This is a genomic window from Nocardioides humi (assembly GCF_006494775.1).
Classification (GTDB): Bacteria; Actinomycetota; Actinomycetes; order Propionibacteriales; family Nocardioidaceae; genus Nocardioides; species Nocardioides humi.
Genome location: NZ_CP041146.1, coordinates 3251725 through 3307032, shown reverse-complemented (window position 1 = coordinate 3307032; position 55308 = coordinate 3251725). Strand labels below are relative to the sequence as shown.

Sequence of the window (55308 nt, the reverse complement as noted above, 5' to 3'; positions counted from 1 at the left end):
TCATCTGTGCGGTGGACAGCGTGGCGTCGGGCCGCAGTCCGTCCCACTTCTCCCACACCGTCGTGGCTCCGCGCGCGGCCATGTAGAGCCAGCCCGGCATCTCCTCACGCAGCAGCATCTCGTACCCCAGCTCGGCGTGGCCGTGCCGCATCAGTGCCGGCAGCACGTGCTGCACACCGTGGATTCCGGTGGTCACGTGGCCGCGTGCCTGGACCATGGCGGCCAGCCGGTCGGCGGCGACCACCGCGTCCTCGCCCTCGAAGATGCCGAAGCCGATCGCCTGCGCGTACACGGTCTGGGTCGCGCCGGGGATCTCCAGGGAGTCGTGCACGAAGGCCGTGCGGTACGCCGCGCGCACCTCCTCGGCTCGATCGTCGAGGCGGCGGCCCTCGGCGTCGCGACCGGTCCAGCGGGCGAGCTCGGCGAGCTGGCGCAGCGAGCGGTAGGTGTGCGCGGTGCCGACGATCGGGCGGGGCGCGGTCGAGCGCGCCCCGGTCCAGGCGTAGCCGGGGTGCAGCGGCTCGCCGTCCTTCTCCGGCAGCGAGAGCCAGTCGGCGAAGTCGGCGCCGACCTCGTTGACCCGCAGCCCGTCGGGGTTGTGCCGGTCGACGTGATCGCAGAACCGCTCCAGCGCACCGAAGACGCGGTCCACCGTGGTCAGGTCGCCGTAGGTGTCCGCGAGCACATGTGCCATCCGCACGAAGCCGTCGGCCCAGCCCGGTGCACCCGGTCGACGGTCGCCCGGCGGCACCGGCGACACGTAGGAGCGGATCTCTCCGTCCGGTCCCTGCGTGTCGGCGATGTCCTGGACGAACTTCCCGAGGAAGGACGCGACGTCGAGGAAGTAGCGCGCGGTCGGCGCGATCACCCCGGCGTCGCCGAGCCAGCCGAGCCGCTCGTCGCGCTGCGGGCAGTCGGTCGGCACCTCGATGAAGTTGTCCCGTACCGTCCACTCGATCGCCGAGGCGAAGCTGTTGAGCAGCGCGTTGCTGCTCTCGAACCGGCCGACCTCCTCGGGCAGCGCGGTCAGCGTGACCGCCTCGACCTCGACGTCGTCGGGGAGGGCGTAGTTGCCGTAGGCGTCGGTGCTGGGCAGGCCCCAGATCTCGGCGTAGCGGAAGCCGTGCACGGTGAACCGGGGCTCCAGGGTCTGCCGGCCCTCGCCGTCGCCGGCGAAGCGGTCCTCGGCGAAGGCGCCGCGCAGGTTGTCGCGGTAGACGAGGTCCTCGGGCGTGAGCATCTCGCCGTGCCGGACGACGACCTCGGTGCGGGGCAGCAGCGCCGAGGTCACCCGGGTCCAGCCGACGAGGTTCTGGCCGAAGTCGAAGACCACCGGTCCGCGGCCGTGCTCGCGCACCAGCTCGCCGGTGCGGACCTCCAGGACGCTGACCGTGTCGTGCGGCTGCGGGGTGATCTCCGGGAACGGGTCGGGTGTGATGGTCTCGGCCGCGGCCCAGCCGGCGTCGTCGTAGCCGGGGTCGGTCCATCCGTGCGGTTCGCGGCGCAGGTCGAGGATCTCGCCGCGGAGCATGTCGGTGGCCCGGACCGCGCCGGTGCCCGCGCGCCACTCCTGCGACGTGCCGAGCAGCAGCGTGCGCTCCCCGGCGGGTGTGGTCGACTCGAGCTGGAGGCGCAGGGCGGGTCGCTCGCCGTACAGGCCGGGGACGCGGAGCAGGCCGACCCGGCCGGCGTACCAGCCCTTGGCGAGGGCGACGGCGACGACGTTCCGGCCGGGGCGCAGGCGCGCCTCGACGGCGAAGGTCTGGTGGTGCACCCGGACGCCGTACTCGGTCCATCCGGGGCGGAGGAGGTCGTCGGCGGTGATCTCGACGCCGTTGACCCAGATCCGGTAGATGCCGAGCGCGGTGACGTACAGCCGCGCGGCCTCGGGGACCTCGGCGAGCTCGATCTCGCGGCGCAGGTACGGCGCCGGGTCGTCGGTCTCCCGGGCGAACGGGTTGACCGGGGCGGCGATCCACGGTGCCTGCCACTGCGCGCTGCCGGCGAGCCCGAACTCGACGGCCGCGGTCTCGCTGGTCCAGGCGTCGTCGGCGCTGCGCACCCGCCACTCGAGACGGCGGGCGGTCGCGGCGACCTCGGCCGGGAGGGCCGCGACCGGACGGTCGACCGCGGACCTCCAGACCTGCTCACCGGCGAGCGTCGCCTCGACCACGAAGCCGGTCCCGGGCGCGACGGCGGCACCGGGCTCCCAGGTCAGCGTGGTCGCGCGCACCGGCAGTCCGAGCGCGTGCCGCCGGAAGCCGGCACGCAGGCGGTGGTCCTCACGTGCGGGCAGCCCGGCGCGCACCTCGGTCGCGGGCACTGCCAGCGGGGCGAGGGTGGCGACCTCGGCAGGGACCTGCTTCACGGAGTCTCACTTCCTCTCGGGCGACACGCGAGGGCGTCGAACCGGGCAGGGCGCAGTGCCTGGCCGTCGGGGCGGGAACGGCCCGGTCGTCCCTCACGATCTCCGCCCTCGTCCGGCGACGGCCGGTCTCGGCGGATGCCCTCACCTTGGTGTACCGTCCGTCACATGTCAAGTAGGCGAACCGAAGTTCAAGTAGATGAACTCTTGATGCCGCGCACTCCCCGCCGGCTCCCCCGCTGGCGCGACCTCGCCCCGCTGATCCGCTTCCGGCGTCCCGCCTTCGGCCGGCGCCACCGGCTCGAGCAGGCCCACACCATCGAGGAACTGCGCGCGATGGCGCGGCGCCGGACCCCCCGTGCGGCGTTCGACTACACCGACGGAGCGGCCGACGCGGAGGTCTCGCTCGACCGCGCCCGCGCGACCTTCCGCGAGCTGACCTTCCACCCCGAGATCCTCCGGGATGTGAGCAGCCTCGACCTGTCGGTCGAGATCCTCGGCGCGAGCAGCCGGCTGCCCTTCGGCATCGCCCCGACCGGGTTCACCCGGCTGATGCACAGCGAGGGGGAGATCGCCGGCGCGGTCGCCGCCCAGCGAGCGGGCATCCCGTACACGCTCTCGACGATGGCGACCACCTCGCTCGAGGACGTCGCCTTCGCCGCGCCCGGCGGCCGGCGTTGGTTCCAGCTCTACATGTGGACCGATCGCGAGCGCTCGATCGGGCTGGTCGACCGCGCGGCCGCAGCGGGCTACGACACGCTCGTCGTCACCGTCGACGTGCCGGTAGCCGGCGCCCGGCTGCGCGACGTGCGCAACGGCATGACGATCCCGCCCACCCTCACCCCACGCACCGTCGTCGACGCGATCCCCCGCCCGCGGTGGTGGATCGACCTGCTCACCACGCCTCCGCTGACCTTCGCCTCGCTCACCAGCTGGTCGGGCACGATCGCCGACCTGCTGGACGCCATGTTCGACCCGTCGGTCTCCTACGACGACCTGGCCTGGCTGCGCGAGCGGTGGCCCGGGAAGCTCGTGGTCAAGGGCATCCAGACCGTCGAGGACGCCCGCCGCGTCGTCGACGCCGGCGCGGACGCCGTCGTCCTCTCCAACCACGGCGGCCGCCAGCTCGACCGGGCGCCGGTACCTCTCACCCTCCTGCCCGAGACCCGCGCCGCAGTCGGGGAGGACACCGGGATCATCCTCGACACCGGCGTCATGCACGGTCAGGACATCGCCGCCGCGCTCGCCCTCGGCGCCGACTTCGTGCTGATCGGGCGCGCCTATCTCTACGGGCTGATGGCCGGCGGCCTGCCCGGCGTGGAGCGCAGCATCTCCATCCTGGAGTCCCAGCTCGCCCGCACCATGCGCCTGCTCGGCGCACGCTCGGTTGCCGAGCTGGCACCGCGCCACGTCACCCTGCCCGGGGCACGGCGATGACGACCCTGGCAGCCGCCTGGCGCAGCCGGGTCGCGGCCCGGCCCGACGGGGTGGCGCTGAGTCACCGCGGCCGGCGCTGGAGCGCCGCCGAGCTGGACGCCGACGCCGCCGCGCTCGCCGCCGAGCTGGCCGAGCGCGGCGTCGGCGCCGGGGACCGGGTCGCGCTGCACCTGCAGAACGTGCCCGCCTTCCCCCTCGCCCTGCTGGCCCTGTGGCGGCTCGGCGCGGTGGGCGTGCTGGCCAACCCGATGTACCGCGACCGCGAGCTGCGCCACCTCCTCGCCGACTCCGGTGCCGTGGGCGTCCTCACCTCCACCGCCGACATCGACGAGCTCCGGCACGCGGCCGAGGGGACGAGCGTCGCGTGGTGGCTCGGCGTCGCCGACGACGACCCCACCCTGGCCGACGTGATCGCCGCGCACGCCGGCGCCGTACCCGAGCACGCCGTCGCCCCCGCCGACCTCGCGATACTCACCTACACCTCGGGCACCACCGGGCCGCCGAAGGGCGCGATGAACACCCACGGCAACGTGCTGGCGACCGTCGAGCGGTTCGGCGACTGGATCGGGCTGAGTGACGAGGACGTCGTGTACGCCGCCGCGCCCCTCTTCCACATCACCGGAGCGGTCGCCTCGGGTGCGCTCGCGCTCGTCGGCGGAGGCACCCTCGCGCTGTCGGGCCGCTTCGACCCCGCCGATGCGGTCAGGACCATCGAGGCCGAGGGGGCGACGTTCACCATCGCCTCGATCACCGCCTTCCACGCGATCGAGCAGCTGGACTGGGCGGAACGCCGCCACCTGACGTCACTGCGCGCCGTCTACACCGGCGGGGCTCCCGTCCCCCAGGCCTCGATCGACCGGTTCCGGGAGCGCTTCGGCGTCGCGCTCCACAACGTCTACGGCATGACCGAGTCGACGTCGGCCGTGATCGCCGTCCCGCTCGGCGACGCCGCCCCGGTCGACCCCCTCTCCGGCGCCGCCGCCATCGGCCGGGCACTGCCCGGTGTCGGCATCGAGGTCGTCACCGACGAGGACGATCCCACCGCGCCCGGGGAGCCCGGCGAGCTGGTGCTCACCGGCGCTCAGGTCGTGCCGGGCTACTGGGGCAACCCGGAGGCCACTGGGCGCACCATGCCCGCGGGCCGGCTGCACACCGGCGACGTCGTCGTGGTCGACGTACACGGCTGGATCTACCTGGTCGACCGGCTCAAGGACCAGATCAACGTCTCCGGCTACAAGGTGTGGCCGCGCGAGGTCGAGGACGTCCTCTACGAGCACCCCGCCGTGCACGAGGCGGCCGTGATCGGCCGGCCCGACGACTACCGCGGTGAGGCCGTGGTCGCGCACGTCGTCCTCGCCGCGGGGCGCACCACCACCCCGAGGAGCTCATCGCGCACACCCGCACCCGGCTGGCGGCGTACAAGGCACCGCGCGAGGTGCATCTGGTCGCGGACCTCCCGAAGACCGCCACCGGGAAGATCCGCCGCGACGACCTGCGGGGCTGACGGCCGCGACCACTTCGCGCCCCATGCGTATTCGTCGAGATATCCCGGAACTCTCGACGAATACGCACGGGGCGCGGTACTCAGTACGACTTGGGCAGCCCAGAGAGTGCATGGCGACGAAGTTGAGGATCATCTCCCGGCTGACGGGGGCGATCCGGCCGAGGCGGGCGGCGACGAGCTGGTTGCCGAGGCCGAGCTCGGTGGTCAGTCCGCTTCCGCCGTGGGTCTGGACCGCGACGTCGAGCGCGTTGCAGGCGATCTCGCCGCCGGCGTACTTGGCCATGTTGGCGTACTCGCCCGCCGTGAAGTCGTCGCCGGCGTCGTAGAGCGCGGCCGCCTTCTGCATCAGCAGCCGGGCCTGCTCGAGCTCGATCTTCACCTTGGCCAGCGGGTGCGCGATGCCCTGGTGGGCGCCGATCGGCTGGTCCTTCCACACGGTGCGGGTCTTGGCGTAGTCGACCGCCTTCTCCAGCGCGTAGCGGGCCTGGCCGCAGGTCATCGCCGCGCCCATGATCCGCTCCGGGTTGAGGCCGGCGAAGAGCTGCCACAGGCCGCCGTCCTCGTCGCCGACCAGCGCGTCATCCGGCAGCCGGACGTCGTCGAAGAAGAGCGTCCACTGCTTCTCCGGAGCGACGAACTCCATCGGGATGTGCTGCCGCTCGAGACCGGGTGCGTCGGTCGGCATCAGGAACAGCGCGGGCTTGAGCTTGCCGGTCTTGGCGTCGGCGGTGCGCGCCACGACCAGGATCACGTCGGCCTCGTCGACCCCGGAGATGAACGTCTTCTGGCCCTTGATCACCCAGGAATCGCCGTCGCGCGTCGCGGTGGTGGCGATCTGGTGGCTGTTGGAGCCGGCGTCGGGCTCGGTGATCGCGAACGCGGCGACGGTCTCGCCGCTGGCGATCCCCGGCAGCCACTGGCGCTTCTGCTCCTCGGTGCCGCAGCGGGTGATGATCGAGCCGACGATCGCCGGCGAGACGACCATCATCAGCAGCGGGGCGCCCTGCGCGGACGCCTCCTCGAGGACGGCCGCCAGGTCGCCCATGCCGCCGCCCCCGCCGCCGTACTCCTCGGGGATGTTGACGCCGATGAAGCCGTGCTTGCCGAAGTCGTCCCACAGGGCGGTCGTCTTCTCGCCCTTGCGGGCCTGCACGGCGACATAGGCGTGGCCGTACTTCCCGGCCAGGGCCTTGACGGACTCGCGCAGCGCGACCCGCTCCTCGGACTCGGTGAACGGGATGGTCATGCGTCGTCTCCTTCGGACTCGGCGGCCTCGGTGGCCTCTACGACGGCGAGCACGGCGCCCGCCTCGACCTGCTGACCGGCGGCCGCCGACAGCTCGGTGACGGTGCCCGCATAGGGCGCTGCGATGGTGTGCTGCATCTTCATGGCCTCCATCACGAGGATGGTCTGCCCTTCCTGTACGACGTCCCCGACCGCCGCGCTGACCGAGACCACGCTGCCGGGCATGGGCGCGAGCATCGAGCCCGCCGCGACCTGGGTGGCGGGGTCGACGAAGCGGGGCACGATCCGCAGCGTGGACCCGCCGCGCGGGCCGTCGACCAGCACCACGTCGGTGAGCACGCGGACGTCGTAGCGCCGGGTCACCCCGTCGGTCTCGAGGACCACCTCGGCCGGCGTCGCCGCGACGACGGTGACGTCCTCCCGGTCGGCGCTGCGGTAGCCGGCGGTGCCGCCGCACCAGAGCACCTCGACCTCGTCCCCACCCACGCCGCCCACGCCGAAGCGGGTCGAGCGCGGCCCGGCCGCCACATTGCGGAAGCCGGCCGGGATCCGGGACTGCACCCGTGCGGTGGTGCGGCGGTGCTCGGCCAGCGCGACCGCGCCGGCGAACGGCAGCAGGTCGTCGGCGCCCGCGGTGGCGAGGGTCTCCGGGTGGTCGGCGTAGAACGACGTGGCCAGGCCGGCCGGGTCGAGGAAGGCCGGGTGCCGCAGCGAGGCGACCAGCTGGTCGCGGTTCGTGGTCAGGCCGTGGATCCGGGCCGTCTCCAGGGTCCGCGCCAGCAGACGTGCCGCCTTCTCGCGACTCGACGCATGCACGATGACCTTGGCCAGCATCGCGTCGTAGAAGGTGCCGACGTCATCGCCGGTCTCGAAGCCGGTGTCGACCCGGACCCCGAAGGCGGGCGAGTCAAACTCGTAGTCGTGCTCGACAGAGAACTCCAGCAGACGGCCGGTCTGAGGGGCATAGTCGGCGGACGGATCCTCCGCATAGAGCCGGACCTCGATGGCGTGTCCTCGATGGCGAGTGCCAGGCCAGTCGTCGCTGCGATCGCCGAGCGACCGACCCTCCGCGATCGCGATCTGCAGGGCGACCAGGTCGACGTCGCACGTTGCCTCGGTGACCGGGTGCTCGACCTGGAGGCGGGTATTCATCTCGAGGAAGTAGAACTTCTCGGTGTCCGCGTCGTAGAGGAATTCGACCGTCCCCGCGCCGACATAGTCCACGCTCGCTGCCGCATCCCGGGCCGCCTCCTGGATGCGTCGCTCCACTTCGGCCGAGAGCCCCGGAGCGGGTGCCTCCTCGACGACCTTCTGGTGACGACGCTGCAGCGAGCAATCTCGTGTCCCGAACGGGATGACAGTCTTGCCGTCGCCGACGACCTGGACCTCGACGTGGCGGCCGCGCTCGACGTACGGCTCGACGAAGACCGTGCCGTCGCCGAAGGCCGACTCCGCCTCCGCAGCGGCCTTCTCCACCTCCCCCGGCAGCTCGCCGAGAGAGCGCACCACGCGCATCCCGCGGCCGCCACCGCCGGCGGACGCCTTGACCAGCAGCGGCAGGTCGTCCTCGGTGGCCGTATCGACGGTGAGATTGCCGAGCACCGGCACGCCGGCGGCCTCCATCAGCTTCTTGGACTCGATCTTCGAGCCCATCCGCTCGATGGAGTCCGGCGCCGGGCCGACCCAGACCAGCCCGGCCGCCTCGACGGCGTTGGCGAAGTCGGCGTTCTCGGACAGGAATCCGTAGCCGGGGTGGATCGCGTCCGCGCCCGCCCGCCGGGCGGCGTCGATGATCAGCTCGCCGCGCAGGTAGGTCTCGGCGGGCGTGTTCCCCGACAGCCGTACGGCGGCATCCGCCTCAGCCACGAACGGCAGCCCCGCGTCGGCGTCGGAGTGCACCGCCACCGTCTCGATGCCGAGGTCCCGGCAGGTGCGGAACACGCGGCGGGCGATCTCGCCGCGGTTGGCGACCAGGAGTCTCTGGATGGTCACGGGAAGCACCTCACATGCGGAAGACGCCGAAGTTCATGGCGCCCTCGATCGGCTGGTTGTCGATGACGGACAGGCAGATCCCCAGCACCGTGCGGGTGTCGCGCGGGTCGATGACCCCGTCGTCGTACACCATCCCGGACAGCACGTAGGGCAGGGACTGCTCCTCGATCTGGGTCTCGACCATCTCCTTGATCGCCTTGAACCCCTCGGCGTCGAAGGGCTGGCCCTTCTTCTCCGCCGACTCGCGCGCCACGATCTCCAGCACCCCGGCCAGCTGCGCCGGGCCCATCACCGACGACTTCGCCGAGGGCCAGGTGAACAGGAACCGCGGATCGTAGGCGCGACCGTTCATGCCGTAGTTGCCGGCGCCGTAGGAGGCACCCATGATCACCGTCAGGTGCGGGACCTTCGAGTTGGAGACCGCGTTGATCATCATCGCGCCGTGCTTGATGATCCCGCCCTGCTCGTACTCCGCGCCCACCATGTAGCCGGTGGTGTTGTGCAGGAACAGCAGCGGGGTGTCCTTCTGGTTGGCCAACTGGATGAACTGCGCGGCCTTCTGCGCCTCCTCGCTCATCAGCACCCCGCGGGCGTTGGCGATGATCCCGATCGGGTGACCGTGCAGCTGCGCCCACCCGACGCACAGCGCCGAGCCGTAGAGCGGCTTGAACTCGTCGAACGCCACCTCGTTCCCGGGACCCGTCCCGTCCACGATGCGCAGGATCGCCTCACGCGGGTCGAACGGCTCCTTGAGGTCGGTGGGGATCAGGTCGAGCAGGTCCTCCGGGTCGAGGTCCGGCTCGGCGTACGTGGTGGCCGGCGAAACCCCGGCCTTGCGCCAGTTCAACCGGGCGACGGTACGGCGAGCCAACCGCAGCGCGTCGTGCTCGTCGACCGCCAGGAAGTCCGAGGAGCCGGAGACCCGCGAGTGCATCTCGGCGCCGCCGAGGGTCTCGTCGTCGGACTCCTCACCCGTCGCCATCTTCACCAGCGGCGGCCCGGCCAGGAACACCTTGGCCTGCTCCTTGACCATGATCACGTAGTCGCTCATGCCGGGGACGTACGCGCCGCCCGCGGTCGAGTTCCCGAACACCACCGAGATGGTGGGCTGCTTGCGCGCGCTGGCCCGGGTCAGGTCCCGGAACCCGCGCCCGCCGGGGATGAAGATCTCCTTCTGGGTGGGCAGGTCCGCGCCACCCGACTCGGTGAGGTTGATCAGCGGGAGCATGTTCTTCTCCGCGATCTCGCCGGCCCGGAACGACTTCCGCAGCGACCACGGGTTGAGCGCGCCGCCCTTCACCGTCGGGTCGTTGGCGACGATCATGCACTCCACGCCCTCGACCACGCCGATGCCGGTGACGAGCGAGGCGCCGACCGCGAAGTCGCTCCCCCAGCCCGCCAGCGGCATCAGCTCCAGGAACGCCGAGCCCTCGTCGACCAACAGCTCGATCCGCTCCCGAGCGGTCAGCTTGCCCCGCTCGTGGTGGCGCGCGATGTACTTGCCGCCGGCCTCGACCGCCTTGGCCTGCTCGGCGTGCAGGTCCGCGATCTTGGCCTCCATGGCCGTACGCCGGTCCTGCTCCGGCGCCTCCGCCTCCGTCGTGGTCATGCCTCCAGCACCGCCTTCATCCTCTCCAGGGTCGTGCGCATCCCGCGCTCGTTGGTCCGGCCGCGCAGCCGGCCCAGCAGGAGCCAGTAGCCGCGGATGTACCAGGCCGGCGTGAGCCGGAAGTACTCGGTGACGCTCGTGCCCTCGTTCTCGGGCTGCATCCGGTAGCCCCACGTGTTGATCGGGTGCTCGTCGAGGCCTACGCCGAACTCGAAGACCCCCACTCCTTTGTCGTCAGGCGGGACACACGCGGTCACCGTGCAGGGCGTCCAGTACGTCGGCCCGACGCCGTTGCGCTTGACGTGCCCCTTGAACCGGGCGCCGACCGCGGGACCGGTGGCGCCGTGGGTCCAGACCGCCTCGAAGGTCTCCGGGGAGAACTCGCCGATCCGGCTCACGTCGCTGACCAGCGCCCACACGTCCTCGACCGGCGCCCTCATGTGGACCGTGACCTCGCCGCCGAGCGGCTTCAGGATCCCCATCAGGCATAGCCCAGCAGGCGGGCGGCGAGGTCGGTGAGGACCTCGGTCGCGCCGCCGCCGATCGGGAGCAGCCGGGCGTCGCGGTAGTGCCGCTCGACCTCGGTGCCGTGCATGTACCCGGTGCCGCCGTGCAGCTGGACCGCGATGTCGGAGACCGCGACCGCGGTGTCGACGGCGGTCTGCTTGGCCAGGCAGGCCTCGGCGATGACGTCCTCACCGGCGACATGACGCTCGGCCACCGCGAGCGTGTACGTCCGGGCGACCTCGACCTGCCGGTGCATCTCGACGAGCTGGGCACGGACGACCTGGTTCTTGTTGAGCGGCTTGCCGAAGGTCTCCCGCTCGCGGGTGTACTGCGCCGCGAGGTCGAGGCAGCGCTTCGCGTGCCCGTAGCCCATCAGCGCGAGGAAGATCCGCTCCACCACGAACTGCTGGGCGATGTAGTAGAAGCCCTGGTTCTCCTGCCCGACCAGGTTCTCGACCGGCACCCGGACATCGGCGTACGACAGCTCGGCGGTGTCGGAGCAGTGCCAGCCCATCTTCTTGAGCGATCGCTGGACGGTGAAGCCGGGCGTGCCCTTGTCGACCACGATCAGCGAGATGCCGGCGTGGCCCTCCTCGCCGGTGCGGCAGGCGGTGACGACGAAGTCGCCGCGGACCGCGGAGGTGATGAACGTCTTGGCGCCGTTGATGACGTACTGATCGCCGTCACGCACCGCCCGCGTCGTGATGCCGGCGACGTCGGACCCGCCGCCCGGCTCGGTGATGCCGAGGCCGCCGATCATCTCGCCGCGCAGGGTGGGGCGGACGTAGCGGTCGATGAGGTACGGCGAGCCGTTCTCCACCATGTGCGGGACCGAGATGCCGTGGGTGAACAGCGAGGCCATCAGCCCGCCGGACGCGCCCGCCTCCATCAGGCCCTCCTGCAGCGCGCACGCGTCGAGCAGGTCGCCGCCCTCGCCGCCGACCTCCTCGGGGTAGCCGACGCTGAGCAGGCCGGCCTTGGCGGCGGCCTCGGTGAGGCTGCGCGGCAGCTCGCCGGCGTCCTCCCACTCCTGCAGGCCGGGCATGATCTCGCGGCGCGCGAACTCCGTCGCCGACTCCTTGAGCGCCTGGCGCTCCGCTGACCAATGCATCAGACGAGGTCCTCCTGGATGTGGACGATCCGGCTGCGGACCCACTCGCCCAGGCCCTTGGCCTGCGGGTCGAACCGGGTGGACGCGGCGACCCCGTCGCCGAGCAGGCCGTGGATGACGACGTTGACCGCGCCCAGGTTGGGCAGCACGTAGACGTCGACGTCGAGCTCCCTCGCCTCGGGGATCAGCTCGCGGATCTTGCGGTCCTTGACGATCTTGGCGAGCCACTGCACCCGCGCCTCGTACTTCGGCGAGCCGTCGTTCTTGACCCACAGCCCGAGGTTGGCATCGCCGCCCTTGTCGCCGGAGCGGGCGTGCACGAAGGTGCCGAGCGGCATCTTGCGGGTGATCGTGTCGGGCGGGGCGGGGTACGGCGAGGGCCGCCGCCCCACGTCCGGGTCCAGCTCCGCCGGGCCGGCGAACACGGTCGGGTCGGCGATCACCTCGCGGGTGCCGTCGTGGTGGACGACCGTGTGCTCCACCTGCCCCCTGTCGACGTACTCCGGGGTGTAGACGCCGAACGGCGAGGGCTTCTGGGGCGGCGTGGTCATCGTGAAGCCGGGGTACGACGCGAGCGCGAGCTCGACGGCGGGCCCGGTGAAGGGCTTGCCGAGCGGTCCGGCCTCGGGGTCCTTGCCGATGCAGCGCAGGATCACCGAGGCGCCCTCCTCGGTGTCGGCGTCGCCGCCGCGGGCGGGGGTCTGGGTCCAGGTGATGTCGGCGGCGGTCAGCTGGGGGTCGAGCTGCGACCGGACCCAGGCGGCCTTGGCGTCGATGTCGAGGCCGGTGAGCACGAACTCCACCTGGTTGCGGTAGCCGCCGAGCCGGTTGACCGCGACCTTGAGCTGCTCGGCGGGCGGGGCGCCGGTGACGCCGGAGATCTGGACGCGATCAGGCGCCTGCTGACGCAGCCGGATCGAGTCGAGGCGGGTGGTGACGTCGGGGTTGAGGTAGCGCGTCGTCTGGATCTCGTAGAGCAGCTGGGCGGTCACGGTGTCGACGGTGACCGCGCCGCCGGTGCCGTCGTGCTTGGTGATCACGCTGCTGCCGTCGGCGGCGACCTCGGCGATCGGGAAGCCGAGCGGACGGTCCATCGGCGCGCCGGCCTTGAACAGGTCGGTGAACCCGGAGAAGTTGCCGCCCGTGGCCTGGGTGCCGCACTCGATGACATGGCCGGCGACGACGGCGCCGGCCAGGGCGTCGTAGTCGGTGGGGGTCCAGCCGTGGTGGGCGATCGCGGGACCGACGACGACACTGGCGTCGGTGACGCGCCCGGTGACGACGATGTCGGCGCCACGGGTCAGGGCGGCGGCGATGCCGAACGCGCCGAGGTAGGCGTTGGCGGTGAGCGCTCCCTCACTGATGCCTGTCTCTTGGGGATCGGCCGCGCGCAGGTCGTCGCCCTCGACGTACGCCACCTTGGCGCCGAGCCCCAGCTCGGCCGCGAGCTTCTGGATCTGGGTGGCGAGGCCGGCGGGGTTGAGACCGCCGGCGTTGCTGACGATCCTCACGCCCTTGTCGAGGGCGAGGCCCAGGGTGCCCTCGAGCTGCTTGAGGAAGGTGCGGGCGTAGCCGAGGTCGGCGTCGCGCAGGGTGTCCATGCCGAGGATGAGCATGGTCAGCTCGGCGAGGTAGTCGCCGGTGACGACGTCGACGTCGCCGCCCTCGAGCTGCTCCTGCAGCGCACTCAGGCGGTCGCCGTAGAAGCCGCTGCAGTTGGCGATCTTCAGGGGTGAAGTCATCGGGGATCCCTCCCGCCACCGGCCGGACCGGCGAACGCCTGCGCGATGGTGAGCCACTTCTCGGCGTCGTCGCCGACGGCCACCAGGTCGGTGTCGTCGCGGTGGATGCGCTGGGTGACCAGCCGGCAGAAGTCGTACGACGCTCCGCTCACGGTCTGCTTCGCATCCGGAGGTCCCCAGGTCCACAGCTCCCCGCTGGGAGCCGTGAGCTCCACGCGGAAGTCCTCGGCCGGCGGCTCCAGGCCGTTGTTGGCGTAGGCGAAGTCCCGGGTGCGCACGCCGATGTGGGCGACATGCTTGATCCGGTCGGTCGGCTCCGGCACCGCGCCGATCGTCTCGTAGACGTCCAGCCCGTGCGCCCACGTCTCCATGAACCTCGCCGTCGCCATCGACGTCGGCGACATGGGCGGCCCGAACCACGGCATCTTGGTGCCCGCGGGCCGGGCGCGCAGGGCCGTGACGAGTCCGGCGCGGGCGATGTCCCAGCGACCCAGCAGCTCGGCGGGCGGGAGCGCGGCGAGCTCGTGGGCGCTGGCGTCCACGAACCCGGCCGGGTCCTCGATCGCCTTCAGCACGACGGCGTCCCAGGCCTCCTTGCCCTCCTCGGTGTCGGCACCGGCGGCGAGCACGGCCACCTCGTCGGTCCAGGCCAGGTGGGCGATCTGGGTGGCCACCGTCCAGCCCGCGGCCGGCGTGTCCCGGGTCCAGGCGTCGGCCGCCGCGACGGCCGTCCGGAGCAGGTGACTCTCCGTGTGGAGGTCGGCGAGCAGCTCGTCGAGGACGTTCGTCATGGCTTCTCCCGGGGGTCGAGGGCCGCGTCGAGCGTGCGCGCCCACTGGTTGAGGATGCGACGGCGCCGGCGGGCGTCGTCGCCGAGCGTGTTGGCGAGCCCGAGGCCGCGGACCAGGTCGAGGGTGGCCTGCACGAGCTCGCGTACGCCGGGCACCGACTCGTCGGCGCCGAGCAGCTCGACGGTCAGCCGGTGGGTCTCGCGCCCGACGTGCTGCTCCAGCGGCCCGACCGCCTCGTGCAGGGACGGATCGGTGCGGGCCGCCACCCACAGCTCCAGCGCGGCGGTGAACACGGGCGAGGCGAAGTGCTCGCCGAGCATCTGCACGACCGCCTCGGTCCGCCCCTCCCCCTGCGGCAGCCTGGCGACCGCGGCCTCGAGGTCGGAGCCGCGGATCGCGGTGAGATGGCTGACCGCCGCGACGACGAGGTCGTTCTTGGTCGGGAAGTGGTGCAGCTGCGCTCCCCGGCTGACGCCCGCGCGCTCGGAGACCAGCGTGGTCGTCGTACCGCCGAAGCCCCTCTCGACCAGCAGCTCCACGGTCGCGTCCATCAGCCGCTGCCGCATCGCACGGGTCCGCTCCTCCTGGGGGACGCGGGCGGTCGCGGGCGTGGTCACGACGTCAGCATGGCGCCGGACAAACAAACAGTCAAGCCTGACTTTAAATGCGGGACCGCCGGCCAGCGGGCTACGGTGGTGCCGGCCAGCCCGGGAGCGCACCGGGTGGCCGCTCCCGCAGTCGCCGGCGCTCACTCGGAGGAACCGTCATGCACCGCACCCGTCTCGCCGCCGTGGTCGCCCTGGTCCTGACCGGCCTGCTCGTCTCGTCGACGCCGCCCGCCCATGCGGCCAAGGTCCGGGCCCGGGACCTGCCGACCAAGGCCGAGGTGGTGCGGGTGTTCCCGGCCTTCCAGCGCGTCGACATCGGCACGTTCCCGTGGCGCACCGTCAACCACTACGGGGGATCTGCTCCACCTGGGACCAGGTGGACGCGTCCTCCGGCCAGGAGCTCGCGGGCGACGACCTCGCGCGCGGCCGCTCGTTCCGCGCCTCGGTGTTCCAGCTCAGGACCAAGGCGCAGGCCAAGCAGCTCTTCGCGACCTACCGGGCCTATGTGCGCGACTGCGGCGAGCACTGGGCCGGCGTCGACACCACGGTCCAGCGCGCGCGAGTGCCGAAGCTCGGCAAACAGCGGATCGGCTACCGGACCACCGAGACCTTCGCGCCGGAGAAGAACCTGCCGGTCCGCCGGCACTTCACGCTCGTGGTCCGCAAGGGCAAGCGCCTCCTCATCCTGACCGTGCACCAGCCGAAGCGGGTCAAGGCGGCGCAGATGGCGCGGCTCGGCCGGCTCGCCGTGCGCAAGATGGGCTGAGCCGACGGACGTACCATCGGCGTCATGAGCGAGGACCGCGACCGCCGGACCGCACGGGCGTCCGTGCTGGTGACCGGCCTGGTCGTCGCCCTCGTCACGACGCTCTCCTCCTCGCTCCTGGCGCTCAACGCCGACGCGCCGCTCGCGGCCGGGGTCGCGATGCTCGCCATGGCGGTCGCCGCCCTCGTGCGTACGACGGCCGGCGGCGTCCTCGTGCTGCGCCCCGCGGCCTGGCCGGGCACCCGGCAGCCGGTGCCGACGCTGGCGGCGCGGGTCGCCGACCCGGTCCGGCACCCGGCCCGGCCGCGCGCTCCTGGGACGGCCCTCCGCTCGCGCTGACGCGCGACCCGGCCCCGTCCCTCTCATCCCAGGAGTTCCCGCATGTCCGTCCTCGATCCGCTGTCCCATGCCCTCGCCGCCGTCGTCGCCACGACCCACGCCGCCGTGACCGCCCTCGGCGCCGACCCCGACGCCGGCGGCACCTGGCTGCTGAGCATCGCCGCCGTGGTCGTGCTCGTCCGCCTCGCCCTGCTGCCCCTGGTGGTGCGCGGCGTCCGCCAGGCGCACGCCGCCGCCCGCGCCCGGCCACACCTGAAGCGCCTGTCCGAGAAGTACGCCGGCCGGCGGGACCCCGACAGCATGCGGGCGTTCCTCGAGGAGCGCCGGCAGCTGGGGGCGGAGCACGGGGTGTCGCGACTCGGCTGCCTGCCGACGCTGGCGCAGGTCCCGGTCTGGATGGCGCTCTACCACCTGCTCGCGCACGTCTCGGCCGGGACGACGGTCGGTGCGCTCACCCCGACGCTGGTCGCGTCCTTCGGCGCCGCGACGGTGCTGGGGGTGCCGCTCGCGGCGCACGGGTACGGCGGCGGCGGCGCCCACCTCGCCGTCGTCGCGGGCCTGGCCGGGACCGCGGCCGTGATCAGCTACGTGACGCAGCGCCACCTGGTGCTGCCCAACACCGTCACCGCCGACCTGCCCGAGACGATGCTCGGCGTCCAGCAGCTGGTGCCGCTGCTGTCGGCCGGCGGGATGCTGGTGGCCGGGGGCGTCGTACCGGTCGCGCTGCTCGCCTACTGGGTCTGCAGCTCGCTGTGGACCTGCGGCCAGGCCGCGGTCATCCACCGCTGGTTCCCCACCCCCGGATCGCCGGCGGCGCTGCGCCTCGAACGAGAGTGACCGGACGCGGACCCGACACACTGGCGGGGTGAGCGGACAGGTGGATGACATGAGCCCACCGCACGCCCCGCCACCCGTCCCGGCCGCCCGGGCGGACCGGTTCCGGACGTTCTACGCCGCGACGTACGCCGACCTGCTCCGCTTCGCCCAGCGCCGGGTCCATCCCAGCCATGCCGAGGACGTCGTCGCCGACGTCTTCCTCGTCGCGTGGCGACGGCTCGACGAGCTGCCCACCGCGCCGGGCGACGCCCGGGCCTGGCTGTTCGGCATCGCCCGCAACACGATCCTCAACGACCGGCGCTCCGGCCGGCGGCGCCAGGCGCTGACGGTCCGGCTGGCCGAGACGACCGTTCCCCCGGCAGGCACCGGGCCGGAGGCGGACCTCGACGCCGTGGCGCAACGGGTCGACCTGGCCGCAGCCTGGCGGCGCCTCTCGGCGGTCCACCAGGAGACCCTCGCGCTCCGGCTGTGGGACGGGCTCTCGGCACCGGAGGCGGCCCGGGTCCTGGGCATCTCGCCCGTCGCCTTCCGGCTGCGGCTCACCCGCGCGCGCCGCGCCCTGCGCGCGCACCTCGACCACCTCCCCGCCGCCGGGCGCGCCCCGGCCGGCCTCTCCGAGCGGAGCACCTCGTGAACGACCTCGACACCACCTTCGACACCACCTTCGACACCGCCCTGGACACCGCCCTGCGTCGGCTCGATCCCGCCGCTCCGGCACCGACGACACCAACGACACCGGCAGCACCGCCGGCCCTCGGCGAGCGCGCCCGCGCCGACCTCGACCGGATCCTGGCCACCGGCCCCGAGCCCACCGCCGACCCCTCCCTCCCGGTCCGCCGGCACCGCCCTCGGCGTACCCGACTGGTCGCCTGCGCCGCCGCGGTCGGCCTCCTCGCCGGCGGCGCCCTCCTCGCGCCCGCCCTGCTCGCGACCGGCGACGCCGCCTTCGCCAGCTGGACGGCGACCCCCGCTCCGCTCACCGCGGACGAGGCCGACGACGCCGTCGCCGACTGCCGGGACATGGGCGGTCCCCCCGGTGACGCGACCCTGACCGACCTGGCCGCCTCGACACTGTCGGTCGCCGAGCGACGCGGCGACTGGACCCTGGTCCTGCTGTCCGGCGAGGAGGGCTTCTCGGCGCTCTGCCTGCGGCGCGAGAGCTGGAACCCGTTCGCCCGCGCCGGGATCGGCTCCTTCGGGCGGACGGGCGACCAGGCACCCGGACCTCGGGAGCTCGTGGCCACCGACCTGGGCACCGGAGGCGTCGACGGCGACCTCCTCTCCCTCGCCGCCGGCGCGGCGGGCGCCGAGGTCGCGGGGGTGAGCTACGACTCCCGGACCTTCGGCCGGGTCGAGGCCACCGTCGCCCACGGCCACTTCGCCCTGTGGTTCCCCGGCGACGAGCTGGAGCACGCCTCCGCGGGGGTCACGGTCGAGGTCGCCTATCGCGACGGTACGACGGGGAGCCGCACCCTCACGCTCCAGTGAGCCAGGTCGCGTGCCTAGATGATTGATTCCAAGGTCTCGCACGCGCTGAGCGCCGCTCGCTGGCACGATCCCTTGGAATCAATCATCTAGTCGATCCGCGCCACCAGCGGCAGCCGGCTCCGCGCGCACAGCCCGACCGCGGCGGCGGTGAGCAGGGGCAGGCCGACGACCACGAGGGCGAGCAGCGGCCAGGGGACCGCGAGCAGGGTCGCGCCGTCGTCGCCCCGGGAGAGCGGCCGGCTCACCGCGATGCCGGGCACGAACCCGACCGGGGCGCCGAGCAGCGCGCCGACCAGCCCGACCACGAGGGCGTACGACGCCGCGACCCGCCGAGGGGTGCGCGGCCGGGCGCCGACGGCGGCCATGGTGGCGAGGTCGGGGCGGGCGTCGGAGAGCGCGAGGAAGGTCGCGGTCAGGGTGCCGCCGAGCATGAGGACGCCGCCGAGGACGGCGAGCACCCACTGCAGGATGAGCACGGCGGCCTCGGGCTCGTAGCCGCGCTCGACGACCGGGGCGCCGGCACCGGGGACGGTCGCCAGGGCCTCGTCGAGGTCCTGCTCCGCCGCCTCGGTGACGGGCGGGGCGACCACGACCGCCGTCGTACCCACGGTCAGGCCGAGCTGATCGGCGACCGGCGGCGGGAGCACCGCGGCCACCGGGCCGAGGCCGCCCGCGGGCCGCACGGTCTCCACGCCGACGTCGAGGCCGCGCTCGTCGCGCACCTCGCCGGTGTCGTCGGAGACCCGCACCGTCACGTGCATCTGGTCGGCCGGCTCGGGGCCGAAGGCAGCGGATCCCCGCACCAGCACGACGCGGCCCGCGGCCAGGGCACGGTCGGCCCGCGCCCGGTCGGCGGCGGTGAGCCCGACGGCGTCGGGGACGGCGGTGCCGACCAGGTGGCCGGTGCCGAGGGCGCCGGAGGTCGGCAGCACCAGCTCCTCCCCGCCGGACGCGAAGGACAGGTCGGTCCACCCCTGCGGGGTGTCGGATCTGACGCCGGCGACCTCCGCGACCTCGGCGCCGGGCAGCCGCTTGCCGAGGACCCGGCGGACGGCGGCGGTGTCGGCGGTGGGCTCGACGGGGACGGCGGCGTACCCGTGGGCGAGCCGGGGGTCGTAGTCCCGCTCGTCGGCGGCCTGCTGGCTGCTCAGTGCGATGCCGAGCGTGATGACGCCCGCGACCGTGGCGCCGACGGCGGCGACCGCGGGCACCGTGCGGGTGCGGTGCCGGGCGGCGTCGCGGGCGGCGAAGCGCAGCGCCAGCGGGAACCGCCGGGCCAGGCGGCCCACCAGCACCACGGCGCTCGGGACGAGCAGGATCATGCCGACGACGGCGAGGAGGGCCGACGCCCCGACGAGCGCGGGCGAGGCGCCGCTCGCCCGTGAGCCGGCCAGGCCGGACCCGACGCCCGCCGCGATGAGCACGAGGCCGAGCACGGGCGAGCGCCGCGACGCCCGCCCCTCCCCGCGGCGGCCGGCGAGGACGGCGACGACATCCTGCCGGGACGCCGACCGGGCCGGCACCACGGCGGCGAGGACCGCGGCCGCGAGACCGAAGGCGGCCACCACCAGCAGCAGCGGCCACGGCACCTCGAACGGCCCGAACCAGGTGCCCTGCCAGCGCTGCGCCACCGGCACGAGCAGCGCACCGAGCCCGATGCCGAGCACCGTCCCGGCGACGCCGCCGAGGACACCGACCACGACTCCCGAGGCGAGGACGGTACGACGCGCCTGGGCCGGCGTACCCCCGGCGGCCGCGACCAGCGCGAGCGTGCGCGCCTGCGCGCGGGCACGGACCGCGAAGGCCGGCCCGGCGAGCAGCACCACCTCGAGCAGCACCATGGTCACGACCAGCACCAGCGCGGTGAGCGTGGTCTCGTCGACCGGCTCGTCGCCGACCAGCTCGGGCGGCAGCTCCGCGGCCGGCGGCGGGTCGGACAGCACCTGCCGGGAGGCGGCGAGCAGGCCGACGGCGTTGAGCGCGCGGACGTCGTCCCAGGTGACCGGACCGCCGCCGACCAGCCACCGCGGCTGGGTGTCGGGCGTCCCGACCGCGCCGGGCAGCACCGCGGCCACCGGGCTGTCGCGGGTCGTCGCGCTCTCGACGATCCCCACGACCGTCAGCTCGGTCCGGGTCTCCCCGTCGTCGGTACGACGCAGCACGGCGAGGGTCTCCCCCAGGCCCGGGCCGCGCTCGACCAGCGCCGGGTTCACGACGACCTCGTCCGTCGTCCGCGGATAGCGGCCCTCCTCGAGCCGGAACAGCCCGTCGGTCAGCGGGTCGGCGAGATCGGCCTGGGTGACGACGACGTCGCCGACGCCGCGGTCGGTGGCGTAGGAGAGGTACTCCTGGGCGACGGGGAGGAGCGGCCGGCCGGACCCGAGCACCTCCCGGACCTCCTCCTCCGTCGCGCGGTGCTCCTCCTCGCCGACCCAGGACGTGGCCTGCTCGGGGTCGAAGACCTGCCGGACCTCGGTGGTGCCGCTGCCGGTGACCAGCGCGGCCGCCGTCCCCATCCGCCGGTCGACGCCCTCGGCGCCGGACACGTTCGCGGTGCGCCACACCACCGCGGCCGCGGCGACCGCGAGCACGGGCAGGCAGACGAGGACCAGCATGAGGGCGGTCTGCGCCCGGCGGCGTACCGCCTCCCGGCGGGCGAGCCGCAGCGCGATCCGCCAGCCGGCGAGCCGCGCGCCGCGGGAGGCGCTCATCGGGCGGCCGGCTCGGTCAGCACCTCGGCCCGGTCGGTGCCGGTCTCGTCGACCACGACGCCGTCGCGGAGGAAGACGACCCGATCCGCCCAGGCGGCGTGCCGGGCCTCGTGGGTGACCAGCACCCCGGCGGCACCGGCGTCGCAGCGCGCCCGCAGCAGCTGGAGGATCCCCTCGCCGGTCTCGGTGTCGAGCGCGCCGGTCGGCTCGTCGGCCAGGATCAGCCGCCGCTCACCGACCACGGCGCGCGCGATCGCCACCCGCTGCTGCTGGCCGCCCGACATGTCGTCGGGGAACCGCTCGGCGAGCTCGGCGATGCCGACCTCCTCCAGCGCCCGCAGCGCCTCCTCCCGCGCGGCGCGGGCCGGGACGCCGTCGAGCTCGCGCGGGAGGGCGACGTTCTCGGCGGCGGTGAGGGCGGGGATCAGGTTGAAGCCCTGGAAGACGTACCCGATCGAGGTACGCCGCATCCGCGCCCGCCCCTGCCGGTCGAGCCCGGCCAGGTCGGTGCCCTCGACCCGGACCGCGCCGGACGTCGGCTGGTCCAACCCGCCCGCGAGGGTGAGCAGGGTCGACTTCCCCGAGCCCGACGGGCCCATGACCGCCACCAGCTCCCCGGCGTGCGCGGCGAACGAGATCCCGCGCAGCGCGTGCACCTCGCCCGCGCCCGCTCCGTGGACCCGGGTGACGTCGGTCAGCTGCAGGACGGCGCTCATCGGACCGGCTTCCGCTGCGCGGCGGCCGCCTCGGCCGCCGGGGCCGCCGTACCGGACGAGCGCTCCACCGCCGCCCGCCGGAGCCGGGCCTCGCAGTGGTCGAGCCAGCGGATCTCGGCCTCGGCCCCGAACACCAGCGAGTCGAGGACCAGGCTCCAGGCGAGGTCGGCGGGCTCCGCGGAGCCGGCCGCCCGGCGCTTGAGCCGGGTGTAGTCCTGGAGGGCGGCCATGGTGGCGCTGCGCTGCTGCTGGATCACGGTGCCGACGTCGACGCCGGGCACGGTCACGGCCAGCGCGAGCTTGATGGCGAGCTCGTCGCGCGGCGGCTGGGTGCGGGCGACCGGGGTGGTGAACCAGGTGGCGACCTCGTCGCGCCCGGCGTCGGTGATCCGGTAGATCACGTGGCCCTCGCCGTCCTCGCCGTCGGCGCTGGTGAGGCCGTCGCGCTCCAGGCGGGTCAGCGTCGTGTAGACCTGCCCGACGTTGAGCGGCCAGGTCGTCCCGGTGCGCTGCTCGAACTCGGCGCGCAGCTGGTAGCCGTACATCGGCTGCTGCTCCAGCAGCGCCAGCAGGGCGTGCTTGACGGACATCGGGACTCCTCGGAGGACGGGTGCATACCGGGTATAGAGATGTATACCCGGTATACGTCGGCCCGTCCAACTCGTGCCCGCTACTCGCAGCCCTTGCGAACCTCCCCCGTGCAGGAGTCCTTGCCGCGCCCGCCGATCACGACGTCGTACCCGCCCTTGCCGTTGAGCACGTCCCGCCCGGCGCCGCCGCGCAGCACGTTGTCGAAGGCGTCGCCCAGGATCAGGTCGTCGTCGGGGGTGCCGCGGACCTCCTCGACCCGGGCGAGCCCGGTGCGGATCCGCAGGCTGGTGGTCTCGGACTCGGCGGTGGCCTGGCCGGTCGCGAGGTTGACGTAGACGCCGGAGGTCATGCCGGCGACGTACCCGTAGTAGAAGATCACCCGGTCGTGACCGGGCCCGCCGTCGAAGGAGCCGTCGGCCAGCGGCGCCCAGTAGGAGTCGGCCCCCTTGCCGCCTCGCGCGACGCCCACGCCGTAGAAGCGGTCGGCGCCGCGGCCGCCGTCCGCGCGGCCGGCGCCGTAGATGACGTCGTCCCCCCTGCCCCGAAGACCTTGGTCCGGGCGTTGCCGCAGATCAGGTCGTCGCCGTCCAGACCGAGGACGACGTCCCTGCCCTTGCCCCTTCCGGCCACGATGACGTCGCGCCCGTTCGTGCCGACGATGCGGTCGTCGCCCTTCGACGGGTCCACGATCGTGGCGCGCTTGCCCGCGCAGGTCGGCACCGCCGGCTTCGCGGGGGCGGGCGCGATCGTCCCGAGGAAGGTCGGCCCGCCGGCGAGCAGGACGGTCACGGTCAGGGCGATCCGGCGCACCAGGGCAGGATGCCAGCAGCGGGTCAGACGAGCGTGTACCTCACGCCCAGCGCGTCGTAGGTCGCCCGGGCCCGCCGGTCGCGGGTGAGCAGGGTCAGGTCGTGGTGGAGCGCGGTCAGCCCGACCAGGCCGTCGTAGACCGCGCCCCCGTCCACGCCCGCGGCGGCGCAGGTGGAGACCAGTGCGGCCTGCCCGGACTCCGGGAGACCGACGATGTCGAGGCCGAGCCCGTCGAGCGCGCGCGCCACCGCGGCCCCAGGCATCCGGAACGGCAGGGGCATCCGGGTCAGCGCACTGTAGGTCTCCAGGAGGACATGGGCCGGTACGGCGGTCACCTGCGATCTGAGGTCCCGCACTGTGGCGTGGTCGGGGTGGCGGGGGTTGAGCGCCGGGATCAGGACGCTGCTGTCACAGGCGGCGGTCACGGACCGCCTCCAGGGTCTCGCGGATCATCTCGTCGGTGAGCGGGGGCAGGTCCTCGTCCTTGTAGACGATCCGCGGGAATCCCCCTTCGGGGAACTCCACCTCGACCTCCGCCGGCGCGACCTCGATCTCGATCCGGCCGTCGGCGAAGAACAGGTCGACCTTCGCCCCGCCGGTCAGCCCCATCGCCTCGCGGATCGCCTTCGGGATCACGATCCGCCCCGCCGCGTCGACGGTGGTCTGGATGGCAGCAGTCATGGTAGGAGAATACCATCGCTTGTGCCATCGGACGGGTACGCAACACTGCCCCCATGACGACGGCATCGAGCCCTGAGAACAGGACGATCCTCATCACCGGCGCGTCCAGCGGCCTGGGGGCGGAGATGGCCCGGCAGTTCGCAGCCCTCGGGTACGACGTGGGGCTGGCCGCCCGGCGTACCGAGCGCCTGGCGGAGCTCGAGGCCGAGATCCGGGCGGCGCACCCCGGCCGGCGGGTCGCGCTCCGGCCGCTCGACGTGACCGACCACGCCGCGGTGTTCCGGGTCTTCGGCGAGCTGCGCGAGGAGCTCGGGCGGCTCGACCGGGTCGTGGTCAACGCCGGCCTCGGCAAGGGCGCCCGGCTCGGCACCGGGCGCTTCGACGCCAACCTGGAGACGGCGATGACCAATTTCGTCGGCGCGCTCGCGCAGACGGAGGCCGCGATGGAGGTCTTCCGCGCCCAGGAGGCCGGGCACCTGGTGATGGTGTCGTCGATGTCGGCGCTGCGCGGGATGCCGTCGTCGATGACGACCTACGCCGCCACGAAGGCCGGCGTCGCGCACCTGGCCGAGGGGATCCGCACCGAGCTGCACGGCACCCGGCTGCAGAAGCGGATCAAGGTGAGCGTGCTCTACCCCGGCTACATCCGCTCGGAGATGAACGACCAGGTCGACCAGGCCACGCCCCTGATGTCGTCGACCGAGAAGGGCGTGCGGGCGATGGTTTCCGCGATCGAGAAGGAGGTCGCCGACGCCTGCGTGCCGCCGTTGCCGTGGGCGGCGATGGCGCCGGTGATGAGGCATGCTCCGCTCGGCCTCCTCAAGAGGCTGATCTAGTGGTTGTCCTCCGGACGACGACCGGCGTCGCGCTGGTCGCCCTCGGGGCCGGCCTGGCGGTGCGGCCGTTCGCGTCGCTGGCCGTGCTGCTCCTGCTCGTGCTCGCCGGCCTGCTGGTCACGGCCGTCGCGGAGCTGCTCGACCTCCCCGAGGCCGGGCTGCCCCGGCGGCTCGCGCTGGCGCGGGCCGGACTCGCGCTGCTGGCCGCCGTGGTCCTGGTCGGGTGGACCGCGGCGGGCGTCGCCGCCGTCGTCGTGGTCGTCGGGCTGACCCTGCTCGGCCACGGCGCGCTGGACGTGTGGACCGCGCGGCGGCTGCGGGGCACGGACCGCTGGAACGCGCTCCTCGGCGGCGTCGCCGCGATCGCGTTCGGCCTGCTGGCCCTGGCCTGGCCGGACGTGAGCGTGGTGCTGATCGGCGTCCTCTTCGGGGTCCGGCTGCTGCTGCTCGGCGCCCGCCTGCTGGCGGGCCGCCGGCGGCGGCACGCCCGCACCGTCCTCGGCAGCGCCCTGGTCGCGGTCCTCGCGCTCGTGCTGCTCGTCGTCGGCCTCGCCCTCGACCGGGCGGCGCCGCGGCCCGACGCGTTCTACACCGCGCCGGCCTCTGTCCCCGACGCGCCGGGCGTGCTGATCCGCAGCCAGCCGTTCACCCGGTCGGTCCCCTCCGACGCGCGGGCGTGGCGGATCCTCTACACGACGACCCGCGACGACGGGGTGCCGGCGGTGGCGAGCGGACTGGTCGTCGTCCCCCGGGAGCGGGCGGCGGACCTCCCCGTCGTCGCGTGGGCGCACGGCACCACCGGCATCGCGCGCGGCTGCGCCCCCAGCCTCGGCGAGCCGTTCACGTCCGGCGCCCTCTTCGCCCTCGACGACGTCGTGGACCGCGGCTGGGCGCTGGTCGCCACCGACTACGTCGGGCTCGGCACCGACGGCCCGCACCCGTACCTCATCGGGCAGGGCGAGGGCCGCTCCGTCCTCGACGCCGTGCGCGCCGCCCGGCAGCTGACCGACGCCGGGCTCGGCGAGCGCACCGTGCTGTGGGGGCACAGCCAGGGCGGGCACGCCGCGCTGTGGGCGGGCGCGCTCGCGCCGTCGTACGCACCGGACGTGCCGCTCGACGGCGTCGCCGCGCTGGCGCCGGCCAGCGACCTGACCGCGCTGGTCGACGGGCTCGGCGAGATGACCGGCGGCGAGCTGTTCGGGTCGTACGTGATCGCCGCCTACGCCCGGGCGTACGACGACGTGCGGCTGCGCTCCTACGTCCGGCCGGCCGCGCGGGCGATCGTCGAGGAGATCGCGGCCCGCTGCCTGGCCGAGCCCAGCACCCTCGTCTCGGTCGCGACCCTGCTGTCCCTCGACAAGCCGATCTGGAACGGCGATCCCACTCGCGGCCCGCTCGCCCGGCGGCTGGCCGAGAACATCCCCGCCGGCGTCATCCCGGCGCCGCTGCTGGTCGCGCAGGGGCTCGACGACGACCTGATCCGCCCGGCCGCCCAGGAGGCGTGGGTGGCTGCGCGGTGCGCGGCGGGACAGGCGATCGACTACCGCGAGTACGCCGGCCGGGAGCACGTCTCGCTCGTCGAGGCCGACTCCCCGGCCATCGCCGACCTGCTCGCGTGGACCGCGGACCGGCTCGCCGGGCCGTCCGGTGGGCTCCCGGCTCAGCCGCCGCCGGCTGGCACCTGCCCACCGCGCTGACGGGCGACCGCTCGCGGGAGCACGATCTCCAGGTCCAGGCCCGCGGCGGCGTGGGAGAGGCCGCGGTGCTCGCGGCCGGGGATCGCCGCCGCCACGGTGACCACGACGAAGAGGAGCAGCACCGGGCCCGCCCAGGATCCGGGCACCGCCACCAGCACGAGGAACGGCCCGACGCCGGTGGCGAGCTTGACCGGCCGGGCGACCACCGGGACCCGGCCGCCGCGCCGCGCGACCGTTCGCACCGACACCACCCACTCGCCCACGGTCCGGCCGGCCAGCAGCACGGAGCAGACCTCGACCAGCGCCGGGACGCCCCACTGCAGCAGGCGCTGCGGCGTGGTGGGGAGCTCGTCGTACGCGACGTCGAGGACGTAGAGCTGCACGGCGCGGTAGGCGACGGCGAGCGCCGAGCCGAGCAGGAGGACGAACAGCCCGTCGCAGACCATCCCGACCAGGCGGCGGCCGTAGGTGATCGTCGTCGGCCAGACCACCTCCGGGCGCCGGCGCCGGATGAAGATCGCCGCGACCAGCGAGCCCAGGGTGGCGCCGAGGGTGTTGATCATCAGGTCGTCGACGTCGAAGAGCCGGTAGGCGCAGTCGTAGAGGTGCCACACGCCGGTGGCCTGGGTGGTCTCGATCAGCAGCGAGATCCCGAAGCCCAGCGCGGTGGCGACGACGACGCCGCGCCGCGCGATCCGTCGCACGAACCAGCCGAGGGGCACGAACAGCAGCACGTTGAGCGCCGCCTGCAGGAACGCCGGGTCGTGCACCAGCGCCGAGAGCCCGGCCCGCGACCCGAGGTCGCCCCAGTCGATCCCGCGGATCGTGTCGAAGGGGACGGTCTGCCTGCCCACGCACGTGTAGTCATCCGAGGCGGGCATCGGGAGCAGCGTGTACGTCCACAGCGCCAGCCCGTAGACCGCGCCGGACAGCAGCACCGCGAGGTCGCGCGGGCCGAGCCGCCCGTCGCGGCGGTACTCCACCGCCGCGACCGGGAGCAGCAGCACCACCGCGACGACGCTGCCCAGCACCGTCGCGACGACGGCGTTCAGCATCTGGTCGGACATCGCTCCGGCTCCGGATCACCGGTAGGTCAGCAGCGTCCGCGGCAGGTGCGGGTGCTCGTTGAACGTCAGCAGTCGCGCACCGGTCGCGCCGGCGATCACGCGGGTGACGGAGGTGTTGGCGATGACGGTGTTGAACCGCGCCCACACCGGGCCGAGGGCCGCACCCGCCGAGGCTTCCGGTACGACGAGCAGGGCGGCCAGCGCCGCGATCACTCCCCCGGACGTGACCACCAGGGCGGGTCCGGGGCGCGCCGCCGCGGCGTCGAGGGCGGCCCGCGCGCGGCCGACGAAGTCGTCGTACGGCTCGGGGTAGCCGCCGTCGGGGCCGGCAGCGCTCCAGTGGGCGGTGGAGACCTCGAACTGCTCCTGGAAGGCGCGGCGGTCGGCTCCGTGGTCGACGACGGAGCCGGTCAGCTCGGCGTACCGGGCCAGGACGGCGGTGTGGTCGAACTCCGCCCAGTCGGCGTCGGTCTCGGCCAGGCCGGCGCCGAGACCGGCGCCGTCGGCGATCGCCTCCCAGGTCTCGCGGTGCCGGCGCATCCCGCCGTGCACCACCGACGCCGGCGCGGGCCCCTGCTCGGCGAGCCAGCGGCCGAGCACCCGGCCCTGCTCCCAGCCGTTCGCGGAGAGCACGTCGTAGTCGTCCGCGCCGAAGGACGCCTGGCCGTGGCGGACCAGCAGCAGGACGCCCATCAGGCCGGGCTCACTGGCGCCTGACCCAGTTTGCGGGCCTGCGCGCGCATCACCGCGTCGTACGACGCCCGGTCGGTCTGCTTGAGCCGGTACGCCGCCCGTGCCGCCTCGTCCGGGACGATCAGCTCGGTGCCCGCGTCGATCGCGTCGAGCACCGCGGCGGCGATGTCGTCGGCGCTGACCGGGCTGTCCTCGACCAGCCGCGTCATCACCTGCTGCAGCGCGGCGTCCCGGCCCTCGACGCCGGCCATCAGGTTGGTACGGAAGTACGACGGACACACCACGTGGGCGCTCACCCCGTGGGCGGCCAGCTCGTGGCCGGTGGTCTCGGTGAGGGCGACGACCGCGGCCTTGGTCGCGTTGTAGCCGGCCATCCCGGCCGGGTGGACCAGGCCCGCGAGCGAGGCGACGTTGACGATCCGGCCGCCGCCCTGGCGCTTGAACACCGGCGTGAACGCCGCCGTGCCGCGCACCGCGCCGAGCAGGTTGACGTCGACCAGCCGCTGCCACTCGTCGAGCCCGGACACGTCGAGCCGCCCGCCGCCGGCGATGCCGGCGTTGTTGACCAGGACGTCGAGGCCGCCCCAGGCCTGCTCGACGTACGCGCGAACCGCGGCCCAGTCGTCGTCGCTGGTGATGTCGAGGAGGCGGATGCCGTCGCCGGCCGCGCGGTCGGTGCGGAGCACGTCGGCACCCCGGGCCTCCCACGCCCGGGCGAGGGCGGCGCCGAGCCCGGAGGCGGCGCCGGTGATCAGGACACGGAGCGGCTGCGGAGGCTGATCGGTCACCCGCCGACCCTACCCAGCGCTCAGCTGCACAGGCCCGCGGCCGCCCGGTCGTCGTCGGAGAGGCTGTCGCTCTCCGGACCGGTGGCGGAGGGGTCGGCGGAGGGGTCGGCGGAGGGGTCGGCGGAGGGGTCGGCGGACGCGGAGGGGTCGGCGGAGGGCGTGCCCGTCGCATGCCCGCTCGGGCCGTCGTCGGCGCGGAGCGACTGCCGCAGGAACCGCGGCGTCAGCGGCTGGTCGGTGCGGACCAGCTCCCACAGCTCCTCGACCTCCGGGAGCCACTCGACGCCGCCGCTCACCTTGTCGGTGTCGAGGGTCCACGGCGTGGTGACGAACCTGATGTCGCCGGCGCCGATCCCCTGCGCGCTGAGCGCCAGGTCCGCCATCGCCGCGACGTTCTCGAAGTCGGTCTGCAGCGACGACGTCGCGGCGTTCATGAAGCCGATCAGCCGGTCCGGGCGGGCCAGCATCCCACGGGTGAGCGCCTTGTCGATCATCGCGCCGATCAGCGCCTGCTGCCGGCGGGTGCGGTACGGGTCGATGCCGCCGCTGATGCCGTAGCGCACCCGCGAGTAGGCGAGCGCCTCGTCGCCGTCGACCTCGCGGGTCCCGGCCTTCAGGTGGATGTCGTGCTCCGGATCGTCGATGGCCTGCGGCAGGCACACCTCGACGCCGTCGAGCGCGTTCACCATGTCCTTGAAGTGCTTGAAGTCGACCACGACGTAGTGGTCGACGTGGATGCCGGTGAGCTGCTCGAGCTGCTGCTGCGTGCAGCCGGGCCCGCCCACGGCGTACGCCGCGTTCCACTTCTGGTACGTCGTCGCGGCGGCGATCTCGCTGCCGTCGGCGCGGTAGCAGGTCGGCCGCATCACCGCGGTGTCGCGCGGGATCGAGATGCCGTAGGCGAACTCCCGGTTCGCCGAGAGGTGGAACAGGATGGTGGTGTCCGACCCGCCGCCGCCCTCCTCGCCGTCGATGTCGTTGCCCTCGCCCGAGCGGGTGTCGTCCCCCATGACGAGGATGTCAACGGCGTCGGTCTGCTTCTCCGGCCGGTTCTTGACCACGATCGGCGGGTGCCGCAGGTTGCCGTTCCAGTGGTCGTAGACCAGCACCACGCCCAGGCCGGTCAGCAGCCCGAGCGCGACCAGGCTGGCGACGACCACCCGGAGCACGGTCCGCTCCGGCCGGGCAACCCGCCGTCGTCCACGCATGCCGGAAAGGTACCGGGCCGCCCGCTACCGGCGGCGCAGCCGACCGGACTTCTTGCCCGCTTCTCGCGCTTGTCGCCCGTTGCAACGGGCGACAAGCGCAGGAATCACCGCCGAAGCGGTGATTCCTGCGCCGGGTCGGGTCAGGCGGGGAAGCCCTTGCCCGAGGCGGCCAGCTCGCGCAGCCACGGGGTGGCCTCGAACCGGTCGCCGTACTTCGCGGCCAGCTCGTCGGCGCGGGCGAGGAAGGCGTCGAGCCCGATCTCGCCGGTGGCCTTGTTCTCGTAGCCGGTCATGAACTGGGCGGCGCCACCGGTGTTGGGCGGGAAGCCGATGCCCATGATCGAGCCGATGTTCGCGGCGGCCGCCGAGGTGATGACGCCCTCCTCGAAGGTCTTCGCGGTCTCGAGGGCCTCGGCGACGAGCATCCGGTCGCGGATGTCCTGGATCGGCGGCTGCTCCTCGGCGACGGGGAACAGGTCGGCGAGGCCGGCCCAGATGGAGCCGCGCTTGCCGTCCTCGTAGTCGTAGAAGCCGGCACCGCGCAGGCGGCCCGCGCGGCCGGCCTCCAGCATCTTCTCGACCACCAGGCTGCCCGGGTGGACCGGGTAGTCCGGGTTGGCCTCCTTGGTGGCCTTCGCGATCTTGGCCATCAGCTCGAGGTTGAGCTCGTCGGAGAGCTGCAGCACCGGCGCCGGGTAGCCGGCCGAGGTGGTGGCCCGCTCGATGGAGTACGGCGCCACGCCCTCCGCGAGCATCGCCATGCCCTCGTTGACCATGAACCCGATGACCCGCGAGGTGTAGAAGCCGCGGCTGTCGTTGACCACGATCGGCGTCTTGCGGATCTGCAGGACGACGTCGTACGCCTTGGCCAGCGCCTCGTCGGAGGTCTCCTTGCCGGCGATGATCTCGACCAGGGGCATCTTGTCGACGGGCGAGAAGAAGTGCAGGCCGATGAACCGCTTCTGGTCCTCGGCGTTCTCCAGGCCCGCGGCGAGCTCGGTGATCGGCAGCGTCGAGGTGTTCGAGCACAGCAGCGCGTCGGGCGCGAGGTGCGGCAGGATCTCGGCGAAGACCTTGGCCTTGAGGGCCGGGTCCTCGAAGACCGCCTCGACCACGAGGTCGGCGCCGGCCGCGGCGGCCGGGTCGTCGGTCGCGGTGATCCGGCCGAGCAGCTCGGCCTTCTTCTCGTCGGTCGAGCGTCCCCGCGAGATCGCCTTGTCGAGCAGGCCCTCGGAGTACGCCTTGCCCTTCTCGGCCGCCTCGACCGAGATGTCCTTGAGGACGACCTCGGCGCCGGCCTTGGCCAGCACGTAGGCGATGCCCGCGCCCATCATGCCCGCACCCAGCACGACGGCCTTCGTGGCCTTGTAGGGCTCGATGCCCTGCGGGCGGAGCGAGCCGGAGTTGATCGCCTGCAGGTCGAAGAAGAACGCCTGGATCATGTTCTTCGAGCCCTGGTTGACGACCAGGTTGGCCAGGTAGCGCGACTCGATCCGCGAGGCGGTGTCGAAGTCGACCTGCGCGCCCTCGACCGCGGCGGACAGGATCGCGCGCGGCGCCGGGTAGTCGGCACCCTTGAGCTGCTTGCGCAGCAGGGCCGGGAAGGCCGGGAGGAAGCCGGCCAGCGCGGGCGACTTCGGCGTACCGCCGGGCATCTTGTAGCCGGGAGCGTCCCACGGCGACAGCGCGGCCTCGGGGTTGGCCTTGATCCACGCCTTCGCGGCCGGGACCAGCTCCTCCTGGGTGGCGACCAGCTCGTCGACGACGCCCTTCTCCAGCGCCTTGGTCGGGTTGAACTGGGTGCCCTGGAGCAGCACGTCCATCAGCGCGGTCTGCAGGCCCCACTTCCGGACGGCGCGGGTGACGCCGCCGCCGCCGGGGAGCAGGCCGAGGGTGGCCTCGGGCAGCCCGATCTTGATCCTCGGGTCGTCGACCAGGATGCGGTGCTGGGTGGCGAGGGTGATCTCGTAGCCGCCGCCGAGCGCGGCGCCGTTGATGGCGGCCACGACCGGCTTCGGGAAGAGCTCGAGCCGGCGCAGGGCCTGCTTGATGCTCTCGCACTGGGCGAACACGTCGCCGGCGTTCTCCTTGGTGGTCTGGACCATCAGCTTGAGGTCGCCGCCGGCGAAGAAGGTCTTCTTCGCGGAGGTGATGACGACGCCGGTGATGTCGTCCTGCTCGGCGTACAGGCGCTCGACCGCGGCCGCCATGGACTCGCGGTAGAGCTCGTTCATGGTGTTCGCGCTCTGGTTGGGGTCGTCGAGGGTGAGGGTGACGATGCCGTCGGCGTCACGGTCGTAGCGGACCGCGGTTGCAGTGTCGGTGCTCAATGTCGTTCCTTGAGGGAGTTCGAGAGGTTCGAGGGAGTACGGCGCTCAGACGCGCTCGACGATGGTCGCGATGCCCATGCCGCCGCCGACGCAGAGCGTGGCGAGGCCGCGGCGCAGGTCGCGCCGCTCGAGCTCGTCGATCAGGGTGCCGAGGATCATCGCGCCGGTCGCACCCAGGGGGTGGCCCATCGCGATGGCGCCGCCGTTGACGTTGGTGATGTCGTGGCCGATGCCCAGGTCGCGCATGAACCGCATGGCGACGGCGGCGAACGCCTCGTTGATCTCGAACAGGTCGATGTCGCCGACCTCGAGGCCGGCCTTGGCCAGCGCCTTGCGGGCGGCCGGGGCCGGACCGGTCAGCATGATGATCGGGTCCGCGCCGGAGACGGCGGTGGCGATGATGCGGGCCCGCGGGGTCAGGCCGAGGTCCTGGCCGACCTGCTCGTTGCCGATCAGGGTGAGCGCGGCGCCGTCGACGATGCCGGAGGAGTTGCCGGCGTGGTGGACGTGGTCGATCCTCTCCAGCCAGTGGTACTTCTCCAGCGCCACGTCGTCGAAGCCGGCGTCGGCGCCGAGCTGGGCGAAGGACGGCTTGAGGCCGGCGAGGCCCTCGACGGAGGTGTCGGGGCGCACGGTCTCGTCGCGGTCGAGGATGGTCAGGCCGCTGATGTCCCTGACCGGGACGATCGCGCCGTCGAAGTAGCCGTTGGCCTGCGCCTTGGCGGCGCGGTGGTGGGACTCGGCGGCGTACGCGTCGACGTCCTCGCGGTTCCAGCCCTCGATGGTGGCGATCAGGTCGGCGCCGATGCCCTGCGGCACGAAGCCCGCCTTGAACGCGGTCGACGGGTCGGAGGCCCAGGCGCCGCCGTCGGAGCCCATCGGGACCCGGCTCATCGACTCGACGCCACCGGCGACGATCAGGTCCTCGAACCCGCCGCGCACGCGGCCGGCGGCCTGGTTGACGGCCTCGAGGCCGGAGGCGCAGAAGCGGTTGAGCTGGACGCCGGCGACGGTGTCCGGCAGGCCGGCGGCGATGGCCGCGGTCTTGGCGATGTCGCCGCCCTGGTCGCCGATCGGCGAGACGACGCCGAGGACGACGTCGTCGATCCGCTCGGTGTCGAGACCCGGGTTGCGCTCCTGCACGGCGTCGAGCAGCCCGACGGCGAGATCGACCGGCTTCACCTCGTGGAGGGAGCCGTTGGCCTTGCCCCGGCCGCGCGGCGTGCGGAGGTGGTCGTACACGAATGCTTCTGCCATGACCGTCCTTGTGTCGTGCCTGGATGTACGGGAAGCGGTATCCCTCCGACGATTGTGACACTATTACTGTCATGGTCAAGAGCGAGGGTCCGGTGGACGGTGTGACGCACGACGCATCCGGCGCGGATCCGCAGGACGGCCTGCTCACCCTCGACGAGCTCACCTCCCGGGTCGGGCTGACCGTGCGGACCGTGCGGTTCTACACCTCCCGCGGCCTGGTGCCGCCGCCGATCCGCCGCGGCCGGTCCGGCTACTACTCGGCCGTCCACATCGCCCGGATCGAGCTCGTCCTGGAGCTGCAGAGCCACGGGTTCACGCTCTCCGCGATCGAGCGGTACGTCGCCGGCATCCCCGCGGACGCCACCCCGAGGACATCGCCCTGGCCCGCACCATGCTCGCCCCCTGGCAGTCCGACCTGCCCGTCGAGATGGACCGCGAGCAGCTCGAGCGGAAGGCCGGCCGCGCGCTCTCGGCCGAGGACGTCGCCACGCTGCAGGCGCTCGGCGTGCTACGGATCCGCGGGGCGTCGTACCTCGTCGCGAGCAACCAGCTCGCGATCGGCATCCGGCTGCTCGAGCTCGGGTTCCCGCGCGAGGTCGCGGTCGCCGCCGCCGCGGTCTACCAGGAGCACGGCGAGCAGATGGCCAAGGAGCTCTACGAGGTCATCAACGACCAGCTCGCGCCGCTGTACGACGACGCCGCCACCTCGGAGCACTTCCGCGAGATCATGGAGCGGCTCAAGCCGCTCTCCGTCGGCGGCCTGGTCACGGCGTACGAGTCCGCGGTCGCGCGGGCCGCGCGCAACCCGCGCCGCCGCTAGCCTCTCAGCGGCGCCCGGAGCTGAAGCCCGCGGCGCTGTGCCCGCCGCCGGAGGCGCTGCCCGCGCCGCGCGAGCGGGACCGGTTGCGGTTGCCGCCGCCCGAGCGCTGGCCGGCGGGCTTGCCCGCACCCTGGCCGGAGCGCTGCTGGCCCTTGCCCTGGCCGCCGTGGCCCTGGCCGCCGGACTTCTTCGCGGCCGGCTTCTTGGCGCCGCCGCCCCGACGACGGCCACCGCCGCCGTTGCCGCCGCCGGTGCCACCGCCCCTGCTGCCGCCCTGCGACTGGGCCGGGGCCAGGTCGATGCCGCCAGGACGGCTGCGCTCGCCCGGGGCGAGGTCCTGCAGGACCGGGTGGCCGGGGTCGGAGACCTTGGTCGTGGTCGGCGTGATGCCGGCGGCCCGGGTGAGCGCCCGGACGTCGCCACGCTGCTCGCTGGTCATCAGGGTGACGACCGTGCCGGCCGCGCCGGCGCGCGCCGTACGACCGGAGCGGTGCAGGTAGGCCTTGTGCTCGGCCGGCGGGTCGGCGTGGACGACGAGGGAGACGTCGTCGACGTGGATGCCGCGGGCGGCGATGTCGGTCGCGACCAGCGTGGTCGCCGTACCGCTGTGGAAGGCCTCCATGTTGCGCGTGCGCGCGCCCTGGCTGAGGTTGCCGTGGAGGTCGACGGCGGGGACGCCGTTCTTGTTGAGCTGGCGGGCCAGCGCCTTGGCGCCGTGCTTGGTGCGGGTGAACACCACCGTGCGACCGGGCGCGCTGACCAGGTCGAGCAGGACCGGGAGCCGCTGCTCGCGCTCGACGTGGAGCACGTGGTGGTCCATCTTCGTGACCGGCGACTGCGCCGAGTCGGCCTGGTGCACGGCCGGGTCGCGCAGGTAGCGCTTCACGAGGACGTCGATCGCGTTGTCGAGGGTCGCCGAGAACAGCATCCGCTGGCCGCCCTTGGGCGTCTGGTCCAGGAGCCGTCGTACGGCGGGCAGGAAGCCGAGATCCGCCATGTGGTCGGCCTCGTCGAGCACGGTGACCTCGACGTCCGCGAGGCTGCAGTGGCCCTGACCGATCAGGTCCTCGAGCCGGCCGGGGCAGGCGATGAGGATGTCGACACCGTTGCGAAGAGCGTTCACCTGCGGCTGCTGGCCGACGCCGCCGAAGACGGTCGTGGTGCGCAGCCCGACCGCCTTCGCCAGCGGGGCGGCGGTCGCCGCGATCTGGGTCGCGAGCTCGCGGGTGGGCGCCAGGACGAGGGCCCGGGGGCGCTTGGGGGCGGGGCGGCGCGGCGTACCGCCGGCGGACGGCTGCGCGACCAGGCGAGCCACCAGGGGCAGGCCGAAGGCGTAGGTCTTGCCGGAGCCGGTACGACCGCGGCCGAGCACGTCGCGGCCCTTCAGCGAGTCGGGCAGGGTGGCGGCCTGGATCGGCGTCGGGACGGTGATCCGGTCGGCCGTCAGGACATCGAGCAGGGCAGTGGGCACGCCGAGATCGGCGAAGGTGCGGGTCACGGGAACTCTTCCGTCGACGTCTCGCCGAACAGTTCACGGGTCCCGAGGGCCCGGGGCAAGACTGGCCGGACCGGTACTCACCCTAGGGGCACGGCGGCCGGGAAGAGGAATCCGCGCGCGGATGGCGAGCGTGGCTTGTAACACGTTGTTCGCGTGCCTAGCAGCCGCATGACTGCTCTACCAGCCCCGTGCAGGCCCTGTTTCGCGACGTCTTGGGGATGGTAGAGCAGCGAACAACGTGTTACAGCGTCCGCGGCCCGCCGCCTCGGCGCGCCGTCGGTTCACTCCGTGATCTGCACCGCAGCGCCGCGCTCGAGCAGCCCGTCGACGTCCTTGACGCCCCAGGCCTCGAGCGCCTCGCGGGTGTGCGCGCCGGCGCCGGGGGCCGGCGGGTGCGAGAGCGTTGCTCTCGTCCGGGAGAACCGCGGCGCCGGCTGGGGCTGCACGATCCCCTCGTGCTCGACGAACACCTGACGGCCCTTGATGTGCGGGTGCTCGGGCGCCTCGCTCATCCGCAGCACGGGCGCCACGCAGGCGTCGGTGCCGTCGAAGACCGCGCACCACTCGTCGCGAGTCCTCTGCTTGAAGGTCGTCGTGATGAGCTCGCGCAGCTCGCCGCTCTTGGCCAGGTCGAAGCGGTCGGGCGCGGTCTCCTTGATCCCGAGCAGCTCCACGAACAGGTCGTAGAACTGCGGCTCCAGCGCGCCCACGGACATGTGCTCGCCGTCGGCGGTCTCGTAGATGTCGTAGTACGGCGCGCCGCCGTCGAGCAGGTTCGACGCCCGCTCCTCCTTGAACCCGCCGCCCGCCAGGAACGCCGACGTCATCGCGTTGAGGCTGGCGGTGCCGTCGACGATCGCCGCGTCGACGACCTGCCCGAGCCCCGACGTACGCGCCTCGAGGACGGCGGCGAGGATCCCGATGACGAGGTACGTCGACCCACCGCCGAAGTCGCCGACCAGGTTGGCCGGGAACTGGGGCTTGTCCTTGACCTGCCCGAGCCCGTGGAGGGTCCCGGTGATCGCGATGTAGTTCATGTCGTGCCCGGCGGCCTGCGCCCAGGGACCGTCCTGGCCCCAGCCGGTCATCCGGCTGTAGACCAGCCGCGGGTTCCGCTCGTGGCAGGCCTCCGGGCCGAAGCCGAGCCGCTCGGCGACGCCGGGCCGCATGCCCTCGACCAGCACGTCGGCCTGCTCGACCAGGTCGAGCACCGTGGCCACGGCCTCGGGGTCCTTGAGGTTCAGCGCCGCGCTCGGCCGGCCGCGGTTGAGCAGGTCGTGCGACCCGCCGGTCAGCATCTGCCCGCCGGGCCGCTCGACCCGGATCACGTCGGCCCCCAGGTCGGCCAGGATCATGCAGGCGTGCGGGCTCGGCCCGATCCCCGCGATCTCGACGACCTTGAGCCCCTTGAGCGGACCGGTTCCCTGACCCAGCGCGAACGTCATGCGCGCATCATGGCACGGATCGTGACAGTGATGTTGTCAGCTTCAATGCCCGGGCGGCTCCCGTACCGCGCCCCATCCGGATTCGCTCTCGATCGTCACGAATCACGACAGATTCGCATGGGGCGCCGTCAGCCCGGGCTCACGATGCGGGCCAGCTCGAAGTGCATCGGGTCCGTGTAGGCCCAGTCGCCGCCCCAGGCGAAGCCCCACTTCTTGAAGATCGCCACGACCACGCGGTCCATCTGCCCGACGGTTCCGCGCTGGTTGCCGGGCACGTTGAGGTCGAGCGCGAGCCCGAAGGAGTGGTTGGAGAGCTGGGTGGAGCCGGCGATGAAGCGCGGGTAGTAGCAGCCGGCGTACTCGCCGGGGTGGATCTTGTCGGCCAGGCCGCTGGTCTGGATCTCGCCGAGCGCCGCCTTGAGCTGCGGCATCATGTGCCTGTTGCAGGTGACCGACCCGAGGATCGGCACCACCTCGGTGACGATGTGGGCCTTCACCCAGGCCGGGTCGGGCGCGATCCGGCCGCCGCCGATCGGCGTGTAGCGGAAGACGCCGACGGCGTCGCGGAAGGACCCGACGGGCACCACCGTCTGGAAGGTGTCGAGGTCGAGGCCGTTCTGCTCGACGGCGTCGAGCGCCGTGATGGAGTACGTCGTCTTGCCGGCGGCCTTCTCGATCTTCCTCCGGACCGCCTGGGGGGAGGTGATGCCGGTGTTGATCAGCACCGCGTTGGCCTCGGGCAGGTCGAGCTCGCCGCCCCACTTGGCGTTGACCACGGCGTCGATGCCGTCGACGCCGCCGGGCGACCAGGAGCCGACGTGGATCCGCTGGTCGTCGATCGCGAGGTAGCCCTTGCTGTCGAGCGGCAGGTCCTTCTGCAGCCGGTCGGCGACGGCGATCTCGCCGCCCGCGACCCGGTCCCACTGCGGCTGGAAGGCCGCGGCGCTCGGGCCGGTGAACCGGCGGTACTCGCCGGGGTCGACGGCGGCGATGTTGAACACCTTGCTCTCCACCGTGAACTGGCCGTAGGAGAGCCGGGTGTACGCCGCCACGCCCTTCTTGCCCCGCACCGTGACGCCGGTGATCGTGGCGAGGTCCTCCTCGGAGATGGTGTCCTCGGAGACGAGGAGCAGGTCGTCGCCGTACTGCTTGCCGTCGAAGGGCCCCGGCAGCGGTACGGCGTGCGTGGGGTCGGCCACGCCGGCCGGGGCGTCGGTCGTCGAGGCGGCCGCCTCGCTCGGGTCGGCCTTGGCGTCCTTCTCGGCGGTGCCCTTGTCGGGGGCGCCGCAGGCGGTGACCACGAGGACGGCGGCACCGGCCGCGATCCCGGCCGTCAGCCGGGAACGCAGGGCGCGTCGCACCAACCCCATGGTCCCTTCCCTCGGTCGCCTCCCACCGCCGGTCGCGCCGGCGGTCCTCCCACAGTGAGGTTAAGGCATGGGCGACTGGCGCAGGACGCGTTCGGCGATCCACGCGATGTCGTCGCCGGTGCGCGACGGATCGGCCGAGGGCTGCATGACGTGGCTCAGCACCAGCCGGACCACCATGTCGATACTCGCCTCCAGACGGTCGGGGGGAACGTCGACGTCGTACGCCGCGACGCGCTCGGCGACGACGAGCTTGGCGCCCTCGAGGAGGTACTCCGAGTGGGTGGTCAGCAGCGGCAGCAGCTCGGTGTCGGCGCCGTGGGTCGCGGACACGACGGCGTGCAGCAGCGCGTTGTCCTGGGCGTACTTCAGCACCCGCCGCGCCGAGTCGCGGATCGCGGCGATCAGGTCGTCGGGGTTCTCGTCGAAGGAGCGGGTCACGCCGGCGAGGAAGCGGTCCAGCTCGCGCAGCACCATCGCCTCGGCGAGGTCGTTCTTGGTGCCGATCTCGTTGTAGACCGTCTGCCGGCTCACCCCCACCTCGTCGGCCAGGCGGGCCATGGTGACCTTCGCCCACCCGGCCGTGGTGGTGAGGTCCACGGCCGCCTCGATCAGGCGCTCGCGCAGGGTCAGGGTGGCCACGCCCGTGAGCGTAGCCACCCGGGCCGCCAGCGCCCGCGACCGATCGGCGAGGAGGGACATCGGGGCCCGGCTCACCCGTCGAGGGTGAGCGCGAGCACCGGGCACGCCTGGACGGCGGCGTACACGTGGGGGCGGTCGTCCTCCGGCGGCGCGTCGTCGAGGACGACGACCTTGTCCTCGTCCTCGTCCACCTCGAAGTAGTCGTTGGCCATGGCCTCGCACATGCCGAGGCCCTCGCACTTGTCGATGTCGACGGTGATCTTCACGATGCGTCCACCTTCTCCGGGTCGAACGGGATGAAGTCGATCTTCTCCCGTACGCCGCAGTCGGGGCAGCACCAGTCGTCGGGGATGTCCGCCCAGGCCGTGCCGGCGGCGAAGCCCTCGTGCTCGTCGCCGGCGGCGACCTCGTAGACGTAGGAGCAGCCGGGGCACTTCGCGGCGAGCACCTCGCCGACGTACTTCTGGGCGAAGAGGTCGTCGGTCTTGAGGTTGTGCTCGACCGGCGCCGGGAACCGGCGGAGGTACTTCTCCTCCTTGCCCGGCTTGATGTTGGCCAGGGTCACGTCGCCGTCGAGGTGGTCGACCACGCGCCGGTCCATCACCCTGCGCCACAGCGGCGGGATGAGGGCGAGGTCGATCATGCCGGCGTAGCCGGTCGGCAGGGCCGGGGACTCCTTGAAGTCGCGCAGGGTCTGGTAGCGCCGGGTCGGGTTGGCGTGGTGGTCGCTGTGGCGCTGCAGGTGGTAGAGGAAGACGTTGGTGACGATGTTGTTGCTGTTCCACGAGTGCATCGGGAGGACCCGCTCGTAGCGCTGCTTCTCTCCGACCTTCTGCCGCTTCATGCCGTAGTGCTCGAGGTAGTTGACGATCTCCAGCAGCGAGAAGCCGAGGACCATCTGGATGAGCAGGTAGGGGATGGTCGCCGGCCCGAAGAGCGCGATCACGGCACCGAACAGCACGACGGACATCAGCCAGGCGTTGAGCACGTCGTTGCCGAGGTGGAAGGGGTGGGTCTTCTTGCGCTTGTAGCGCTTGGCCTCCAGCTCCCAGGCGCTCTTCAGCGAGCCCGAGACGGTGCGGAGCCAGAAGGTGTAGAAGCTCTCGCCGAGCCGGCTGGACGCGGGGTCCTCGGGGGTGGCGACGCGGACGTGGTGGCCGCGGTTGTGCTCGATGTAGAAGTGACCGTAGAACGACGGCGCCAGCGCGATCTTGGACAGCCAGCGCTCGACCGACTCCTTCTTGTGGCCCAGCTCGTGGGCGGTGTTGATGCCGATGCCGCTGATCATGCCGAGCGAGATCGCGATGCCGATCTTGTCGAGGACCGAGAGGTCGAAGTCGCGCACCAGGTCGGCGCTGACGTTCGTGGCGATCCAGTCCTCGACGCCGAGCAGGGACGCGACCGCCTGGATCGGGTTGATGTCGACGACCATCGCCATCACGCCGAAGAACGCGAGGTACTGGATCGGCAGGTACATGAACACGACCCACCGGTAGTACTTGTCGTTCTCGAGCTCCTCGATCACGTCGTCCGGCGGATTGGTCGGGTCGAGGCCCGCGAGCAGGTCGAGGACGGGGATGACGCCGAACACGAGGATCGGGCCGATCCACAGGACCCACTGCCAGCCGAGCTCGGCGTAGACGACGAACGCGATGAGGGCGAAGCCCGGGATCAACAGCCCGAGCAGCCACAGGTAGCGCTTCTTGTCCTTCCACCTCTCGGTGGATCCCTCGGGAACGGTCGCACCGACGGTCGGTCCGGTCATCGTCTCGCCTCCTCGCGATCGGCCTCACTGCCGCTTGACAAAAGCATATGACTTGTAAATCCCGTTTGACAAGAGGGGCGACGTTGTCAAGTGCGCGCCGTCACACTCCGGCGCGGGAGAATAGGCCGTCGGTCCGCCGGGCAGAGAGGGAGCGTGATGACGGGCTACCCGCGCGAGGGCGAGACCTTCGGCGACTACCGGGTCGAGGGCGTCCTCGGCCGGGGCGGCATGGGCGTCGTGTACGCCGCCACCCACACCCGGATCGGACGGCGGGTGGCGCTCAAGGTGATCGCGCCGGAGCTCGCCGGCACCGAGGAGTACCGCGTCCGCTTCCTCAACGAGGCCGCCACCCTGGTCCGCCTCGACAGCCCGCACATCATCCAGGTGCTCGACCACGGCGAGGTCGACGGCGCGCTCTTCATCGCGACCCAGCTCGTCACCGGCGCCGATCTCGCCCAGCGGCTCGAGGACGGGCCGCTGCCTGTGGGTACGGCGCTCACGCTGGCCGTCCAGGTCACCTCCGGCGTCGCGGACGCCCACCGCGCCGGCGTACTCCATCGCGACATCAAGCCCAGCAACGTGCTGGTCACCGGGACCGCGGACGCGCCCTTCGCCTATCTGTGCGACTTCGGCATCGCCCGCGACGCCGAGCCCGAGCAGGGGCTCACCGTGACCGGCGCGGTGATCGGCACCTTCCCCTATCTCGCGCCCGAGCGCTTCACCGGCGCCCCGGCGGCCCGGACCACCGACGTCTACGCCCTGGGCTGTCTCCTCTGGGCGATGCTGACCGGCGCGCCGCCGTACGCGGGGACGCAGTTCGCGCTGGCCCGCGAGCACCTCGAGGCGCCCGTCCGGCAGCTCGCCGTCGACGCCGCGTGGGTCGAGGATCTCAACGGGGTGCTGTTGCAGGCGATGGCCAAGGACCCGGCGCAGCGGTTCGCCTCGGTCGACGCGATGCGGGTGGCGCTCGACCACGTGCTGGCGGCGGTGCCGATGGACGTACGACGGCTCGCGGTCCGCCCCGCCGGCCCGCCCGCTCCGGTGGCGCCTGCTCCGGTGGCGGTCGCTCCCCCGCCGCCCTCCACGCCGCCTGCGACGCCGCCGTCGACACCGCCGCTGCCCGTGGCGGCGCCGCCCCGGCGGGCCGGGTGGATCACGCTGGGCGTCGGCGTGGCGGCGCTGCTCGCGATCGGGATCCTGCTCGCGGCGCTGCGGCCGTGGTCGCCGGGCGACGACGAGGACCCGCGCGCCACCCCGAGCACGCCGGCCGGGTCCGCGACCGGCGAGAGCGGGGAGACCGGCACCACCGGGGAGACCGGCGAGGTCGGCGGGGTCGCGACCACCCGGCCGGAGGAGCCGGCCACCGTCGAGGTGCTGGTCCGCGGCACCTGCGGCGACGGCAGCTGCTTCCTCCAGGTCCGGACCGGGCCGTCCACCGACGACGCCGAGGCACGCGACGACAGCGGCCGGAGCGAGCGGTGGGAGGACGGCACCGTGCACGAGGTGGTCTGCTGGAGGCAGGGCGAGAAGGTGTCGTCGCAGAGCCTCGGCGCCAGCTCGGACCGGTGGGCGCGCACCGTCGACGGCCACTGGGTGGCGCTGCTCCACCTCACCGGTCCCGACGACGTCGATCCGGCGATCCCGCCGTGCTGAGACGTGCGGTCGCCGCGACCGCGCTGGTCCTCGTCGCCGGGTGCGCCGCGGACCCGGCGCCCGCGCCGTCCCCGCCATCGGAGGCCAGCAGCAGGGACGCCCCGAGCGCCGCACCCACGACAGCGGCGACCACGGCCACGGCCGAGCCCACCGGCTTCACCTCGGCCGGCCGCCGGCTGACCGACGCGGAGCAGGCCGCGATGCGCGGGGTGACCTGGCAGCCCGGCTGCCCCGTGCCGCTCGCCGACCTGCGGGTGGTCCGGCTGGCGTTCCACGACTTCGCCGGGCGGCGGCGTACCGGACGGCTCGTGGTGCATCGCGACGTCGTCGCCGACGTACGGCGGATCTTCGAGCGCCTGTGGGACATCGGGTTCCCGATCCGCAGGATGCGCCCGATCGAGGCCTACGACGGCGACGACTTCGCCTCGATCGAGGCCGACAACACCTCGGCCTTCAACTGCCGGCCGAAGACCGGGTCGGCGACGGAGTGGTCGCACCACGCCTACGGCCGCGCGATCGACATCAACCCGCTCGAGAACCCGTACGTGCTCCACGGGCGGACGAGCCACGAGCGATCGGTGCCCTATCTCGACCGCACCCGCGCCCGTCCCGGCGTGCTGCTGGAGGGCGACCCGGCGGTGACGGCGTTCGACGACGCCGGGTGGCACTGGGGCGGACGGTGGCGCGACCCGGTCGACCACCAGCACTTCTCGGCGATGCCGGACTGAGATGCCGGACGGAGATGCCGGACCGGGCGGTCAGGCCGCGACCCGCGCCGTCGTCCGCACCGGCAGCCGCTCGAACCCGCGCAGCACCCGGGTCTCCCGCCGCTCGGGCCGGCCGGCGACGTGCAGGCCGGGGTGGCGCTCGTACAGCGTCCGCAGCGCGACGGCGGTCTCCAGCCGGGCCAGGCTGGCGCCCAGGCAGAAGTGCACGCCGGCGGAGAACGCGAGGTGCTGGTCGGCGTTGGGGCGGGTCACGTCGAAGGCGCCGGGGTCGGTGAAGACGGCGGGATCGCGGTTGGCGCCGCCGAGGTAGAGCAGGATCCCGTGGCCCGGCAGGAACCTCTTGCCGGCGACCTCGGTCTCGCGCAGCGCGATCCGCAGGGTGAGCTGCACCGGCGACTGGTGGCGCAGCACCTCGTCGACCGCATTGCCCCAGCCGTCGGGGTTCTCCTGCAGCCAGCGGAGCTGGTCGGGGTGCCCGTCGAGCATCGCGACGGCGTTGCCGATCAGGTTGACGGTCGTCTCGAAGCCGGCGGCGAGGACGAGCAGGCCGACCTGGTGCAGCTCGACCGGGTCGAGCCGGTCCTCCCCTCGAGCAGGGTGAGCTGGCTGATCAGGTCGTCGCCGGGGTTCGCGGAGATCCGCTCGACGTGGCCGCGGAACCACGTGTGCATCTCGCGCAGCGCGTCCTCGGCGCGACGGAACTGCCGCCAGGAGAGACCGGGGTCGAGGGTCACCGCGGCCTCGTTGCCGAGCGCGAGCAGCCGGTCGCGGTCCTGCTCCGGTACGCCGAGCAGGTCGGCGATCACGGTGACCGGCAGCTGGGAGGCGTAGCGCTCGATGAGGTCGAAGTCCTCGACCCCGGCCAGCTCGTCGAGCAGGTGGCCGGCGACGTCGGTGACGCGGTCGCCCATCCGGCCGACCTTGCGGGCGGTGAAGGCGCGCGCGACCTGCTTGCGGTAGCGCGTGTGCAGCGGCGGGTCGACCGCCAGCATCGACGGCGGGTCGACCGGCCCGAGGGCGTCGGGGTCGATCACCTTGTGGTGCAGCCACTGCAGCGGCCGGGGCAGCTCGCCCTGCCCGCCGGCGGTGCCGAAGGCGTCGCTGCGCAGCACCTCGTTGCACACCGCATGGTCGACGCTGGCCGAGATCAGGTCGTTGGCACTGATCGGGCCGCGGCCGCGCAGCTCCTCGTACGCCGGGAACGGGTCCAGGCGCAGGCCTACGTCCATCACCATCCGACTGATCAGGTCGCCCTTGCGGGCACCCCGCTGGATCAGCGAGCGCTGGAGCCCGTGCGCCAGCACCCAGGAGGTGAAGGAGCGCGGGAGGTCGACGGCCCGCGCCAGATCAGGCGACCGCATGCGTCGTACCCAACTCCCCGTCGACGTCGTTGTCCAGCACCCGCAGCACACCGCGGGAACGGTCGGCCAGGCGCCGGCGCTGCTCCTCGAGGACCCGCTCGGGCAGGTGGGTGTCGAGCTGGGTGCTGACGGCCAGCCGCCAGCGGTAGCGGAGGGCGGCGCGCAGGCCGTCGCGGTCGCCGAAGATGTCGGCGAGCTCGTCGTTCCAGGGCAGCTCGGGCCGCTCGGCGGCCCACAGCTCCTGCTCGACCGCCCGCAGTGCCTGCCAGCGGCGGTGCGTCTCGGTCCAGGTCATCGTCCTCACCGACCTCTCGACTCGTGTGCGGGGCGATACGACGAACCTACGGGCGGGCGCCGGGCGCGGGCATCGGCCGACGGCAGGCACTCGGCGTCCTACCTGGGGAGGAGTCGGCCGGCCTCCCCCAGCGGGATGACCGGGGCCGCCGACCTCCCTAGGCTGAGGGGCATGCTGCGCCTGATCCGCGACCTCGATGCGGCGATGCACGCCCGGATCGAGGCGACGATGGAGCGCCGCGGCATCCTCTACCCGTGGTGGATCCCGACCACGAGCTTCACCGGCCAGGTGTGCTGCGTGCTGCTGGCCCTCGCGCAACGGGACGCGCTCTGGCCGCTGCAGCCGCTGACGGCCGTCCTGCTCCTCGTGCTGGTCTCCCCCACCATCCACTTCGTGTTCGGCGGCTGGCTCCCCTGGTGGATCGACAGCCTCGGCACGCTCGGCGCGGCCGCCCTGCTGATGCTCTCCCCGGTGGCGAGCGGCATCGATCTCGCCCCGGCCCTGCTGGCGCTCGTCACGGCCGAGATCGTCGCGCGCGACGGCGTACTCCCGGGCGGTGTGGTCGGTCTCGCCGCGAGCGGTCTCATCGTGCTGACCCGGCTGACGGTGGGGATGGACAGCTACGGCGTGTACCTCCTCGAGGTGCTGCTGGGCGGCATGGTCGGCGCCATGCTGTGGTGGCAGATGCGCGCGCTCACGGCGGAGCGGAACGCCCGGGCGAGTGCGTGGGCGCGGGCCACGACCGCCGAGCGGGAGCGGATCGCCCGCGAGATCCACGACCTCGTGGCGCACTCGCTGAGCGTCTCGCTGCTGCAGATCACCGGCGCCCGGCACGCGCTGCGCGACGTACGCGAGGCGTCCGGGCCGGGAGAGACGGCCGAGGCGGTCGCCGAGGTCGACGCGGCGCTCGCGGACGCCGAGCAGGTGGGCCGCCGCGCCATGGGCGACATCCGCCGGGCCGTCAGCGCGATGGCCGACGGCGGCGCCGAGCGGCACGCCCTCCCCGGCGCGGGCGACATCGCCGCGCTGGTGCGGGAGATGGCGGGCGCCGGCCTCGCGGTGGAGTACGACGAGCAGGGCGACCCCGCCGCGCTGCCGGACGCCGCCGGGCTCGGCCTCTACCGGATCGCGCAGGAGTCGCTGGCCAATGTGGTCAAGCACGGCGGCGCCGATCCGCGGGTGCGGGTGCAGCTCTCGGTCACCGGCGCGCGGGCCCGGCTGCGGGTCGCCAACCCGCTGCCGAACGGCGGCCGGCCGCGGCCCGACGGGATCGGCTCCGGCCTGGCCGGGATGCAGGCCCGGGCCACCCAGCTCGGTGCCCGGCTCGACGCCGGCCAGGCGGACGGCGAGTGGGTGGTCGACGTACGACTGGGGGCGACGAGTGCGCGTGGCGGCCTGGAGCTGCCGTGCGGCCGCACCCTGTGGAAGGCGGAGCCGGCGTGAGCGACATGGTGGTGAGGGTCGTGCTCGTCGACGACCAGGAGCTGGTGCGCTCCGGCCTGCGCCGGATCCTGCGCCGGCGCGACGGGTTCGAGATCGTCGCGGAGTGCGCCGACGGCGGCGAGCTGCCCGCGACCCTGGCGGGACTGGGCTGCGACGGCGTCGACGTGGTCGTCATGGACCTGCGGATGCGGACCGTCGACGGCATCACCGCCACCCGAGCGGTCGTCGAGGCCGACGGCCCGCCGGTGCTGGTGCTCACGACCTTCGACGACGACGAGATGCTCTCCGGCGCGCTGCGGGCCGGCGCTGCGGGCTTCCTGCTCAAGGACTCCTCCGCCGACGACCTGATCCGCGCCGTGCGGACCGTCGCCGAGGGCGGCAGCTGGCTGGACCCCGCCGTGACCGGGCGGGTGCTCGACCGGTTCCGCACCTTCGCCGCCGTCCCCGCCACCGCGACGAACGGCGCCGCCGACCCGCTCACCGCCCGCGAGCTCGAGGTGCTCCGCGCCATCGCGCTGGGCCGCAGCAACGGCGAGATCGCCGCCGAGCTGGTGATCTCCGAGCTCACCGTGAAGAGCCACGTCGGCCGGATCTTCACCAAGCTCGGCCTCCGGGACCGGCCGGCCGCGATCGTCTACGCGTACGACCACGGGCTGGTCTCGCCGGGCAGATGAGTCGTGTGCCTGAGACCGCGGATATCCGGGTTCTCAGGCACACGACCCCGCTCAGGCGGGAGGGGTCCCGTCCAGCTCGCCCGCGACCGCGCCGTCGGCGGCCTTGCCCACCGACTTCTTGATCAACGCCTCGAGGTCGAGGCCGGTGGAGGTCTTCAGCATCTGCAGCGTCTGCGCGACGTTGTCGGTGACCTGCTTGGGCAGGGCGCCGGCGCCGTCGGTCGAGAGCACGGTGAGCTGGTCGATCGCGCTGATCGGGGCGGCGACCTCCTTGGCGATCTGCGGCAGCACCTCGACGAGCATCTGCAGCACCGCGGCGTCGTTGTAGTGGGCGAACGCCTCGGCCCGCTTGTCCATCGCCTCCGCCTCGGCCTGGCCGACGGCGAGGGTGGCGGCGGCCTGCGCCTCACCCTCGGCCCGGACCGCCTCCGCCTCGGCGACACGGCGGGCCTTCTCGGCCTCACCGCGCCGGGCGCCCTCGATCGCCTCGGCCTCGGCGAGCGCCGCACGCCGCGCCTTCTCCGCCTCACCGCTGAGCCTGGTCTCCTCGGCCTGTGCCTGCGCGGCGGCGATGGTCGCGGCCTTGCGGGCGTCGGCGGCCGCGATCTCCGACGTACGCCGCGCCTCGGCCTCCTGCTCGACCCGGTACCGCTCGGCGTCGGCCGGCTTGCGGACCTGCGTCTCGAGCTGGCGCTCGGTCAGCGCGGCCTGCTGGACGGCGACCTTCTCCTGCTCGGCGAGGATCGCCTGGTCCCGGTCGGCCTGGGCGAGCGGCCCGGACGCGGCGGCCTGCGCGGCCGCGGCGTCGGTCTCGGCCTTGATCTCGGCCTGCTTCAGCGCCAGCGTGCGCTGGGAGACCGCGATCTCCTGCTCGGCGGCGATCTGGGCCTGCTCGGCGGCCTGGCGGGCGTTGGCCTCGGCGATCCGCGCGGCCTGGCTGGCGCGAGCGGCCTCCGGGCGGCCGAGGTCGGCGAGGTAGCTGCCGTCGTCGGTGACGTCCTGGATCTGGAAGGCGTCGAGGATCAGGCCCTGGCCGGTGAGCGAGGACTCCGACTCGTCGGCGACGCGCTGGGCGAACGCCGCCCGGTCGCGGATGATCTGCTCGACGGTCAGGCCGCCGACGATCGAGCGCAGCGCGCCCGCGAGCACCTCCTGGGTGAACGGCTCGATGTCGTGCTGCTGGGAGAGGAAGCGCTGCGCGGCGAGCCGGATCTGGTCGGCGTTGCCGCCGACCTTCACGATCGCGACGCCGTCGAGGTTGAGCTTGATGCCCTGGCCGGACACGGCCCCGCGGATCTGCACCGAGATCCGGCGGCTGGACAGGTCCATCGTGGCCTGCTTCTGGACGAACGGGATCACGAAGACACCGCCGCCGAGCACGACCTTCTGGCCGGAGAGGTCGGTGGTGAGCTCACCCGTCTCGGGGTTGATCACCGCCTTGCCCTTGCGTCCGGTGATGATGAACGCCTGGTTGGGACCGGCCACCTTGTAGCGGCTGGTGACCAGCAGCACCAGGAGGACCAGCAGGACGACGATGCCGGCGATGGGCACCAGGACGTCTGTGTTCACAGCGATGACTTCCGTTCTCTTCGACAGGTGGGGGCGGACGTTCGGAGTGGCCGGATCAGGGTTGCCAGATCTCGGTGACGCGGACAGCGGTCGGGGAGAGCACCCCGGTCACGTTGACCTCGGTGCCGGCCGGGATGGGCTGGTGGGCGCTGGCGTTGAGGCGCAGCGGATGGCCGCCGACGACGACCCGCACCACGCCGTACCCCTCCCCGGGGATGTCGGTGACGACCTTCGCGACCAGGCCGACGCTGTCGGCGATCGCGACCGTGCCGTCGCTCGGGCTGTCCTTGAGCAGGCGGGTCAGCCACCAGGCGAACCAGCCGACCACCACGCCACAGCCCGCGCCGATGGCGAGCGAGACCGGGAGCGGGAGCCCGGCGCCGTCGCTGGCGGCTCCGCCGAAGCCGAAGGCGGAGACGAAGCCGCCGATCACCGCGGAGGAGATCCAGTCGGCCTCGAGGGCGTCGAAGGCTCCGTCGAGGAGGTCACCGGCGACCAGGGACACCGCGAGCAGGACGAGCCCGGCGATGCCGAGGACGAGGAAGACGGTCACGGGGCTCTCCGGGGAAGCAGGGGCGGGCTTGGATCGTATCCGGCCGATCCTGCGCCAAACCGGGATCGCCGCGATCCGCCCTCGACGCTCACCTCTCGACCAGCCGGGCCAGGCCGTCCAGGACGAGGTCCAGGCCGAAGCCGAACTCCTCGGCGTAGTCGTAGCCCGGCTGCAGGGCGTGCTCGACGACCAGCTCGGTGAGGTGGGGGTACGCGCCCTCGGCCATGTCGGCCATCAGCCCGGCAGTGACGTCCTCGACCTCGGCCTCGGAGTCGAACGGCAGGTTCACCTCGGTGACCACGAAGCCGTAGACGTAGGCGTCGATCACCGAGAAGGCGTGCGCGGCGTCGGCGACGGAGAAGCCGCCCCCGCGCAGGCTCCCGAGCACGGCGTCGTGGTGGCGCAGCAGCGCCGGCAGCGGGGTACGACGGGACTCGATCAGGCCCACCGCCCACGGGTGCGCCGCCAGCCGGTCGCGCGCGGAGGCGGCCCGCCGGCGCATCGCCTGCCGCCAGGGCTCGTCCGGCTCGGGCAGGTCGATGCCGGCGAAGATCCAGTCGACGAGGGCGTCGAGCAGCGCCTCCTTGCCGGCGACGTGGTGGTAGAGCGACATCGCCTCGACGCCGAGCGCCTTGCCGACATTGCGCATGCTCACCGCGGGCAGGCCGCTGCGGTCGGCGACCTCCACCGCGGCGAGGACGATGCGCTCGGGGGTCAGCGGCGTCCGGGGCTTGGGCATGGCGGCACTTTACAGGTGTAAGTCCGGGTGCTACCGTCCCTTACATGCGTAAGGTATGCGTCGTGGGCGGCTCCGGGAAGCTGGGCCGCCATCTCATCCAGCACTGCCTCGAGCGCGGGTACGACGTCGTCGCGGTCTGCCGCCCACAGAGTGTCGGGAAGCTGGCCGACCTCGCCGACCGGATCACCGTCGTCCCCGGCCGCACCGACGACCGCGCGGTGATCGCGCAGGCGGTGGCGGGCTGCGACGGCGTGCTCACGGTCCTGGTGCCGTGGGGCGTGCACGACTACTCCTCGGGCACCGCGCAGGCGGTGCTCGACCACGCCGAGCCGGGCGCCCGGCTGGTCTTCTCCTGCGGCTGGCACATCACCCGCGGGGACGGCGACCACTACACCCGCAGGTTCCGGGCGATGGTGTGGGCGGCGAAGGTCGTGGCCCGGGCGGTCCGGTTCGCCGACATCGACGACCAGGTCCGCGCCTGCGACCGCATCTTCGCCAGCGACACCGCCTGGACCGTCGTCCGCGGCAGCTCGCTGGAGGAGGGCCCCTCCGAGGGACTGCCGGTCTGGTCGCGGCACGTCGGCGACCCGGTGCTGGCGAGTGACCTGACCCGGCGTACCGACTTCGCGCTGTTCATGGTCGCCGCGCTCACCGACGACACGCTCGTGCGCGAGGCGCCGGCGATCGTCGGCTGCCGCACCGAGTCGGCACTGCGGCACGCGCAGGGGTGACGACCGTCACAAAGTTGCACTCGATCCTAAGATGATGCAAAGATGCACCCGTGAGTCAACTGTGCATGAATCGTCGGGAGGCCAAGCGGCACCAGACCGCGCTGCGCCTCCAGGAGTGCGCAGTGCGGCTCACCATCGACCGCGGCTTCGACGGCTGGACCATCGACGACCTGGCCGCCGCGGCCGACGTGTCCCGGCGAACGGTGTTCAACTACTTCGACGGCAAGGCCGAGGTGATCCTCGGTCCTGAGCCGGACGTCGACGAGGAGGCCATGGCGGCCTTCGTGTCCGGCGGGCCTACCGGCCGGCTGTTCGACGACCTGCTCGTCCTCGCCCACGAGGCGACCCGCGAGAAGGCCGACTCCGAGCGGCACATCGCGGCCGTGCGCGACGCGATCATGAACGACCCCCACCTGCTGCGCCTGGTCCACGAGCGGTTCGAGATGGCCGCCGCCCTGCTGGGCGACTGCATCCGTCGGCGCGAGGGCGACGACTTCCCCGACGAGAAGGTCCGGCTCCTGCTCCGGCTCCTGATGACCTGCTTCGACCACGCCCTCGCGCGCCTGGGCGAGGACGCCAGCACCACCTTCACCGACCACTTCGACGCGACGGTCGTCGACATCCGCGCCTGCCTCGCCTGACCCCTTCCCCACCCCGACCGCGTGGAGACCCCGCGCGCCCATCCACCAGGAGACCTCACCATGGCCCGCCTGCTCTACCGCATCGGCTCGACCGCCTACCGGCGGTGGCCGTTCTTCATCGCCGGATGGCTGCTGCTCGCCGTCCTCGTCGGCAGCATCGCCGCCGCCTTCTCCAAGCCGATGTCCGACCAGTTCACCATCCCCGGCATCCCGTCGGAGAAGGCCGCCGACATCCAGCAGGAGCTGTTCCCGCAGGCGGGCGACGCCTTCGACGACGCGTCGGTCAATATCGTCGTCGCGGCGCCCGAGGGGCACACCCTCTCCGAGCCGCGCTACCAGACCGCGATCCAGCAGCTGATCGATGGCGTGCCCGGACTGCCGCAGACGGGCGAGGAGAACCCCGGCCTGGTCGCGCCCGCCGAGGCGCCCGAGGGCGTGCCGGCCGCGTTCTCGACCCTGTCCGACGACGGCCGGATCGGCACGATGTCGTTCGAGTGGGACGTCGACTCCCCCGCCGACCTGGAGACGTCGTCGGTCGACGAGCTCAAGGAGCTGCTGGCCGACACCACCGACGAGACCGGCCTGGTCGCCGAGGCCAACGGCCCCGGCATGGCCGTGATGGAGCCGCCGGGCGGCTCGGCGGAGCTGATCGGCCTCGGCATCGCGCTGGTCGTCCTGGTGCTCACCTTCGGCTCGCTGATGGCCGCGGGCATGCCGCTGCTGAACGCCGTCTTCGGCGTCGGGCTCGGCATGACCGGCATCACCGCGATGACCGCCTTCATGGACATCGGCTCCAGCACCCCGATGCTGGCCACGATGATCGGCCTCGCGGTCGGCATCGACTACACGCTCTTCATCCTCGCCCGCTACCGCACCGAGCTGCACCACACCGACGACCGCGCCCACGCGGCCGGCATCGCCGTGGGTACGGCGGGCTCCGCCGTCGTCTTCGCCGGCCTCACGGTCCTCATCGCGCTCTCCGCGCTGGCCGTCGTACGGATCCCGTTCCTGACGGCGATGGGCCTCGCGGCCGCCGCCACGGTCTTCATCGCGGTGATGGTCGCGCTGACCCTGCTGCCCGCGCTGCTCGGCATGACCAAGTCGTGGGCGTTCCGCGGACGGGTGCGGAAGTACGACCCGAAGCGCGACGAGCACGGCCGGATCCTCAACAACGGCGTGCGCTGGGCGCGGGTCCTCGCCAAGGCGCCGGTCGCCTGGGTGCTCGGCGTCGTGGTCCTGCTCGGTGCGCTGGCTGCGCCGATCACGCAGATGTACCTGGCGTTCCCGACCGACAGCACCGCCGCGAGCAGCACCACGCAGCGCCAGGCGTCGGACCTGATGACCGAGGCTTTCGGGCCCGGCCGCGAGGGCCCGCTGCTGGTCGTCGTCGACGGCCGCGCCATCACCTCGGACGAGGAGCGGCAGGCGGCGTTCGACAAGGTCGTCGACTGGGCCGCCGGACAGGACGACGTCGCGAGCGCCGACCTGGTCGCCACCAACGCACCGGTGGGCGAGGACGGCACCCCCACCGGGACCGGTACCGGCGCGATGATCCAGATCGTCCCGTCGTCCGGCCCGGACGAGCCGGAGACGCTCGACCTGCTGCAGGCGCTGCGCGACGGCCAGGGCGCGATCGAGAGCCAGACCGACACCGTCGTCGGCGTCACCGGCCTCACCGCGATCACCACCGACGTCTCGGACCGGCTCAACGGCGCGCTCCCGGTGTACCTCGCCGTCGTCATCGGCCTGGCGTTCGTGCTCCTCGTCCTGGTGTTCCGCTCGATCCTGGTCCCGCTGACCGCCACCCTGGGCTTCCTGCTCTCGGTGCTGGCGACGCTGGGCGCGACGGTCGCGATCTTCCAGGAGGGCGCGCTCGGCCTGTTCGAGGGCCAGCCGATCGTGAGCTTCATGCCGATCTTCCTGATCGGCGTGGTGTTCGGCCTCGCGATGGACTACCAGGTCTTCCTGGTGACCCGGATGCGGGAGGCGCACGTCCACGGGCTGCCCACCCACGAGGCGGTCATCGACGGCTTCCGCAACAGCGCCCGGGTGGTCACCGCGGCCGCCACGATCATGATCGCGGTGTTCGCCGGCTTCATCCTCGAGGACGACGCCATCGTGAAGTCGATGGGCTTCGCGCTGGCCGCGTCGATCATCTTCGACGCCTTCGTGGTCCGGATGGTCCTCATCCCGTCGGTGCTCTACCTGCTCGGCGAGAAGGCCTGGTGGCTGCCGAAGTGGCTGGACCGGATCCTTCCGAACGTCGACGTCGAGGGCGAGTCCCTCGAGCGCGACTCCGCCCCGGTCCACGTCGGCGCCTCCGGCGACGACCGCGACGACGACCTGGACAAGGAGCTCGCCGGCGTCTGACCGACCCGGCTCATCCTGACCCCGTAAGAACGCCGACCCGGCGCATCCTTACCTTGCGCAAGGTAAGGATGCGCCGGGTCGGTGCAATTTCCAGGTCAGGATGAGCCGGGTCGCGGAGTCAGGCGAGGGCGGACTCGATGTCGCCGGAGATCTTGGCGGGCTCGGTGGTGGGGGCGTAGCGGTCGAGGACCCGGCCGTCGCGGCCGACCAGGAACTTGGTGAAGTTCCACTTGATGGCGCCGCCGATCAGGCCGCCCTGCTCCTTCTTCAGCCACTGGTAGAGCGGGTGCGCGTCCTTCCCGTTGACGTCGACCTTGGCGAACATCGGGAAGGAGACGCCGTAGTTGCGCTCGCAGAAGGCGGCGATCTCCTCCTCCGAGCCGGGCTCCTGGTGGGCGAACTGGTCGCACGGGAAGCCGAGCACGGTGAAGCCGCGGTCGCCGTAGGAGTCGTAGAGCTCCTGCAGGCCCTGGTACTGCGGCGTGAAGCCGCACTTCGAGGCCGTGTTGACGACGAGCACGACCGAGCCGTCGTACGACGACAGGTCGATCTCCTGGCCGTCGATCGCGGTGGCCTTGAAGTCATGGAGGGAGGTCATGCCTGCAGTGTGGCACGCAGCACCCGCGTCTGCAGGCCAGCGAAGCCCGCCACGACGAGCGCCTGGGCCACGACCCAGGCCCGGCCGAGCGGGTCGAGGTCGAGCGCGCCGGTGACGGCCACGTCCAGCGAGGCGACCACCCAGGCCAGGTTGGCGGCGACGAGCGCCCAGCCGATCCGGCGCGAGCGGGGCGAGCGCGCGTAGAGCCCGACGAGGGCGGCGTAGGCCAGCAGGAGGGCGCCGACGACCCGCCAGGTGCCGGCGTCGCCGCCGAGGAGGTCGGCCAGCGGACCGGCGGCGGCGAGGTAGACGACCGCGTTGGCGCCGGTGACCAGGGCGTCGGCAGCGAACCAGAGGCGGCGGGCCGCCAGGGCTGCGGGACGGGCGGCGGGACGGTTGAGGGTGGTGGTCATGGTGTCCTCCTCGGTGGGGTTCGGTACCCGAACCCTCGCCCTGCCGCGGGTCACCCGGCCATGACCTCCGGGGTCATGCTGCGGCCGTCAGTCCGCGACGCCGGGATCGGGCGCGACGGTCGGGCCCGACGGCACCAGCCCGGCCCACGCCTCGCCCCAGCGGGTGAACGCGGTCTCCTCGAGCGGCCGGCGGCGGCGTACCCGGTGGTCGCGCTCGGCGTCCCGTTCGGGGACCTCGGCCGGGTTCCCGCGGCGGCCGACGGCGATCGCCGCGACC

53 protein-coding genes and 2 pseudogenes (2 of these 55 cut by a window edge) are annotated in these 55308 nt (G+C 73.0%); 18 read left to right on the top strand and 37 right to left on the bottom strand.

Going from position 1 to position 55308, the window contains the following annotated elements; genetic code table 11:
- A protein-coding gene (locus tag FIV44_RS16250) for an alpha-L-rhamnosidase (protein WP_141005339.1) crosses the window boundary here: on the bottom strand, positions 1-2368 show its 5' portion. It extends 338 nt beyond the left edge of the window; the window shows 2368 of its 2706 coding nt (coding positions 1-2368); its start codon is at positions 2366-2368; the stop codon falls past the left edge of the window.
- Between the two features lie 207 nt (positions 2369-2575).
- Here FIV44_RS16250 and FIV44_RS16245 point away from each other — a divergent pair, with 207 nt between their 5' ends.
- On the top strand, positions 2576-3802 hold the full coding sequence (locus FIV44_RS16245; protein WP_219996041.1) for an alpha-hydroxy acid oxidase: 1227 nt from the start codon (positions 2576-2578) through the stop codon (positions 3800-3802).
- A pseudogene (locus FIV44_RS32290) lies at positions 3799-5157 on the top strand (class I adenylate-forming enzyme family protein); the annotation flags it as partial. The gene FIV44_RS16245 and the pseudogene FIV44_RS32290, both read left to right, overlap by 4 nt.
- 30 nt (positions 5158-5187) lie before the next feature.
- On the opposite strand, the gene FIV44_RS32285 reads toward FIV44_RS32290, so the two are convergent.
- The 8 genes from FIV44_RS32285 to FIV44_RS16200 are packed head-to-tail and all read right to left on the bottom strand — an operon-like array spanning position 5188 to position 14920.
- The gene (locus FIV44_RS32285; protein WP_141005337.1) at positions 5188-6552 is read right to left on the bottom strand and encodes an acyl-CoA dehydrogenase family protein; all 1365 of its coding nucleotides are present in this window, start codon (positions 6550-6552) and stop codon (positions 5188-5190) included.
- The gene (locus tag FIV44_RS16230) at positions 6549-8543 is read right to left on the bottom strand and encodes an acetyl/propionyl/methylcrotonyl-CoA carboxylase subunit alpha (RefSeq protein WP_342778832.1); all 1995 of its coding nucleotides are present in this window, start codon (positions 8541-8543) and stop codon (positions 6549-6551) included. The genes FIV44_RS32285 and FIV44_RS16230 overlap by 4 nt, the downstream gene beginning before the upstream one ends.
- 10 nt (positions 8544-8553) lie before the next feature.
- Complete coding sequence (locus FIV44_RS16225) at positions 8554-10152, bottom strand: acyl-CoA carboxylase subunit beta (RefSeq protein WP_141005335.1); 1599 nt, start codon at positions 10150-10152, stop codon at positions 8554-8556.
- The gene (locus FIV44_RS16220) at positions 10149-10634 is read right to left on the bottom strand and encodes an SRPBCC family protein (RefSeq protein ID WP_141005334.1); all 486 of its coding nucleotides are present in this window, start codon (positions 10632-10634) and stop codon (positions 10149-10151) included. Before FIV44_RS16220 ends, FIV44_RS16225 begins: the two co-directional genes overlap by 4 nt.
- The gene (locus tag FIV44_RS16215) at positions 10634-11770 is read right to left on the bottom strand and encodes an acyl-CoA dehydrogenase family protein (protein WP_141005333.1); all 1137 of its coding nucleotides are present in this window, start codon (positions 11768-11770) and stop codon (positions 10634-10636) included. The genes FIV44_RS16220 and FIV44_RS16215 overlap by 1 nt, the downstream gene beginning before the upstream one ends.
- A complete protein-coding gene (locus FIV44_RS16210; RefSeq protein ID WP_141005332.1) occupies positions 11770-13512 on the bottom strand; it encodes an acyclic terpene utilization AtuA family protein in 1743 nt (580 codons plus the stop codon). Before FIV44_RS16210 ends, FIV44_RS16215 begins: the two co-directional genes overlap by 1 nt.
- Entirely contained in the window at positions 13509-14303 is a 795-nt protein-coding gene (locus FIV44_RS16205; RefSeq protein ID WP_141005331.1) for a TIGR03084 family metal-binding protein, read from the bottom strand. The genes FIV44_RS16210 and FIV44_RS16205 overlap by 4 nt, the downstream gene beginning before the upstream one ends.
- On the bottom strand, positions 14300-14920 hold the full coding sequence (locus FIV44_RS16200; protein WP_342778831.1) for a TetR/AcrR family transcriptional regulator: 621 nt from the start codon (positions 14918-14920) through the stop codon (positions 14300-14302). The genes FIV44_RS16205 and FIV44_RS16200 overlap by 4 nt, the downstream gene beginning before the upstream one ends.
- A 367-nt stretch (positions 14921-15287) precedes the next feature.
- Between FIV44_RS16200 and FIV44_RS16195 the strand changes: the two genes are divergently transcribed.
- From FIV44_RS16195 to FIV44_RS16175, 5 genes are read left to right on the top strand one after another with little or no spacing between them, the layout of a single operon-like run.
- A complete protein-coding gene (locus tag FIV44_RS16195; protein WP_141005330.1) occupies positions 15288-15677 on the top strand; it encodes a hypothetical protein in 390 nt (129 codons plus the stop codon).
- A 24-nt stretch (positions 15678-15701) separates the two neighbouring features.
- Complete coding sequence (locus FIV44_RS16190) at positions 15702-16016, top strand: hypothetical protein (RefSeq protein ID WP_141005329.1); 315 nt, start codon at positions 15702-15704, stop codon at positions 16014-16016.
- A gap of 42 nt (positions 16017-16058) precedes the next feature.
- Positions 16059-16853: a membrane protein insertase YidC gene (gene yidC, locus FIV44_RS16185; protein WP_141005328.1), complete on the top strand. Its 795-nt coding sequence runs from the start codon at positions 16059-16061 to the stop codon at positions 16851-16853.
- Positions 16854-16902: 49 nt separating this feature from the next.
- Entirely contained in the window at positions 16903-17487 is a 585-nt protein-coding gene (locus tag FIV44_RS16180) for an RNA polymerase sigma factor (RefSeq protein ID WP_141005327.1), read from the top strand.
- Positions 17484-18341, top strand: a complete 858-nt coding sequence (locus FIV44_RS16175; RefSeq protein WP_141005326.1) for a hypothetical protein — start codon at positions 17484-17486, stop codon at positions 18339-18341. Before FIV44_RS16180 ends, FIV44_RS16175 begins: the two co-directional genes overlap by 4 nt.
- A gap of 86 nt (positions 18342-18427) precedes the next feature.
- On the opposite strand, the gene FIV44_RS16170 is transcribed toward FIV44_RS16175, so the two are convergent.
- From FIV44_RS16170 to FIV44_RS16140, 7 genes are all read right to left on the bottom strand, one after another.
- On the bottom strand, positions 18428-21052 hold the full coding sequence (locus tag FIV44_RS16170; protein ID WP_141005325.1) for an ABC transporter permease: 2625 nt from the start codon (positions 21050-21052) through the stop codon (positions 18428-18430).
- Positions 21049-21768 carry an ABC transporter ATP-binding protein gene (locus FIV44_RS16165; RefSeq protein WP_141005324.1) on the bottom strand — a complete coding sequence of 240 codons (720 nt, stop codon included), beginning with the start codon at positions 21766-21768 and terminating at the stop codon, positions 21049-21051. The genes FIV44_RS16170 and FIV44_RS16165 overlap by 4 nt, the downstream gene beginning before the upstream one ends.
- Positions 21765-22358, bottom strand: coding sequence for a PadR family transcriptional regulator (locus FIV44_RS16160; RefSeq protein ID WP_141005323.1), 594 nt, complete (start codon positions 22356-22358; stop codon positions 21765-21767). The genes FIV44_RS16165 and FIV44_RS16160 overlap by 4 nt, the downstream gene beginning before the upstream one ends.
- 80 nt (positions 22359-22438) lie before the next feature.
- Positions 22439-22738 (bottom strand): calcium-binding protein, encoded by a 300-nt coding sequence (locus tag FIV44_RS16155; protein ID WP_141005322.1) that lies wholly within the window; start codon positions 22736-22738, stop codon positions 22439-22441.
- A complete protein-coding gene (locus tag FIV44_RS16150) occupies positions 22735-23169 on the bottom strand; it encodes a hypothetical protein (protein WP_141005321.1) in 435 nt (144 codons plus the stop codon). The genes FIV44_RS16155 and FIV44_RS16150 overlap by 4 nt, the downstream gene beginning before the upstream one ends.
- Before the next feature lie 23 nt (positions 23170-23192).
- The gene (locus FIV44_RS16145; protein ID WP_141005320.1) at positions 23193-23594 is read right to left on the bottom strand and encodes a PIN domain-containing protein; all 402 of its coding nucleotides are present in this window, start codon (positions 23592-23594) and stop codon (positions 23193-23195) included.
- Positions 23578-23850 carry an AbrB/MazE/SpoVT family DNA-binding domain-containing protein gene (locus tag FIV44_RS16140; RefSeq protein WP_219996039.1) on the bottom strand — a complete coding sequence of 91 codons (273 nt, stop codon included), beginning with the start codon at positions 23848-23850 and terminating at the stop codon, positions 23578-23580. The genes FIV44_RS16145 and FIV44_RS16140 overlap by 17 nt, the downstream gene beginning before the upstream one ends.
- A gap of 53 nt (positions 23851-23903) precedes the next feature.
- Here FIV44_RS16140 and FIV44_RS16135 point away from each other — a divergent pair, with 53 nt between their 5' ends.
- Both FIV44_RS16135 and FIV44_RS16130 read left to right on the top strand, forming a co-directional pair.
- Positions 23904-24686, top strand: a complete 783-nt coding sequence (locus FIV44_RS16135) for an SDR family oxidoreductase (protein ID WP_141005319.1) — start codon at positions 23904-23906, stop codon at positions 24684-24686.
- Positions 24686-26383 (top strand): lipase family protein, encoded by a 1698-nt coding sequence (locus tag FIV44_RS16130; protein WP_219996038.1) that lies wholly within the window; start codon positions 24686-24688, stop codon positions 26381-26383. Before FIV44_RS16135 ends, FIV44_RS16130 begins: the two co-directional genes overlap by 1 nt.
- On the opposite strand, the gene FIV44_RS16125 is transcribed toward FIV44_RS16130, so the two are convergent.
- From FIV44_RS16125 to FIV44_RS16100, 6 genes are all read right to left on the bottom strand, one after another.
- Entirely contained in the window at positions 26347-27450 is a 1104-nt protein-coding gene (locus FIV44_RS16125; protein ID WP_141005317.1) for a VanZ family protein, read from the bottom strand. The genes FIV44_RS16130 and FIV44_RS16125 overlap by 37 nt on opposite strands.
- Before the next feature lie 15 nt (positions 27451-27465).
- Positions 27466-28143, bottom strand: a complete 678-nt coding sequence (locus FIV44_RS16120) for a histidine phosphatase family protein (RefSeq protein WP_141005316.1) — start codon at positions 28141-28143, stop codon at positions 27466-27468.
- On the bottom strand, positions 28143-28931 hold the full coding sequence (locus tag FIV44_RS16115; protein WP_141005315.1) for an SDR family NAD(P)-dependent oxidoreductase: 789 nt from the start codon (positions 28929-28931) through the stop codon (positions 28143-28145). Before FIV44_RS16115 ends, FIV44_RS16120 begins: the two co-directional genes overlap by 1 nt.
- Positions 28932-28951: 20 nt before the next feature.
- Positions 28952-30139: an LCP family protein gene (locus tag FIV44_RS16110; protein ID WP_141005314.1), complete on the bottom strand. Its 1188-nt coding sequence runs from the start codon at positions 30137-30139 to the stop codon at positions 28952-28954.
- 140 nt (positions 30140-30279) lie between these two features.
- Entirely contained in the window at positions 30280-32469 is a 2190-nt protein-coding gene (locus tag FIV44_RS16105) for a 3-hydroxyacyl-CoA dehydrogenase NAD-binding domain-containing protein (RefSeq protein ID WP_219996037.1), read from the bottom strand.
- Positions 32470-32514: 45 nt separating this feature from the next.
- On the bottom strand, positions 32515-33726 hold the full coding sequence (locus FIV44_RS16100; protein WP_141005313.1) for an acetyl-CoA C-acetyltransferase: 1212 nt from the start codon (positions 33724-33726) through the stop codon (positions 32515-32517).
- A 23-nt stretch (positions 33727-33749) separates the two neighbouring features.
- Between FIV44_RS16100 and FIV44_RS32280 the strand changes: the two are divergent.
- Both FIV44_RS32280 and FIV44_RS32275 read left to right on the top strand, forming a co-directional pair.
- Positions 33750-34058, top strand: a pseudogene (locus FIV44_RS32280) (MerR family transcriptional regulator); the annotation flags it as partial.
- Positions 34059-34117: 59 nt separating this feature from the next.
- Positions 34118-34546 carry a hypothetical protein gene (locus tag FIV44_RS32275; RefSeq protein ID WP_246086464.1) on the top strand — a complete coding sequence of 143 codons (429 nt, stop codon included), beginning with the start codon at positions 34118-34120 and terminating at the stop codon, positions 34544-34546.
- A 4-nt stretch (positions 34547-34550) separates the two neighbouring features.
- On the opposite strand, the gene FIV44_RS16090 is transcribed toward FIV44_RS32275, so the two are convergent.
- The 6 genes from FIV44_RS16090 to FIV44_RS33240 form a co-directional block, all read right to left on the bottom strand.
- Complete coding sequence (locus tag FIV44_RS16090) at positions 34551-36044, bottom strand: DEAD/DEAH box helicase (protein ID WP_141005312.1); 1494 nt, start codon at positions 36042-36044, stop codon at positions 34551-34553.
- 281 nt (positions 36045-36325) lie between these two features.
- Positions 36326-37489 (bottom strand): CaiB/BaiF CoA transferase family protein, encoded by a 1164-nt coding sequence (locus FIV44_RS16085; RefSeq protein WP_141005311.1) that lies wholly within the window; start codon positions 37487-37489, stop codon positions 36326-36328.
- A 128-nt stretch (positions 37490-37617) separates the two neighbouring features.
- Complete coding sequence (locus FIV44_RS16080; RefSeq protein WP_141005310.1) at positions 37618-38859, bottom strand: M15 family metallopeptidase; 1242 nt, start codon at positions 38857-38859, stop codon at positions 37618-37620.
- 60 nt (positions 38860-38919) lie between these two features.
- The gene (locus tag FIV44_RS16075) at positions 38920-39498 is read right to left on the bottom strand and encodes a TetR/AcrR family transcriptional regulator (RefSeq protein ID WP_246086463.1); all 579 of its coding nucleotides are present in this window, start codon (positions 39496-39498) and stop codon (positions 38920-38922) included.
- 71 nt (positions 39499-39569) lie between these two features.
- On the bottom strand, positions 39570-39764 hold the full coding sequence (locus tag FIV44_RS16070; RefSeq protein WP_181410620.1) for a ferredoxin: 195 nt from the start codon (positions 39762-39764) through the stop codon (positions 39570-39572).
- Positions 39761-41263, bottom strand: a complete 1503-nt coding sequence (locus FIV44_RS33240; protein ID WP_141005309.1) for a fatty acid desaturase — start codon at positions 41261-41263, stop codon at positions 39761-39763. Before FIV44_RS33240 ends, FIV44_RS16070 begins: the two co-directional genes overlap by 4 nt.
- 156 nt (positions 41264-41419) lie before the next feature.
- Between FIV44_RS33240 and FIV44_RS16060 the strand changes: the two genes are divergently transcribed.
- Complete coding sequence (locus FIV44_RS16060) at positions 41420-42916, top strand: serine/threonine-protein kinase (protein WP_141005308.1); 1497 nt, start codon at positions 41420-41422, stop codon at positions 42914-42916.
- On the top strand, positions 42910-43644 hold the full coding sequence (locus FIV44_RS16055) for a M15 family metallopeptidase (RefSeq protein ID WP_219996036.1): 735 nt from the start codon (positions 42910-42912) through the stop codon (positions 43642-43644). The genes FIV44_RS16060 and FIV44_RS16055 overlap by 7 nt, the downstream gene beginning before the upstream one ends.
- 30 nt (positions 43645-43674) lie before the next feature.
- Here the strand turns inward: FIV44_RS16055 and FIV44_RS31380 are convergent, their stop codons facing one another.
- Genes FIV44_RS31380 through FIV44_RS30585 form a run of 3 tightly spaced genes read right to left on the bottom strand, consistent with a single transcriptional unit; the run spans position 43675 to position 45300 of the window.
- A complete protein-coding gene (locus tag FIV44_RS31380) occupies positions 43675-44130 on the bottom strand; it encodes a cytochrome P450 (RefSeq protein WP_219996035.1) in 456 nt (151 codons plus the stop codon).
- Between the two features lie 17 nt (positions 44131-44147).
- Positions 44148-45005, bottom strand: coding sequence for a cytochrome P450 family protein (locus FIV44_RS31375; protein WP_219996034.1), 858 nt, complete (start codon positions 45003-45005; stop codon positions 44148-44150).
- On the bottom strand, positions 44992-45300 hold the full coding sequence (locus tag FIV44_RS30585) for a hypothetical protein (protein ID WP_181410619.1): 309 nt from the start codon (positions 45298-45300) through the stop codon (positions 44992-44994). The genes FIV44_RS31375 and FIV44_RS30585 overlap by 14 nt, the downstream gene beginning before the upstream one ends.
- Before the next feature lie 171 nt (positions 45301-45471).
- Between FIV44_RS30585 and FIV44_RS16045 the strand changes: the two genes are divergently transcribed.
- Together FIV44_RS16045 and FIV44_RS16040 are read left to right on the top strand one after the other, a co-directional pair.
- Positions 45472-46743 (top strand): sensor histidine kinase, encoded by a 1272-nt coding sequence (locus FIV44_RS16045; protein ID WP_181410618.1) that lies wholly within the window; start codon positions 45472-45474, stop codon positions 46741-46743.
- A 5-nt stretch (positions 46744-46748) separates the two neighbouring features.
- Complete coding sequence (locus FIV44_RS16040) at positions 46749-47417, top strand: response regulator transcription factor (protein ID WP_219996514.1); 669 nt, start codon at positions 46749-46751, stop codon at positions 47415-47417.
- A gap of 51 nt (positions 47418-47468) precedes the next feature.
- Here FIV44_RS16040 and FIV44_RS16035 read toward each other — a convergent pair whose 3' ends face one another.
- The 3 genes from FIV44_RS16035 to FIV44_RS16025 all read right to left on the bottom strand — a co-directional run bounded on the left by FIV44_RS16035 (position 47469) and on the right by FIV44_RS16025 (position 50278).
- The gene (locus FIV44_RS16035; protein WP_141005305.1) at positions 47469-48986 is read right to left on the bottom strand and encodes a flotillin family protein; all 1518 of its coding nucleotides are present in this window, start codon (positions 48984-48986) and stop codon (positions 47469-47471) included.
- Between the two features lie 55 nt (positions 48987-49041).
- The gene (locus FIV44_RS16030) at positions 49042-49539 is read right to left on the bottom strand and encodes a hypothetical protein (RefSeq protein WP_141005304.1); all 498 of its coding nucleotides are present in this window, start codon (positions 49537-49539) and stop codon (positions 49042-49044) included.
- Between the two features lie 88 nt (positions 49540-49627).
- A complete protein-coding gene (locus FIV44_RS16025; RefSeq protein WP_181410617.1) occupies positions 49628-50278 on the bottom strand; it encodes a TetR/AcrR family transcriptional regulator in 651 nt (216 codons plus the stop codon).
- Positions 50279-50322: 44 nt separating this feature from the next.
- Between FIV44_RS16025 and FIV44_RS16020 the strand changes: the two genes are divergently transcribed.
- The 3 genes from FIV44_RS16020 (at position 50323) to FIV44_RS16010 (ending at position 54020) form a co-directional block, all read left to right on the top strand.
- Complete coding sequence (locus tag FIV44_RS16020; protein WP_141005303.1) at positions 50323-51009, top strand: NAD(P)-dependent oxidoreductase; 687 nt, start codon at positions 50323-50325, stop codon at positions 51007-51009.
- A gap of 65 nt (positions 51010-51074) precedes the next feature.
- Positions 51075-51650 carry a TetR/AcrR family transcriptional regulator gene (locus tag FIV44_RS16015; RefSeq protein WP_141005302.1) on the top strand — a complete coding sequence of 192 codons (576 nt, stop codon included), beginning with the start codon at positions 51075-51077 and terminating at the stop codon, positions 51648-51650.
- Between the two features lie 60 nt (positions 51651-51710).
- A complete protein-coding gene (locus tag FIV44_RS16010; protein WP_141005301.1) occupies positions 51711-54020 on the top strand; it encodes an MMPL family transporter in 2310 nt (769 codons plus the stop codon).
- Positions 54021-54138: 118 nt separating this feature from the next.
- Here the strand turns inward: FIV44_RS16010 and FIV44_RS16005 are convergent, their stop codons facing one another.
- The 3 genes from FIV44_RS16005 to FIV44_RS15995 form a co-directional block, all read right to left on the bottom strand.
- The gene (locus FIV44_RS16005) at positions 54139-54618 is read right to left on the bottom strand and encodes a glutathione peroxidase (protein ID WP_141005300.1); all 480 of its coding nucleotides are present in this window, start codon (positions 54616-54618) and stop codon (positions 54139-54141) included.
- Entirely contained in the window at positions 54615-55031 is a 417-nt protein-coding gene (locus FIV44_RS16000) for a hypothetical protein (RefSeq protein WP_141005299.1), read from the bottom strand. The genes FIV44_RS16005 and FIV44_RS16000 overlap by 4 nt, the downstream gene beginning before the upstream one ends.
- Positions 55032-55118: 87 nt before the next feature.
- Positions 55119-55308, bottom strand: partial view of a nitroreductase family protein gene (locus tag FIV44_RS15995; protein ID WP_141005298.1) — the final stretch only. It continues 440 nt past the right edge of the window; 190 of the gene's 630 nt are visible here — the last part of the coding sequence; its start codon lies off the right edge, out of view — the gene reads right to left on this strand; the stop codon is at positions 55119-55121.

What these genes read in the sequence shown, in the direction of transcription:
- FIV44_RS16245 (WP_219996041.1), top strand. Translation starts at nt 2,576, where the DNA reads ATGCCGCGCACTCCCCGCCGGCTCCCCCGCTGGCGCGACCTCGCCCCG.
- FIV44_RS32285 (WP_141005337.1), bottom strand. Translation starts at nt 6,552, where the DNA reads ATGACCATCCCGTTCACCGAGTCCGAGGAGCGGGTCGCGCTGCGCGAG.
- FIV44_RS16225 (WP_141005335.1), bottom strand. Translation starts at nt 10,152, where the DNA reads ATGACCACGACGGAGGCGGAGGCGCCGGAGCAGGACCGGCGTACGGCC.
- FIV44_RS16220 (WP_141005334.1), bottom strand. Translation starts at nt 10,634, where the DNA reads ATGGGGATCCTGAAGCCGCTCGGCGGCGAGGTCACGGTCCACATGAGG.
- FIV44_RS16215 (WP_141005333.1), bottom strand. Translation starts at nt 11,770, where the DNA reads ATGCATTGGTCAGCGGAGCGCCAGGCGCTCAAGGAGTCGGCGACGGAG.
- FIV44_RS16210 (WP_141005332.1), bottom strand. Translation starts at nt 13,512, where the DNA reads ATGACTTCACCCCTGAAGATCGCCAACTGCAGCGGCTTCTACGGCGAC.
- FIV44_RS16205 (WP_141005331.1), bottom strand. Translation starts at nt 14,303, where the DNA reads ATGACGAACGTCCTCGACGAGCTGCTCGCCGACCTCCACACGGAGAGT.
- FIV44_RS16190 (WP_141005329.1), top strand. Translation starts at nt 15,702, where the DNA reads ATGAGCGAGGACCGCGACCGCCGGACCGCACGGGCGTCCGTGCTGGTG.
- yidC (WP_141005328.1), top strand. Translation starts at nt 16,059, where the DNA reads ATGTCCGTCCTCGATCCGCTGTCCCATGCCCTCGCCGCCGTCGTCGCC.
- FIV44_RS16180 (WP_141005327.1), top strand. Translation starts at nt 16,903, where the DNA reads ATGAGCCCACCGCACGCCCCGCCACCCGTCCCGGCCGCCCGGGCGGAC.
- FIV44_RS16170 (WP_141005325.1), bottom strand. Translation starts at nt 21,052, where the DNA reads ATGAGCGCCTCCCGCGGCGCGCGGCTCGCCGGCTGGCGGATCGCGCTG.
- FIV44_RS16165 (WP_141005324.1), bottom strand. Translation starts at nt 21,768, where the DNA reads ATGAGCGCCGTCCTGCAGCTGACCGACGTCACCCGGGTCCACGGAGCG.
- FIV44_RS16160 (WP_141005323.1), bottom strand. Translation starts at nt 22,358, where the DNA reads ATGTCCGTCAAGCACGCCCTGCTGGCGCTGCTGGAGCAGCAGCCGATG.
- FIV44_RS16140 (WP_219996039.1), bottom strand. Translation starts at nt 23,850, where the DNA reads ATGACTGCTGCCATCCAGACCACCGTCGACGCGGCGGGGCGGATCGTG.
- FIV44_RS16135 (WP_141005319.1), top strand. Translation starts at nt 23,904, where the DNA reads ATGACGACGGCATCGAGCCCTGAGAACAGGACGATCCTCATCACCGGC.
- FIV44_RS16125 (WP_141005317.1), bottom strand. Translation starts at nt 27,450, where the DNA reads ATGTCCGACCAGATGCTGAACGCCGTCGTCGCGACGGTGCTGGGCAGC.
- FIV44_RS16120 (WP_141005316.1), bottom strand. Translation starts at nt 28,143, where the DNA reads ATGGGCGTCCTGCTGCTGGTCCGCCACGGCCAGGCGTCCTTCGGCGCG.
- FIV44_RS16110 (WP_141005314.1), bottom strand. Translation starts at nt 30,139, where the DNA reads ATGCGTGGACGACGGCGGGTTGCCCGGCCGGAGCGGACCGTGCTCCGG.
- FIV44_RS16100 (WP_141005313.1), bottom strand. Translation starts at nt 33,726, where the DNA reads ATGGCAGAAGCATTCGTGTACGACCACCTCCGCACGCCGCGCGGCCGG.
- FIV44_RS32275 (WP_246086464.1), top strand. Translation starts at nt 34,118, where the DNA reads ATGCTCGCCCCCTGGCAGTCCGACCTGCCCGTCGAGATGGACCGCGAG.
- FIV44_RS16085 (WP_141005311.1), bottom strand. Translation starts at nt 37,489, where the DNA reads ATGACGTTCGCGCTGGGTCAGGGAACCGGTCCGCTCAAGGGGCTCAAG.
- FIV44_RS16080 (WP_141005310.1), bottom strand. Translation starts at nt 38,859, where the DNA reads ATGGGGTTGGTGCGACGCGCCCTGCGTTCCCGGCTGACGGCCGGGATC.
- FIV44_RS33240 (WP_141005309.1), bottom strand. Translation starts at nt 41,263, where the DNA reads ATGACCGGACCGACCGTCGGTGCGACCGTTCCCGAGGGATCCACCGAG.
- FIV44_RS16060 (WP_141005308.1), top strand. Translation starts at nt 41,420, where the DNA reads ATGACGGGCTACCCGCGCGAGGGCGAGACCTTCGGCGACTACCGGGTC.
- FIV44_RS31380 (WP_219996035.1), bottom strand. Translation starts at nt 44,130, where the DNA reads ATGCTCGACGGGCACCCCGACCAGCTCCGCTGGCTGCAGGAGAACCCC.
- FIV44_RS31375 (WP_219996034.1), bottom strand. Translation starts at nt 45,005, where the DNA reads ATGCGGTCGCCTGATCTGGCGCGGGCCGTCGACCTCCCGCGCTCCTTC.
- FIV44_RS30585 (WP_181410619.1), bottom strand. Translation starts at nt 45,300, where the DNA reads ATGACCTGGACCGAGACGCACCGCCGCTGGCAGGCACTGCGGGCGGTC.
- FIV44_RS16045 (WP_181410618.1), top strand. Translation starts at nt 45,472, where the DNA reads ATGCTGCGCCTGATCCGCGACCTCGATGCGGCGATGCACGCCCGGATC.
- FIV44_RS16040 (WP_219996514.1), top strand. Translation starts at nt 46,749, where the DNA reads ATGGTGGTGAGGGTCGTGCTCGTCGACGACCAGGAGCTGGTGCGCTCC.
- FIV44_RS16025 (WP_181410617.1), bottom strand. Translation starts at nt 50,278, where the DNA reads ATGCCCAAGCCCCGGACGCCGCTGACCCCCGAGCGCATCGTCCTCGCC.
- FIV44_RS16020 (WP_141005303.1), top strand. Translation starts at nt 50,323, where the DNA reads ATGCGTAAGGTATGCGTCGTGGGCGGCTCCGGGAAGCTGGGCCGCCAT.
- FIV44_RS16015 (WP_141005302.1), top strand. Translation starts at nt 51,075, where the DNA reads ATGAATCGTCGGGAGGCCAAGCGGCACCAGACCGCGCTGCGCCTCCAG.
- FIV44_RS16010 (WP_141005301.1), top strand. Translation starts at nt 51,711, where the DNA reads ATGGCCCGCCTGCTCTACCGCATCGGCTCGACCGCCTACCGGCGGTGG.
- FIV44_RS16005 (WP_141005300.1), bottom strand. Translation starts at nt 54,618, where the DNA reads ATGACCTCCCTCCATGACTTCAAGGCCACCGCGATCGACGGCCAGGAG.
- FIV44_RS16000 (WP_141005299.1), bottom strand. Translation starts at nt 55,031, where the DNA reads ATGACCACCACCCTCAACCGTCCCGCCGCCCGTCCCGCAGCCCTGGCG.